This window comes from Acetobacter estunensis (assembly GCF_011516945.1).
In the GTDB taxonomy this organism is placed as follows: domain Bacteria; phylum Pseudomonadota; class Alphaproteobacteria; order Acetobacterales; family Acetobacteraceae; genus Acetobacter; species Acetobacter estunensis.
The window spans coordinates 1-57,671 of record NZ_WOTH01000018.1 but is presented as its reverse complement, the minus strand read 5'-3'; the positions used below and the strand labels follow the sequence as shown (position 1 = coordinate 57,671).

48 protein-coding genes, 1 tRNA gene and 1 pseudogene are annotated in these 57,671 nt (G+C 60.4%); 25 read left to right on the top strand and 25 right to left on the bottom strand.

Annotation, left to right across the window (positions count from 1 at the left end; translation table 11 throughout):
• Nucleotides 1-71: 71 nt before the first annotated feature.
• The 3 genes from GOB87_RS09880 to GOB87_RS09870 form a co-directional block, all read right to left on the bottom strand.
• On the bottom strand, nt 72-488 hold the full coding sequence (locus GOB87_RS09880) for a hypothetical protein (RefSeq protein WP_166315956.1): 417 nt from the start codon (nt 486-488) through the stop codon (nt 72-74).
• The gene (locus GOB87_RS09875; RefSeq protein ID WP_166315953.1) at nt 485-682 is read right to left on the bottom strand and encodes a helix-turn-helix domain-containing protein; all 198 of its coding nucleotides are present in this window, start codon (nt 680-682) and stop codon (nt 485-487) included. Before GOB87_RS09875 ends, GOB87_RS09880 begins: the two co-directional genes overlap by 4 nt.
• A gap of 607 nt (nt 683-1,289) precedes the next feature.
• Nucleotides 1,290-2,246, bottom strand: a complete 957-nt coding sequence (locus tag GOB87_RS09870) for an Lrp/AsnC family transcriptional regulator (protein WP_166315950.1) — start codon at nt 2,244-2,246, stop codon at nt 1,290-1,292.
• Nucleotides 2,247-2,345: 99 nt separating this feature from the next.
• Between GOB87_RS09870 and GOB87_RS09865 the strand changes: the two genes are divergently transcribed.
• Nucleotides 2,346-3,449 (top strand): virulence RhuM family protein, encoded by a 1,104-nt coding sequence (locus tag GOB87_RS09865; protein WP_242006288.1) that lies wholly within the window; start codon nt 2,346-2,348, stop codon nt 3,447-3,449.
• A gap of 12 nt (nt 3,450-3,461) precedes the next feature.
• Here GOB87_RS09865 and GOB87_RS09860 read toward each other — a convergent pair whose 3' ends face one another.
• Nucleotides 3,462-4,772, bottom strand: a complete 1,311-nt coding sequence (locus tag GOB87_RS09860) for a tyrosine-type recombinase/integrase (RefSeq protein WP_166315947.1) — start codon at nt 4,770-4,772, stop codon at nt 3,462-3,464.
• A 715-nt stretch (nt 4,773-5,487) separates the two neighbouring features.
• Here GOB87_RS09860 and GOB87_RS09855 point away from each other — a divergent pair.
• Nucleotides 5,488-7,329, top strand: a complete 1,842-nt coding sequence (locus tag GOB87_RS09855) for a S9 family peptidase (RefSeq protein WP_166315944.1) — start codon at nt 5,488-5,490, stop codon at nt 7,327-7,329.
• Between the two features lie 137 nt (nt 7,330-7,466).
• Here GOB87_RS09855 and GOB87_RS09850 read toward each other — a convergent pair whose 3' ends face one another.
• Both GOB87_RS09850 and GOB87_RS09845 read right to left on the bottom strand, forming a co-directional pair.
• Nucleotides 7,467-8,198 (bottom strand): SDR family NAD(P)-dependent oxidoreductase, encoded by a 732-nt coding sequence (locus tag GOB87_RS09850; RefSeq protein ID WP_166315941.1) that lies wholly within the window; start codon nt 8,196-8,198, stop codon nt 7,467-7,469.
• Between the two features lie 105 nt (nt 8,199-8,303).
• Nucleotides 8,304-9,497 carry a glycosyltransferase family 4 protein gene (locus GOB87_RS09845; RefSeq protein WP_166315938.1) on the bottom strand — a complete coding sequence of 398 codons (1,194 nt, stop codon included), beginning with the start codon at nt 9,495-9,497 and terminating at the stop codon, nt 8,304-8,306.
• Between the two features lie 265 nt (nt 9,498-9,762).
• Between GOB87_RS09845 and GOB87_RS09840 the strand changes: the two genes are divergently transcribed.
• The 4 genes from GOB87_RS09840 to GOB87_RS09825 all read left to right on the top strand — a co-directional run bounded on the left by GOB87_RS09840 (nt 9,763) and on the right by GOB87_RS09825 (nt 14,251).
• Nucleotides 9,763-10,530 (top strand): tetratricopeptide repeat protein, encoded by a 768-nt coding sequence (locus GOB87_RS09840; RefSeq protein ID WP_242006287.1) that lies wholly within the window; start codon nt 9,763-9,765, stop codon nt 10,528-10,530.
• Nucleotides 10,531-10,537: 7 nt separating this feature from the next.
• Nucleotides 10,538-11,452: a glycosyltransferase family 9 protein gene (locus GOB87_RS09835; protein ID WP_166315935.1), complete on the top strand. Its 915-nt coding sequence runs from the start codon at nt 10,538-10,540 to the stop codon at nt 11,450-11,452.
• Between the two features lie 84 nt (nt 11,453-11,536).
• Complete coding sequence (thrS, locus tag GOB87_RS09830) at nt 11,537-13,465, top strand: threonine--tRNA ligase (protein WP_166315932.1); 1,929 nt, start codon at nt 11,537-11,539, stop codon at nt 13,463-13,465.
• A 186-nt stretch (nt 13,466-13,651) separates the two neighbouring features.
• Nucleotides 13,652-14,251 (top strand): hypothetical protein, encoded by a 600-nt coding sequence (locus GOB87_RS09825; protein WP_166315929.1) that lies wholly within the window; start codon nt 13,652-13,654, stop codon nt 14,249-14,251.
• 292 nt (nt 14,252-14,543) lie between these two features.
• Here the strand turns inward: GOB87_RS09825 and GOB87_RS09820 are convergent, their stop codons facing one another.
• The 3 genes from GOB87_RS09820 to GOB87_RS09810 form a co-directional block, all read right to left on the bottom strand.
• A complete protein-coding gene (locus GOB87_RS09820) occupies nt 14,544-15,029 on the bottom strand; it encodes a helix-turn-helix domain-containing protein (RefSeq protein ID WP_166315926.1) in 486 nt (161 codons plus the stop codon).
• A 259-nt stretch (nt 15,030-15,288) separates the two neighbouring features.
• Nucleotides 15,289-16,953 (bottom strand): Hint domain-containing protein, encoded by a 1,665-nt coding sequence (locus GOB87_RS16820; RefSeq protein WP_166315923.1) that lies wholly within the window; start codon nt 16,951-16,953, stop codon nt 15,289-15,291.
• A gap of 150 nt (nt 16,954-17,103) precedes the next feature.
• On the bottom strand, nt 17,104-17,553 hold the full coding sequence (locus tag GOB87_RS09810) for an Rrf2 family transcriptional regulator (RefSeq protein WP_166315989.1): 450 nt from the start codon (nt 17,551-17,553) through the stop codon (nt 17,104-17,106).
• Nucleotides 17,554-17,728: 175 nt separating this feature from the next.
• Here GOB87_RS09810 and hmpA point away from each other — a divergent pair, with 175 nt between their 5' ends.
• The 4 genes from hmpA (at nt 17,729) to rimI (ending at nt 20,760) form a co-directional block, all read left to right on the top strand.
• A complete protein-coding gene (gene hmpA, locus GOB87_RS09805; RefSeq protein ID WP_166315920.1) occupies nt 17,729-18,940 on the top strand; it encodes an NO-inducible flavohemoprotein in 1,212 nt (403 codons plus the stop codon).
• 91 nt (nt 18,941-19,031) lie between these two features.
• On the top strand, nt 19,032-19,613 hold the full coding sequence (locus tag GOB87_RS09800; RefSeq protein ID WP_166315917.1) for a malonic semialdehyde reductase: 582 nt from the start codon (nt 19,032-19,034) through the stop codon (nt 19,611-19,613).
• The gene (tsaB, locus tag GOB87_RS09795; protein ID WP_264805795.1) at nt 19,610-20,290 is read left to right on the top strand and encodes a tRNA (adenosine(37)-N6)-threonylcarbamoyltransferase complex dimerization subunit type 1 TsaB; all 681 of its coding nucleotides are present in this window, start codon (nt 19,610-19,612) and stop codon (nt 20,288-20,290) included. Before GOB87_RS09800 ends, tsaB begins: the two co-directional genes overlap by 4 nt.
• Nucleotides 20,287-20,760 (top strand): ribosomal protein S18-alanine N-acetyltransferase, encoded by a 474-nt coding sequence (gene rimI, locus GOB87_RS09790; RefSeq protein ID WP_166315911.1) that lies wholly within the window; start codon nt 20,287-20,289, stop codon nt 20,758-20,760. Before tsaB ends, rimI begins: the two co-directional genes overlap by 4 nt.
• Nucleotides 20,761-20,831: 71 nt before the next feature.
• Here rimI and GOB87_RS09785 read toward each other — a convergent pair whose 3' ends face one another.
• From GOB87_RS09785 to GOB87_RS09775, 3 genes are all read right to left on the bottom strand, one after another.
• Complete coding sequence (locus GOB87_RS09785) at nt 20,832-22,091, bottom strand: class I SAM-dependent methyltransferase (protein WP_166315908.1); 1,260 nt, start codon at nt 22,089-22,091, stop codon at nt 20,832-20,834.
• A 373-nt stretch (nt 22,092-22,464) separates the two neighbouring features.
• Nucleotides 22,465-24,906 (bottom strand): helicase-related protein, encoded by a 2,442-nt coding sequence (locus tag GOB87_RS09780; RefSeq protein WP_166315905.1) that lies wholly within the window; start codon nt 24,904-24,906, stop codon nt 22,465-22,467.
• Between the two features lie 112 nt (nt 24,907-25,018).
• Complete coding sequence (locus tag GOB87_RS09775) at nt 25,019-25,543, bottom strand: DUF2501 domain-containing protein (protein WP_166315902.1); 525 nt, start codon at nt 25,541-25,543, stop codon at nt 25,019-25,021.
• Nucleotides 25,544-25,909: 366 nt separating this feature from the next.
• On the opposite strand from GOB87_RS09775, the gene GOB87_RS09770 reads away from it, so the two are divergent.
• Nucleotides 25,910-26,473 (top strand): NifU family protein, encoded by a 564-nt coding sequence (locus tag GOB87_RS09770; protein ID WP_166315899.1) that lies wholly within the window; start codon nt 25,910-25,912, stop codon nt 26,471-26,473.
• Nucleotides 26,474-26,489: 16 nt separating this feature from the next.
• On the opposite strand, the gene GOB87_RS09765 is transcribed toward GOB87_RS09770, so the two are convergent.
• Together GOB87_RS09765 and GOB87_RS09760 are read right to left on the bottom strand one after the other, a co-directional pair.
• Nucleotides 26,490-27,656, bottom strand: a complete 1,167-nt coding sequence (locus GOB87_RS09765; RefSeq protein WP_166315896.1) for a GGDEF domain-containing protein — start codon at nt 27,654-27,656, stop codon at nt 26,490-26,492.
• Complete coding sequence (locus GOB87_RS09760) at nt 27,653-28,189, bottom strand: heme NO-binding domain-containing protein (RefSeq protein WP_166315893.1); 537 nt, start codon at nt 28,187-28,189, stop codon at nt 27,653-27,655. The genes GOB87_RS09765 and GOB87_RS09760 overlap by 4 nt, the downstream gene beginning before the upstream one ends.
• Before the next feature lie 281 nt (nt 28,190-28,470).
• On the opposite strand from GOB87_RS09760, the gene GOB87_RS09755 reads away from it, so the two are divergent.
• The 3 genes from GOB87_RS09755 (at nt 28,471) to GOB87_RS09745 (ending at nt 31,023) form a co-directional block, all read left to right on the top strand.
• A complete protein-coding gene (locus GOB87_RS09755) occupies nt 28,471-29,385 on the top strand; it encodes a hypothetical protein (RefSeq protein WP_166315890.1) in 915 nt (304 codons plus the stop codon).
• Between the two features lie 80 nt (nt 29,386-29,465).
• Nucleotides 29,466-29,783, top strand: a complete 318-nt coding sequence (locus GOB87_RS09750) for a DUF2190 family protein (protein WP_166315887.1) — start codon at nt 29,466-29,468, stop codon at nt 29,781-29,783.
• Between the two features lie 175 nt (nt 29,784-29,958).
• The gene (locus GOB87_RS09745; RefSeq protein WP_166315884.1) at nt 29,959-31,023 is read left to right on the top strand and encodes a tyrosine-type recombinase/integrase; all 1,065 of its coding nucleotides are present in this window, start codon (nt 29,959-29,961) and stop codon (nt 31,021-31,023) included.
• 6 nt (nt 31,024-31,029) lie between these two features.
• On the opposite strand, the gene GOB87_RS09740 is transcribed toward GOB87_RS09745, so the two are convergent.
• The 6 genes from GOB87_RS09740 to mnmE form a co-directional block, all read right to left on the bottom strand.
• Nucleotides 31,030-31,105: transfer RNA gene (locus tag GOB87_RS09740), tRNA-Lys, on the bottom strand.
• 79 nt (nt 31,106-31,184) lie between these two features.
• Nucleotides 31,185-32,108, bottom strand: coding sequence for a ParB/RepB/Spo0J family partition protein (locus GOB87_RS09735; protein WP_166315881.1), 924 nt, complete (start codon nt 32,106-32,108; stop codon nt 31,185-31,187).
• Nucleotides 32,105-32,938 (bottom strand): ParA family protein, encoded by an 834-nt coding sequence (locus tag GOB87_RS09730; RefSeq protein WP_373320699.1) that lies wholly within the window; start codon nt 32,936-32,938, stop codon nt 32,105-32,107. The genes GOB87_RS09735 and GOB87_RS09730 overlap by 4 nt, the downstream gene beginning before the upstream one ends.
• On the bottom strand, nt 32,931-33,533 hold the full coding sequence (rsmG, locus tag GOB87_RS09725) for a 16S rRNA (guanine(527)-N(7))-methyltransferase RsmG (protein ID WP_166315878.1): 603 nt from the start codon (nt 33,531-33,533) through the stop codon (nt 32,931-32,933). Before rsmG ends, GOB87_RS09730 begins: the two co-directional genes overlap by 8 nt.
• Nucleotides 33,534-33,537: 4 nt before the next feature.
• Nucleotides 33,538-35,406 (bottom strand): tRNA uridine-5-carboxymethylaminomethyl(34) synthesis enzyme MnmG, encoded by a 1,869-nt coding sequence (gene mnmG / locus GOB87_RS09720; RefSeq protein ID WP_166315875.1) that lies wholly within the window; start codon nt 35,404-35,406, stop codon nt 33,538-33,540.
• 19 nt (nt 35,407-35,425) lie between these two features.
• Entirely contained in the window at nt 35,426-36,763 is a 1,338-nt protein-coding gene (gene mnmE / locus GOB87_RS09715; protein WP_264805804.1) for a tRNA uridine-5-carboxymethylaminomethyl(34) synthesis GTPase MnmE, read from the bottom strand.
• Between the two features lie 117 nt (nt 36,764-36,880).
• Between mnmE and GOB87_RS09710 the strand changes: the two genes are divergently transcribed.
• Nucleotides 36,881-37,333 (top strand): methylated-DNA--[protein]-cysteine S-methyltransferase, encoded by a 453-nt coding sequence (locus GOB87_RS09710; protein WP_166315869.1) that lies wholly within the window; start codon nt 36,881-36,883, stop codon nt 37,331-37,333.
• Between the two features lie 69 nt (nt 37,334-37,402).
• Complete coding sequence (mntR, locus tag GOB87_RS09705; RefSeq protein ID WP_264805807.1) at nt 37,403-37,885, top strand: manganese-binding transcriptional regulator MntR; 483 nt, start codon at nt 37,403-37,405, stop codon at nt 37,883-37,885.
• Between the two features lie 25 nt (nt 37,886-37,910).
• Here mntR and GOB87_RS09700 read toward each other — a convergent pair whose 3' ends face one another.
• Nucleotides 37,911-39,971 carry a protein-disulfide reductase DsbD family protein gene (locus GOB87_RS09700; RefSeq protein WP_264805809.1) on the bottom strand — a complete coding sequence of 687 codons (2,061 nt, stop codon included), beginning with the start codon at nt 39,969-39,971 and terminating at the stop codon, nt 37,911-37,913.
• A gap of 131 nt (nt 39,972-40,102) precedes the next feature.
• Here GOB87_RS09700 and hrpB point away from each other — a divergent pair, with 131 nt between their 5' ends.
• From hrpB to infC, 3 genes are all read left to right on the top strand, one after another.
• The gene (gene hrpB / locus GOB87_RS09695) at nt 40,103-42,655 is read left to right on the top strand and encodes an ATP-dependent helicase HrpB (protein ID WP_166315864.1); all 2,553 of its coding nucleotides are present in this window, start codon (nt 40,103-40,105) and stop codon (nt 42,653-42,655) included.
• A 117-nt stretch (nt 42,656-42,772) separates the two neighbouring features.
• Complete coding sequence (locus GOB87_RS09690) at nt 42,773-43,939, top strand: S1C family serine protease (RefSeq protein ID WP_242006286.1); 1,167 nt, start codon at nt 42,773-42,775, stop codon at nt 43,937-43,939.
• Nucleotides 43,940-44,122: 183 nt separating this feature from the next.
• Nucleotides 44,123-44,659 (top strand): translation initiation factor IF-3, encoded by a 537-nt coding sequence (infC, locus tag GOB87_RS09685; RefSeq protein WP_166315977.1) that lies wholly within the window; start codon nt 44,123-44,125, stop codon nt 44,657-44,659.
• A 90-nt stretch (nt 44,660-44,749) separates the two neighbouring features.
• On the opposite strand, the gene GOB87_RS09680 is transcribed toward infC, so the two are convergent.
• Entirely contained in the window at nt 44,750-46,417 is a 1,668-nt protein-coding gene (locus GOB87_RS09680) for a stimulus-sensing domain-containing protein (RefSeq protein ID WP_242006290.1), read from the bottom strand.
• A gap of 231 nt (nt 46,418-46,648) precedes the next feature.
• Nucleotides 46,649-47,356, bottom strand: coding sequence for a response regulator transcription factor (locus tag GOB87_RS09675; RefSeq protein WP_166315861.1), 708 nt, complete (start codon nt 47,354-47,356; stop codon nt 46,649-46,651).
• 210 nt (nt 47,357-47,566) lie between these two features.
• On the opposite strand from GOB87_RS09675, the gene GOB87_RS09670 reads away from it, so the two are divergent.
• From GOB87_RS09670 to dnaJ, 3 genes are all read left to right on the top strand, one after another.
• Nucleotides 47,567-48,199: a nucleotide exchange factor GrpE gene (locus GOB87_RS09670; protein ID WP_166315858.1), complete on the top strand. Its 633-nt coding sequence runs from the start codon at nt 47,567-47,569 to the stop codon at nt 48,197-48,199.
• A gap of 175 nt (nt 48,200-48,374) precedes the next feature.
• Complete coding sequence (gene dnaK, locus GOB87_RS09665) at nt 48,375-50,285, top strand: molecular chaperone DnaK (RefSeq protein WP_166315855.1); 1,911 nt, start codon at nt 48,375-48,377, stop codon at nt 50,283-50,285.
• A 140-nt stretch (nt 50,286-50,425) separates the two neighbouring features.
• Nucleotides 50,426-51,574: a molecular chaperone DnaJ gene (dnaJ, locus tag GOB87_RS09660; protein WP_166315852.1), complete on the top strand. Its 1,149-nt coding sequence runs from the start codon at nt 50,426-50,428 to the stop codon at nt 51,572-51,574.
• A gap of 81 nt (nt 51,575-51,655) precedes the next feature.
• Here dnaJ and treF read toward each other — a convergent pair whose 3' ends face one another.
• Entirely contained in the window at nt 51,656-53,596 is a 1,941-nt protein-coding gene (gene treF, locus GOB87_RS09655) for an alpha,alpha-trehalase TreF (RefSeq protein ID WP_242006285.1), read from the bottom strand.
• 185 nt (nt 53,597-53,781) lie between these two features.
• On the opposite strand from treF, the gene tldD reads away from it, so the two are divergent.
• Together tldD and GOB87_RS09645 are read left to right on the top strand one after the other, a co-directional pair.
• Nucleotides 53,782-55,281, top strand: coding sequence for a metalloprotease TldD (gene tldD / locus GOB87_RS09650; RefSeq protein WP_166315968.1), 1,500 nt, complete (start codon nt 53,782-53,784; stop codon nt 55,279-55,281).
• Between the two features lie 147 nt (nt 55,282-55,428).
• Nucleotides 55,429-56,180, top strand: a protein-coding gene (locus GOB87_RS09645) for an IS5 family transposase (protein ID WP_166315849.1) whose coding sequence is annotated in 2 segments (ribosomal slippage) — nt 55,429-55,759 and nt 55,759-56,180 — 753 coding nt in all. Because the reading frame shifts where the segments join, the coding sequence is not laid out codon by codon here.
• Nucleotides 56,181-56,446: 266 nt separating this feature from the next.
• On the opposite strand, the gene GOB87_RS09640 is transcribed toward GOB87_RS09645, so the two are convergent.
• Complete coding sequence (locus GOB87_RS09640; RefSeq protein ID WP_166315846.1) at nt 56,447-56,830, bottom strand: con-10 family general stress protein; 384 nt, start codon at nt 56,828-56,830, stop codon at nt 56,447-56,449.
• 308 nt (nt 56,831-57,138) lie between these two features.
• Here GOB87_RS09640 and GOB87_RS09635 point away from each other — a divergent pair.
• A pseudogene (locus GOB87_RS09635) lies at nt 57,139-57,567 on the top strand (thiamine pyrophosphate-binding protein); the annotation flags it as partial.
• Between the last annotated feature and the right edge of the window lie 104 nt (nt 57,568-57,671).

Sequence of the window (57,671 nt, the reverse complement as noted above, 5' to 3'; positions counted from 1 at the left end):
TGAAAGTCCTTAGAGGAAGAGAGGGCCGCTTCCTCATGACGGGAAACGTGAGCGATGAATGAAAATCGCGATCAGGCAGGGCGACGCTCTGCCCAGCCAAGCATGCGTTCACTTGGAGATGCGTCAGCGGCGTGAGGATGATTGACCGACTCTTTGGCTGCCACCTGACGTTGATAGGCGGAGACAAGACTTTGCCCAGGCGTAAGGCGACCTTTAGTTGCGGGTAGCGGCGGCGTTACTGCATGAGCAGGCTGAGGCGGGACGGAATAATCTTTTGCTGCCACTCGCTTCTGATGAGCGGCAAAAAGTCTTTGGCCTGGCGAAGGATCGCTATGTGTTGCTTCCGCAGCAGCGGCGCCTCTTTGAGGAGTGTTCAGATGGAGGAAATTGCTCATCTGTGATCCAGATCCATTGGATGCACCGAGCTTCTTGCTTACAGCCTTTGCATTGCGTTTCCGCAAATATGCGAACGGACTACTATTTTTCATGTTGTTTCTTTCGGAAGTTGGCTGGACACGCCATTGCGTATCCAGTTCCGGAAATGCTGTTCCTGGATGAACACGCGTCCGCCCACACGGGTGACGCGCGGACCAATATTTTCCGCGATGTATCGCCGCATTGTACGCGACGTGACACGCGCCTGGTCGGCCGCTTCGTTGATTGAAAGGAGCTTCAGATCCATCAAAAATCTTGCCCTGTTCTGTGGTTCCAGAGCGAGATTATGGTTTAGATATTTTATGACAATAGGAGAATTTATAAGAGATTATTTCTATTGTGCCTGTAAATACCTAACGGTGCCCAGTGATGCCTAATGGTACACTTTTGGCGGTATCACGTTTTGTTTCGTTCGGTTGAATATCTGATCCATTACGAGAGTCTGACTGGTTTTGCCTCTGGCCCTGGTCAGCGCCAAGAGCAAGCGCCTGAGCAGAAATGGACCTGATCGTAACAATCCCTCACTTCGTCCAGGGCAGCTTTGTCACCTGAAGGACAGCGCCCCTGCACCAACGGTGCAATGGTGTATGAAGAACCGTCTTTTGTGGGGTGGCGAGGTGGTGGTTGCTTGGGTGGTAGATGAGTGGCGACATGGTAGTCGGATGGGTAGGTGACGGGTCTGTATCGGTGATGGTGACACATCGGTAACGGGTCGGTGTCGGGTAGCTGGATGGTTCTTCATAGACCATTGCACCGTTGGTGCAGGCTTAGGACGTCGCTGTTCTCCACGCAGGCAGTATCCCGAATTCCCTATCGTGGAAGAATTGAAGTGCCGCGTTCAATCTGAACACACATCAGGACGCCATACGTCTGCGGATATTCATCACGGTGGCTGGCGACACCCGTGCCCGCGAAGCCACCTCTCGCAGGGTCATCGCCCTACCTTCCGGGGTGGCAAGGATACGCTTCACCTCTGCCCGTCGTTGGCTTGCGGTGTTCAATTTGAACGGGGGAGCGGCTTCATTGTGGTCGGGTGTGTCGGCATTCCCCTCACTCTCCAATCGCTCAAGGTCAGCAAGAACGGCTTTCGCATCGTCATAAATGCCCTCGCTTTCCACCTGGAACCTTAGGCGCACGATCACATCAGATAGGTTCCGGGCTGGTATCAGCTTCTCGACCATGTCCCCGAGATGTGTCCGTCGCAGATCTGCTCCTGCGCTCAGATATTCCGCCTGCTCGTTACCGCCCGTGATATTCCGGTCATCCACCAACCTCTCCCAAGCCTGATACTCAGCCAGTGCATCGGGTATCGTTTCAGGCCACGGCACCATCCGGCCCATCGCTTCGGCAACCTTTTCAGTGGGACGGAATGATTGCCCATCGAAGGTCGGAAAACTCCCCTCCACCCTCGGATCTCTGAACGGCTCAACAGCGGCATCCAGAGCCAGCTCCTCTGGTGTCCTGGCGAAAACCGCTTCCTCTGATCCGTAGCGAGCAATCACTTCCGCGATCCGATCAGCATTCTCCCGCATCCATCTCCGCCGTTTGGCGGCGTTCTCGCGTCCCCATGCTTTCACATGGGCTGGATTGTTCATGTTGTAGAACGTGAACCCGCCGGGACCAGCGGTCGGCGCTCCATCTCCGAAGCCGCCTTCAGCCAGAAGATCGGGGATGTCCTCGATCACATATCCGAACGGTTCCACCATCGCGGTGGCACGGCTTCGAGCGGCGTCTATCTCGCCTTCGTTGCCGCTTTCGACCAGAGCCCAGACTTTCGCCAGTCGTTCAAGGTTGATCTGTGTCTGCGCCATTGACCGCCCCTGTCTTGTTCATTTTGAACATACGGCTGCGGGACGGATGGTACAATGCGGAGAGAGTGTTGATCATGGCCGGACGCCGCTATAGCCAGCATGCAGGCAATCCTGAACGCTCGCATTTCCGCCAAAGGTAAGATTTCTCCTTTGGCGCCAGCTGAGGAAGGACACGACAGTATGAGCAATGGCGAGATCATCCTCTACACGACCGAGGACGGCAAACAGGCGATCCAGCTTCGGGCGGTCGATGGAACCGTTTGGCTCACTCAAAAGGAGATGTCTGATCTATTTGCTAAAGATGTTCGTACTATCAACGAGCATCTTCGTAACATTTACGCTGAAGGAGAATGCGATCCTGAGGCAACTATCCGGAAATTCCGGATAGTTCAATTGGAAGGAGATCGGGAAGTCAGCCGGGAGGTTGATGTATACGATCTTTCAGCAATTCTTGCCGTTGGCTTTCGAGTCCGTAGCTCGCGAGGCACCCAGTTTCGGAGGTGGGCGAACAGCGTCCTGTCAGAATATCTGGTCAAGGGCTTCGCTATGGACGATGCCCGGCTGAAGGATCCTGACGCGGATTATTTCGAAGAGCTTCTTGCCCGCATCCGGGACATTCGGTCATCGGAAAAACAGTTCTATAAAAAGATACTGGAGATTTACGCTACCAGCATCGACTATGACCCGTCAGCAGAAGCTTCCACACGGTTTTTCCAGACCGTTCAGAACAAGATGCACTGGGCTGCACATGGGCACACAGCGGCTGAAATCGTGGTCAGCAGGGCTGATGCCGACAGGGACCACAAGGGGCTTACTTCTTGGTCCAACCAGCCGAAGGGTGGCCCTCCACGCAAGGCTGATGCTGTCATAGCCAAGAACTACCTCAGCGACGAAGAGCTTCATGCGCTGAATCGTATCGTCTCCGCCTATCTGGAATTTGCCGAATTTCAGGCCATGAACCGCAGACAGATGACGATGCAGGCATGGGTCGCCAAACTGGACGATTTCCTCCGTTTGGGTGATCGGGATGTGTTGACGCACGCAGGAAAATGCACAGCATCAGCCGCGAAACAGAAGGGCGGAGAAGAGTTTGAGCGCTGGCGTAAACGCGCTATCGAGGAGCCAAGCGCCGTGGAACTTCACTTCATGGAGGCGGTAGACAAGGTGAAACAACTGGCGAAAAGCACCCGGAAGAAATCGTAACCAGAAATCACCTTACCTCCGCAGCGGCACCACGTTGCCGCGCGTGGGTTTGAAGCCCGCCCCATCAGCCACAGCCACCACATGCTGCGTCCACGTATCCAGGGCCGCCGCACGCTCAGTCAAAAACTCATGGCGCTGATAGACCGCCGCCACGCCCTTGATGGCTCCCTGCACATGATTCAGCACCCGGCCAGCTACGTGATGACCAATCCCAAGCCGCGCCATAACCGTGACGCCGGTGCGCCGGAGGTCATGAAGCCGCCAGTCCGTTCCAGGCAGGAGTGGGGTCTTTTTTCCGGCCTGTGATCCCTCCGGCTTTGTCATCAATTCCACGAGACGCGCCTTTGCCTTGGAGAAGCCTGAAATCGGCGTGCGTCCGTTGGTCGTGAAGACGTAGGGAGAGATGGCGCCGGTTTTCGGGTTGCTCTGCCTGGGAAGGCTGGCGAGGATCTGACTGGCTGGCTCCGAGAGGTGGACGATATGTGCCCGTCCGTTCTTCGCCCGCTCTGCTGGAATAGTCCAACTGGTCAGGTCCGGGTCCAACTCTGACCATTTCATGTCCGCTACTTCATCCCGGCGTTGCAGCGTCAGGGCCAGAAGACGGAAGAAAGGACCGAAGGGATAAGGAAGCTCACCGGAGGCGTTCCAGTAGGCCGAAAGCTCTTGATCTGTCAGCACCCGATCCCGTGAGACGTTGCCACCTTCCACGATCACGCTGCCGAAAGGATTGGCTTCTATGAGCTGACGCTTCTGCGCCCATGTCATCATCGCCCGCCCGTAATCATGCAGCCTTCTGGCCATGACAGGATGCTGACCCGCGATTTCATCGAGACGTAACTGCAATTCGCTTGAGGTGATTGAGCGGGCTGGACAGTCGAGGAGAGCTGCGAACGAGGCCCGTAGCCTTTCAGGGGCGTCCTTGCGGTAGGAGGCGCTACGCTCCCGCAGCGGCCCATCCTGCCATCGATCCACAAGAACGCGCATCGTCAGGGCGTCAGCCACAGCTTCCGCCTCTTGGCGTATTGTCTCAGTCTGTGCGGACAGGATGCGGGCTTTCTTTTCCCCGACTGGATCATAGCCCGCCAGAACGCGCCCACGGGCTTCCTCGGCCATTTTCCGGGCCTGTGCAGGCGTCAGGTCGCCATACGGCCCCAGCACGAGCCGCCGCACACGACCACCAAAGCGATACTGGAACAGGAAAACCTTGCTTCCGGTCTCGGTCACACGGACGGCAAACCCTCGCAGCTCATCATCCATGAACATGCAGTCCCGCTTCCCCGGCGGGCAGGCCAGGGCGTCTATTTCCCGTTTTGTGAGCTTCATCCGATGCCTTGGTTACACCTGTTACACCTTTGAAAATGAAAGGTGTAATCAGATTTTAGGGAAAAAATACAAGGAAAACAGTATATTATATATGTGAGTTACACCTAGTACACCTATACACCTACAAATGTGTATCCCCCCAGAATTTTTCATACCCCGTCCCGCCCATTTTTCCGGCTGGCGCTTTGTTTCCGGACTCAATCCGGACTCATCTGAAAGCGTATTACAGGCACCTTGAGGCATCACCAGTCACCTCACCGCCTCCGGCCTTATCCTTTAACCTATTGTTTTGCCACGATTAGGCACCATCAGGCACTTTGAGGGTATCTTACAGCCCATGAATGGCATTCAGGAGGTCGTCGGTTCGATCCCGATTGGCTCCACCAGTTCCCCTTTTGCTGCGGAACCGGTGATACGGAAACGACTGTTTCCTTTTTCTCTTAAATAATCCTGCTTTGCGTTATTCTTCCGTCAAGGTGAATGAACGACACTGCCGCGCACCAAGGGCTGTCGCTGTCTTTTCCCAGACGTGGAGACGTTCATGAAGCGTCAGCTTCTCATTCTGGCCACGATGTGTGCGGGTCTGTGCCTGACAGGCGACAACTTTGCACTGGCTACCGCTGTTCCCTCCGTTCAACAGGACGGGCATGGCAAAGGCACACCGAAAGATCCGACCGATCCAAGCCTGCGAACCGAGCAGCAACTCGGTGGCTCCATGCTGTTTGAGGCTCTTTATCAGAAGGCCCTGACAGTGCTGCGCGATCCACACCGGTTGGAGCATCCCACATTCCTTGCGGGCCATATCTGGGATTTCTGGCAGGATGCCGGTCATCCACGCGGCATATGGCGCCAGACGACTTTAGCGTCGTTCCGCACGCAGCTTCCGGGATGGCGGACGAAACTCGATCTGGACCATCTCTCGAAGGACGAGCATCGGGACTGGGTCTTTCATGGCACGATCTGTCTGCAACCAAAAGAACGCTATTGTCTGATAGAGCTTTCTGAAAAGGAGCATGAAGAGCGTACCCTGCGGGAATACGACACGCAGGCGGGTCTGTTCATCTCGAATGGTTTCACGTTTCACGGGAAAAATCTGTCCGTTGCCTGGGTAGACCGTGACACGCTTCTTGTTTCAAGAAATGAGAAAACATCGGAAAAGGATAATGAGAATTCGGTTTCCGTGGTTCGTCGTGTCATAAGAAACCAGAATTTTTCGCAGGCGCTGGAAATTGCGCGCGCTCAGTCGGCTGACAGTACGTTCCATCCGCTGAATGTGGTGGATAGCGACGGACAAAGTCGTCTTCTTCTCCAGAAAAGTCTTCCGGAAAATACGACGAAGTTTGGTTTACTTGATGGAATGGACACGGCATTTCATGGGGACGATTCCGGTCATGTGAAGTGGTTGGATCTTCCCGAGCGGATTGATCTTGTGGGAATGGTGCGGGGACAGTTGGTTTTTTCGCTGCATCAGGACTGGTTCTCTCCAGATGGGAAGCATGTTCATGCGGGAAGCCTCATATCGGTCGATCCTGAAAGCAAGGACAAGACCATTTCGATTTTGTTTCCTGCAGGCGAAAAAGAGGATATTCTTGAAACATCCGTCATACATGATGGAATTGTTGCTGTTTTTCGTCATGATTCTGAGAATCACGCCGTTCTGTTTCTGGCATCACCAGCCGAACATATGACATGGATGCATCGGAATATTTCGTTACCAAAGCAAGGAGCGATTCATATCGCGACGTCAGATGTCGCATCCGGTCAATGTCTTCTCGAGACGGAAGGTTTTCTCGATCCACCCCGTATCTGGCTCATGCAGCCGGATATGGCGCAGCCTGTTGTTATCAGACAGTCACCACCACTCTTTGAAAGCACGTCGCTGACTGTGGAACATTTCACTACAGCTTCCGCAGATGGTTTACAGAGTCCATATTTTCTCGTGCATCCAGTGAGCATAAAAAAGGATGGGAACAATCCAGTTATTCTCATGACTTCTGGAGATGTCGGGTCTTTGCAACCTTCTGCTTATGATCCTGTTATGGGAAGTCTCTGGCTGGAAAGAGGTGGTGTGCTGGCCGTGGCCGATATCGGGAAAGACGGACATGAAGTGGAGAGGCTTGCGTCTGTTGGGCGCGATCTGTTGGCACACCACATCACAACCGCTGAGCATCTGGGAATCAAAGGCCGTCCGACAGAAGGGTTCCTGATGAGCCAGGCTTTTGTCCGTTATCCTTCCTTGTGGAACGCAGTTGTCATGAACATGTCATCACCGGATACAGCAGACACGAAAAGCTCTGAATATGACACTCTTTTTGAGGGAATGAAGCTGGGTATCCATTATCCGGAACCTTTTATTGTGTCCTCCGTGTTGGATGAAGCGACCAATCCGGTAGGTATCCGTTCTCTTGTTGCGCATCTCAGTGCACTGTCTCTCCCATTCTTTTATGACAATGGGAGCAGGAATGGAAAATCTGACGCGGACGATGCTGAAAAGACGGCACGTGAACAGGCGCTTGAAACCGTTTACTTTATGCAACGACTTGCTGAAACGCACTGAATAAAGACGACTGTTTCTGTAATCTTGTAGGGTGCCCGGGCACTGCCCAGACCCGGAAGAGATCGTAGATCCCCTAATAGTTTCCAAAGGTCTGCAACCTTTGGCGGGTCAAGGGCAGTAGAACAGAGTTCTCCGGATCAGGCTGTCAGTCCACCATCCACACTCAGCGCCGCACCTGTAATATAGGACGACTGCGGACTGGCGAGAAAACCTGTGAAACTGGCGATGTCCGCCACTTTGCCATAACGCGGAATAGCGAGAACGGCGCGCAGGGCATCGGCGGCAGCGCCATCTTCGGGATTGAGATCGGTGTCGATCGGACCGGGCTGGATGACATTGACGGTGATGTCCTTTGGACCCAGATCGCGGGCCAGTCCCTTGGCAAAACCGACAAGACCCGCCTTGGTCGCGGCGTAAATCGAGATACCGGGCACCGGCACGCGCTCGCCAAAGGCCGATCCCATGAGGATGATGCGTCCACCGGCCTTCATCACGCGCGCAGCTTCCACGGCTTCGATCATCACGCCGCGCATGTTCAGATCGAGCGTCTTGACGATGTCTTCACGCGTCATGGTGTCAGGGCCGCCATAGGGATAGGCGCCAGCATTGCAGACCAGCACATCCACCCGTCCCAGAGCGTCCACGACCTTGCCCACCAGAGAACTGTTGTCCTCGATATTGCCGCCATCGGAGCGGATGGCGATGGCGCGACGACCGAGCTTTTCCGCCATGTCGGTCACGCGCTTGGCGGCCTCCGCATTGCGGGTATAGGTAATGGCAATGTTGAAGCCGTCCTTGGCAAGACGTTCGGCAATGGCAGCACCGATGCCGCGGCTGCCGCCGGTAATGATGGCAACACGATCTGTCATGGGAAATATCCTGTCCTATTCGCGAACGAAGCGGGGTCAACAGCAGGCCTGCCGTCACTGTGTGCCTCTAACACGCATGAGAAGAGGCCGCGACCGGCGGGCCGCTCAACTTTCCGAGGCAAGGGCCTGCTTGCGCATATGCGTGCCCAGCAGTTCATCATACACCCCCAGCGTCGCCAGTTGCAGGTTGCGTGTGGTGTAGTGGGCCAGCACATTGTCGCGGGCACGCTGCCCCATGGCCGCGCACTGGTCATCGCTAGCTTCCAGCGTGGCGGCGATCATGCGCGCAAGATCGGCCGCGTCTCCAGGTCGAAAGAGGATGCCTGTCTCTCCATGGGTCACGGTTTCCATGGCCGCTCCATGAGCCGCCACAATGACCGGACAGGCCATGGCCTGCGCCTCCACCACCACGCGCCCGAAGGGTTCGGGGCGGAGCGAAGGCACCACGACCAGTCCTGCCAGCAGCAATGCTGCGGGCATGTCCGCGCAATGTCCGCCAAAACGGATGCGTCCGTTCAGCCCCCGTTCCTGTGCCTGTGCGGCCAGAATCTGAGGAAAGTCCGAGCGTTCGGGCGCTGTGCCCACAAACACACAGGTCCATGGTGTGTGGGTCATCCTTTCGCGGGTCATGAGTGCGAGTGCGTCAAGCAGCAGCCCCTGCCCTTTCCACTCCGTCAGTCGTCCGGGCATGAGGATCAGAACGGAATCGTCCTCGATACCCCAACTGTCCAGAAGGGCCTGCATGCGGGTGCCGCTCACACGGCTGGGGTCGAACTGGCGGATATCCGCGCCACGCGGGATCACGCGCAGACGGTCTTCCGAAACGTCATACTCGCTGCGAAGCCGATGGGCGATGAAGCGACTGATGGCGATCACCCTGTCTCCGGCGGCGAGCACGGAATTGTAGAACTTCTTGGCGCGTGTCGTGGCGTTGTGAACACCATGCCACGTTGTCACGAACGGAGTGCCGGTCTGCCTGCAGGCGCGATGCGCCACCCATGCCGGGATTCGGGAACGCGCGTGAACCAGATCGACCTTTTCCCGTCGAATCAGCCGCTTGAGATGCAGTGTGTTGGACAGAACGGCCAGTGGCGATTTTCGCCCGATGGACAGTGTGACGTGCCGGCCACCCGCGCGCTCCACCATCGGTGCGAGCCTGCCACCAGCGCTGGCCACCAGTGCCTGTCCACCACCGCGCGTAATCGCCTCGACCATCTCGATGGTGCCGCGTTCCACTCCGCCACTCTCAAGTGCAGGCAGAACCTGAAGTATGGTAGGGCGGTGGGACGGCACATGCATGATGAATCCGGATAGCACGCTCTGTCAGGGACTGCATCCACAGGGGTTGACCCATCACGGTCTCGGACGGTCAATGGCGGATATGTCTGTCGCCCTTCCATTCTCAGTGTCCCCGGTTCTGTTGCGAATGCCACCGAAAGCGTGGGCACGGAGCAAGAGAAGGGTATGTCTGGGCCTTCTTTTACTGACTCTGGGCCTCTTTTTGTCCAATTCACCGGGATGGGCGGCACGGACTTCCAGCAAGCCGGCAGACACGCGAAACACTTTGCCACCCTTTTCCTTTTCCGAATGTCTGGCGTTGCTGGATGAAGACCCGTCGGGCGTGGAGGATTATGTGGCGTCACACGCCACTGCGGGCGATGAACGGGCGGTTCGCCATTGCTCGGCCCTCTCGAACGTGCTGCTTGGTAATGCACCGCTGGCCGCGGAAGAGCTTGACCGGCTGGCGCGGGACAGGAGACGGGGACCACAGGAAACGGAAGACAGTTCACCCGAAGAGCGGGCCGATGTGGCCGCCGATGCCGCGCGCGCGTGGCTGGCGGCAGACCAGCCCGGGAAGGCCGTGGCGTCCAGCGATTACGGGCTGGAACTGGAGCCTGAGTCGGTTGTCCTGCATCTCCTGAAAGCCCGCGCGTTCCTGCGCCTGAAAGAACCGGAGCAGGCCTTGGGTGTCCTGTCTGCTCTTGGCAACGACCCGATCCTTTCGTCCGAGACGCATCGCCTGCGCGCCTCCGCCGAACTGGCATTGAACCAGCCTGAGCAGGCCAATCGTGATGTGGCTCTCTCACTGGCGGCCGATCCGGATGATCCGGCAGCGCTGCTGGATCGCGGCATCATCCGGCAGCGCCTGAACGATCTGGCGGGTGCTCAGGCCGACTGGCAGCGCGTCATCGACCTTGCTCCAGATTCCCATGAAGCGGACCTTGCCCGGCAGGATCTGGACGTGCTTGCCGCCGATCCGGATGCGTTGCCCCCCAGTCATGAAACGGTGTCCTCAGGCATGGCGACAGCCTCTCATGCGGCCACGCCGTGATCCGCGCATGAAGTCTCATTCGAGGCGTATTCTGGTCATCCGCCTGGGGGCGCTGGGCGATTTCGTGCAGAGTTTTCCAGCTTTCGCGGCCATTCGTGCTCACCATGATGGGGCCGCCATCACGCTGCTGACCACGGCACCTTTTCGCGAACTGGGCGAAGCCAGTCCGTGGTTCGACCGCGTGGAGATCGATGCACGCCCGCGCCTGACGGATCTTGCGGGCATGAAACGCCTGCGGGCGCAGTTGCGCGGGTATGATCTGGTCTACGATCTCCAGACCTCCAGCCGTTCGAACTGGTATCATCGCGTGGCCCGAAAACCCACATGGTCCGGCATTGCGAAAGGCGCCTCCCTGCCGCACGCCAATCCGTGGCGCGATGAAATGCACACGCGCATGCGTCAGCGCGATCAGCTTCGCATGGCGGGGATTGGCGCCGTGCCGGATGCAGATCTGACATGGCTCGCGGCAGGCGGTCCGGTTCTCGATGCTCCCTATGCGTTGCTCGTTCCGGGGGCGGCCCCCCATCGTCCGGCCAAGCGCTGGCCTGCGGTGCAGTTCGGAGAACTGGCGTCGCGACTGGCCGGACGCGGAATACGGCCTGTGGTGGTCGGCGCGAAAGGCGATGCGGAACTGGCGGCCGTGATCTGTGCCAGTTGTCCCGAAGCGTTGGATCTGACGGGGCGCACGTCCCTGCTCGATCTGGGGGGTCTATGCGCCCGCGCGGCATTGGCCGTGGGCAACGATACCGGCCCGATGCATATGGCCGCCGCTATGGGTTGTCGCTGCGTGGTGCTGTTTTCAGCCGAGAGCGATCCGGCTCTGACCGCCCCCCTTGGTCTCGCGGCAGGGCAGGTGGACGTGATACGGGTACACGATATGGCAACTCTTTGCGTGGACAGGGTTGTCTCGATCCTTGGCTGACGCCATTAAGATCGGCCTTTATCCTTCAGGGACAGCCAATGAGGGCTGCCTGTTCACACCCTACCCCTGCTGTGGAGTGCTCCCATGCCTGCCATCACCCTGCCCGACGGTTCCGTTCGCCCGTTTGACGGGACGGTGACGGGCACGGAGATTGCCGCGTCCATCGGCCCCGGTCTGGCCAAAGCCGCGCTTGCCATCGAGGTGGACGGCAAGTTGCGCGACATGGACCGCACCATCGAGCACGATGCCTCCATCCGTTTCATCACCCGCAAGGATGAAGAAGCGCTGGAGATGATCCGTCATGATGCCGCCCATGTGCTGGCGGAAGCCGTGCAGTCGCTGTTTCCCGGCACACAGGTGACCATCGGGCCATCCATCGAGAACGGTTTCTATTACGATTTCTACCGCAACGAACCCTTCACGCCCGAGGATTTTGCGGCGATCGAAAAGCGGATGCACGAAATCGTGGCGGCCAAGACGCCGTTTACCCGCGAGACCTGGCCGCGTGACGAGGCAATCCGGTTCTTTGAGGATCGCGGCGAGCGCTTCAAGGCCGAACTGATCCGCGATTTGCCCGAGGACGAGGAAATCTCGATCTATCGTCAGGGTGAGTGGCTCGATCTCTGTCGCGGTCCGCATCTGCGCACCACTGCCGATGTCGGTAATGCCTTCAAGCTGATGAAAGTGGCAGGGGCTTACTGGCGCGGCGATCACCGCAACCCGATGCTAACACGCATCTACGGCACGGCATGGCGCGACAAGAAGGAGTTGGAAGCGCATCTGCACCAGCTTGAGGAAGCGGAGCGCCGCGACCATCGCCGTATCGGCAAGGAGATGGATCTCTTCCACATTCAGGAAGAGGCTGTGGGGCAGGTGTTCTGGCACGCCAAGGGCTGGCGTCTGTACACGGCGTTGCAGGATTACATGCGTCGCGCCCAGACCCGTGCGGGCTACGAAGAAGTACGCACGCCGCAGCTTGTAGACCGCGCGCTGTGGGAGGCCTCCGGTCACTGGGACAAATATCGCCACCACATGTTCATCGCGACCGTGGAGGATGAGGACAAAACCCTCGCTCTCAAGCCGATGAACTGTCCGTGCCATGTGCAGATTTTCCGTCATGGCCTGCGCTCTTATCGCGAACTGCCGCTGCGTATGGCAGAGTTCGGCGCGTGTCACCGCTACGAGCCGTCGGGCTCGCTGCATGGCATCATGCGTGTGCGCGGCTTTACGCAGGATGACGCGCACATTTTCTGCACCGAAGACCAGATCGCCGATGAGACCGTGCGCTTCGTGGCCATGCTCTCGGAGGTGTATAAAGACCTCGGCTTCGAGCATTTCCGCATCAAGTTCTCGGACCGTCCGGAACAGCGTTCCGGTTCCGATGAAGTCTGGGACAAGGCTGAGACCGCGCTCAGAGAGGCGTGCGAGATCGCGGGCGTGGAGTATGAATACAACCACGGGGAAGGCGCGTTCTACGGCCCCAAGCTGGAATTTGTGCTGCGCGACGCCATCGGGCGTGACTGGCAGTGTGGTACGTTGCAGGTGGACCTTGTGCTGCCCGAGCGTCTGGACGCTACCTATATCGGTGAGGACAGCGCACGACATCGTCCTGTCATGCTGCATCGCGCCATTCTTGGCTCATTCGAGCGGTTCATCGGTATCCTGATCGAGCAGCACGCCGGTAAGTTCCCGCTGTGGCTGGCACCTACGCAGGTGGTCGTGGCCAGTATCGTGAGCGATGCGGCACCCTATGCGGAAGAGGTGGTGACGCGACTGCGCAAGGCGGGCCTCACGGTTGAGGCCGACACGCGAGCGGACAAGATCAACGCCAAGATCCGCGAGCATAGTCTGGCACGTGTGCCGGTCATTCTTGTGGTGGGCCGCAAGGAAGCAGAGGCGAGCACTGTCGCCATGCGTCGTCTTGGCGGAGCGGATCAGGAGATGCTGACGCTGGATGAGGCTGTGACGCGACTGGGCGAAGAAGCCAAAGCGCCGGATATCCGGCGGGACTAAGTGTCCATAAAATGCGGAATATGAGAGAAACCCGGCACGAGGCTTCGTGTCGGGTTTTCTTTTGTGCAAGTGATGTTCAGAAAAGAATGTGAATTGGCGAATATTTTCTCTGTTACTTTATGTCAATTATGACAGAAGAGCATTGATCTGGTAGAAACGTGCTCAGGAATGAAAAGGGTTTTGTGGATGAATATGTCGGTTGTCGTCTCCGTTATGCGGGTCGGTGCGCTTTCAACACTGCTGGGACTGAGCGGATGCGGGTATTACGCATCGCGCATTGCGCATAAGGCGCAGCAAACCATGATCGGGATGACGGAAGAGGACATGCAGGCCTGCGCCGGCATTCCGACCAAGACCCAGAAGGTCAATGATCATGTAACGATTGCTGAATATCAGCGTGGCCGTAACATCGAGACCTCATCAGGTTCCACTCTCATTCCGGTGGAACCGATCGTAAACATCGTCAAGGACATCGGTGGGGGGGCCGGCAACAGTTGTGTGGCGGATTTCCGGCTTGTCGATGGAAAAGTGCATGACGTTTACTACAGCGGTGACAACGACATGCTGGTCGGCACGGATGGTGTCTGTTCCACCATTATTCGCGGCTGTGTCCGTCGCTCTGTGCCCACTGAATCGTCGACAAAGGGCTGGGTATCCGCTTTTAGGCAGCCTCAGCCTGACACTACAGCAACACCGGCTGTAACGGCTCCGACAGACACAACCCCAGCCGCTACGCCTGCTGCGACCGGGTCTACTGCTGCGTCGGTCGCTCCGCAGAAAAAGTAATAGAAACCATAAGTGATCTTCCGGGATATAGCATCCTGTGAAGATCACCTGCAGATTCCGATCTGTGATGAGCCTTTCGGGATATTATCCTGAAAGGCTCATTTTTATCATCGTCTTTTTAATATATTTCATAAGACTATAAAAATCATTGGTTTTTCTGAGGCCTTTCTCTTTCGAAAACGTCTCTTCATGAATTCGGATATGATTATTCACGTCATGTGGACAGTGTACAATTCTTGCATCTATGGATGTTTGTATATTGTGAAAAAGATTTTCAAAATTCAGAAATATTTCAACGGACTCGTGTGGACAGCCATCGCAGTATTTCATGGCGTGAGCATTCATCGACCTTGCGAAAAAGGGACAGAAGGTAATGTTCTTCGCTTTTTCGAGGATCTTTCTCAACGGATGAAATCAGATCCACGATATCGAGATCGAGCGCATGGGCGATCTGGGTGAGGCGTTTGAGAGAGCACCCTTTTCTTCCGGTTTCCCATAGAGCAATGGCAGAGCGCGAGATATTGGCGCGTTGTGCAAGTTCGACCTGCGAAAGATTGGCTGCCAGACGCGCTTGTCGGAGGCGTAATCCGGTTTCCTGATCGGATATTCGCTTGTCCACAGAAATGAAAGTCGAGGAAAGTAGAGAGGCGTTATGCCGTCGGACCCACGCAAGAAACAGGCTTGTTTCTGAATAATGTAGTGGACTGTCTTCCGACTCTCCTTCCAGCCGGAATGTGATGGAGGTTTTATCCACGGACACAATGATGCGTTGACGCATGTGTGCCCGAGAAGAACACCACACTTGGCCGGGGAAGAGCTGTGTTCTGGGTGGGGTATTCATTTCCCACGTAACCTGAGGTCAGATCGGATGAAAGATAACGATACCATCATGATATTTTTGTATTTTTTGTTTCATTTTGTTCGGTAATTGAAGAGGTCTGTTCCAGATTATGAAATCTGCATATTTTATCAGACACTCTCCAGTCCTGAAATCGGAAGTCATGCCCGCAGCCCTGTAGCGGGCATGACAGCTGTTTTCAGGCCGATAGGGGAAGCCGCTCCGCTCTGTGTCCCGCATGAAGGCTATAGGGACCAGAGGAGAGAATGTTCACGAACATCACGCCCTCTTCATCTGTTTTCTCGGAAAGAGGAAAAACGGCATTTCCTGTTGTCCATCGATGTTCTCCCTGCTCGCGATTATGCCAGCCGAAAAGATCGTCTGTTCTCAGGTGAGGTGTGAGACGCTTTTTCATGGTGCCGACATGAAGCAGGACATCGCCAACGAGCACTCCCAAGGCACGGCGGTCATCCACAAACGGCCCAATGACGTCGCAAGGGCGACTGGAGCGGGAAAGAAGGCGCACGGATTGTGTTCCAGCGGGTACAGGGAACTGGAACCAACCATGACCTGTATCCTTTACGGTGAGAGAGATTCCCTTATCCGTCAGAATCTGAAGACATGGGTCTTCGGTCAGCTCCGGTGCTGTGTAACGGGACGTGCAACCGGCAGCTTCTGCCCGCTCCGCAATCCGTCGGAAAAGTGGCTCGACCTGTTCACGCGATACCGCAAGAGGAGCAGCGGCGTCCTGCTTCCATGAGCGTGGGGGCGTGGTCGTCAGCTGGCTTACTTTCCCTTCCCGTTCCATGAAACGGCGATTGCCCGTGTCGAGATAGCTTTCAGTAGGCATGTCATTGGCCCAGATGACGGCATGCCGCTCCGTTTCAACATGATGGTAGGTATACTGCGTGATGGCATGATCGTAGAAAATGGAAGAACCGTTCACCAGCATGCGGGCGGGTACGAACCGTTCGTTGAGAAACAGGCAATGCTCTGGTGTGACCAGAAGATCCATGCGGGGTGTGCCGGGCGCGATCGCATCGGCAAGGATGCGCACGGGATATCCCGCCTCATCGTCTGGCAAATTACGCCGGACTGTGACGTGTCGACGGCCCGCCCATGTGATTTTCCCAGCGGTGCCGGTGGAGGTTCCGGGGTCGAACACGGTGATGATGTCATCGAGTTCCAGTGTTTCCACGGCCCTCTCACCATCGGGGGTGCGGATCATTGTGCCGCTCAGGAAACAGACGATGGCGTAACTGGTGTTGTTCCAGCTGAAGTCCGATGTCGAAACCCCGGGAGCCAGCGTAACGCTTTTGACAAAAGCGTCCCCGCTGTTGGTGGTCGAAAAGGCATCGTAGATGGTGTAGTTACCGTCCGAGTTTTCCACCCATTGGATGCCTGTGTTCCAACTGTCGTTGGGGAAAACGATCTCGTCGCCCGGAGCAAGATTGGTGACACTCGGGACGCTGTAGCCGGTATAGGTGAGCGACAGGGTGTTGGTGCCCTGAGACGTGCTGCCAAAATTGATGGCCGAAGTGGTGGAGCCCACTGTCATGGTGGCGCCATCTGTCAGTGTGACCGAACCGCCATTGACGTAGCTGGCGGTCAGTGTTGAGCCGTTTAGGGTTACGGTGCTGCTGCTGGCAAGTGTCGCCGTGCCGTTGAGAGCCAGCGTTCCCCCCGTTAACGTGACAGTGCCGCTTCCGTTGACCGTCAACGCATTGCTGGCTTCCGATCCATCGAGGTCGATGGACACGTTGCCGCTGCTTGTATCGATGACCGGGGTTATGTCGTAAGTGGGAACGCCATTGGTCCAGTTGGCGGCATTGTCCCAGTCATTTTGGAAACGGCACCCGTCCACGTTGTGGTTGAGTTCATCGAAGCCTCTTAATGATTAAGATATGGTGCCCTCATCATAATCATTAAGAATTGACGAAAATATGTGATTTTCTTTCCGATTACATCCAATGATTCCAGAAAGTAACAGAAAAGAAAAACAATGAAGAGGATGTCACGGTGTGATGGGTGGCGCATGCAGCGCCTGCCACTCATCCGATGACACGACATCGGCCAGTGTTGTCTGGTCCAGAACACTCATGAAGGCCGACAGCGCCGTGCCAAGCACGCTGCGCAGACGGCAGTTGGGCATCAGGCGGCAAGTGCTTCCCTTCTCCTTGGCTGTCTGCATGCACACCACCAGCCCGAGTTCTTCCTCTGTGTAACGCACGACATCGCCCAGTCGGATGTCCTCGCTCGGTCGCCCAAGACGCAGGCCGCCGTTACGCCCTCGGATTGTCTCGATAAAGCCGCCCTGACCCAGTCGGTGGATGATCTTGATGAGATGGTTTTCCGAAATGCCATAAGCCTCCGCAATTTCGCGGATGGAGGCCAGTCGTTCCGGATTGCAGGCCAGAAAGACAAGCGTCCGGAGCGCATAGTCGGTGTAGAGGGTCAGTTGCATTGTTGGAACGTAGGCGTGGGAAGCCATTTTTTCCAGCAGAACAATGATCTGTGTTGAGACGGTCGGGAAAAGAGAAGCAGTCATGCAACGAATAAAGATGTGTTTCATTGACACCTTTGTTCGTTCGGTCGTTAAGATGCGTTAACCTCAATCTGACGAGAGAAGGACAAGACGCATGGCCGAACCGCTCACTGACGCGACCCGCTCCATCGTGAAAGCCTGCATCCCCGCATTGGAGGCCCATGGCCTCGACATTACACGGGAGATGTATCAACGCCTTTTGGCAAAACCTGAAATACGCGATCTCTTCAACATGTCGCATCAGAAGGATGGCGAGCAGCCCAAGGCGCTCGCGCTCGCGGTGCTGGCCTATGCCCGTCACATCGACAATCCGGGCGCGCTGGCCGGCATGATTGAGCGGATTGCCGAGAAGCATGTCGGCCTGAACATCCTGCCCGAGCATTACCCTTACGTGGCGGACGCTCTTCTGGGCGCCATCGCGCATGTTCTGGGCGATGCGGCCACTCCTGAGATTCTGGATGCGTGGGGCAAGGCCTACTGGTTCCTCGCGGATGTGCTGATCGGACGTGAGCATCAGATCTATGAAGAGCACGCCCATGCGCCGGGCGGTTGGACGGGGTGGCGGGACTTCACGGTGCGCCGTGTCCTCCGCGAGAGCGACGTTGTGAAGTCCTTCGAACTGGTGCCCGTGGATGGCAAGGCCATCATGGTGCACACGCCGGGGCAGTATCTCAGCTTCCGGCTGGAAGTGCCCGGTCATGGCTCGCAGCGCCGCAATTACAGCATTTCGTCCGAGCCGGGGTGCGATCACTACCGCATCAGTGTGCGTCGCGCCGAAGGCGGGGTCGTCTCCGACTGGCTGCATGACACGGTGAAGGAAGGTGAGAGGCTTTCCGTCTCGGCGCCTGCGGGAGATTTCACCATCGCGCCCAAGGATGCGAAGAAAATCGTGTTTCTCAGCGCGGGTATCGGCCTGACGCCCTTCATTGCAGCTCTCGGTCCCCTGACGACGAAAGGGGTGCCTGACATCCGTTTCATCCATGGGGCGCATAATCCACAGGTGGACGCATTCGGCACGCATATTCGCGCGCTGGCAGGTGCGGGGAAGATCAGTGCGGATGTCTTCTACACCGAAGGCGAACTTCCCGCTGATGCACACACACCGGGTGTGACGGTTCACAATGGCCGCGTGACGAAAGACTGGTTGGCGGCTCAGGTCGATCCGGACGCCGTATGGTATGTTTGCGGCCCCGATGGGTTCATGCGCGATATGATCGAAACGCTCAAAGCCAGCGGTGTGTCGGAAGACCGCATCCATTTCGAGTTCTTTGGCTCAGCGGCGGATGCGGAACTGGCGGCGGCCTGATCCGTCTTCGTGGTTGTGAGATGGCGATCCGCTCTGGATCGTCATCACATGGCGCGGTAGGAACGGCATGAAGACCGCGAGGGGGTGTGTCATGCCGCTTGATGAAACTGCACTGGATTGCCTGTTCCACACGGCCCGGACACCGGAGCGCTGGACAGACCGGCCGGTGGATCTCGACACAGTGCGCGCGCTCTACGATCTGGTGAAACTCGGCCCGACTTCGGGTAATGGCTCACCCGCGCGGTTTGTGTTTCTCTCGACACAGGATGCGAAGGAACGGCTGCGCCCGGCCCTCTCGGAAGGCAATGTCGAGAAAGCGATGACCGCGCCGGTGGTGGTCATCGTGGCGCATGATCCTCTGTTCTTCGACCGTTTCGCGCAGCTCAATCCCGAACCCAGCCTGCGCTCGTGGTTTGCCGCCGATGTTGGGCTGGCGGAAGAGACCGCCTTTCGGAATGGTACGCTGGAAGGCGGCTACATGATCCTTGCTGCCCGTGCGCTGGGGCTGGATGCGCTGCCGATGTCGGGCTTCGATGCGACGCTGGTGGAGGACACCTTCCTTCTGGGCGAAGGCTGGCGGGCGAATTTTCTTATCTGTCTGGGATATGGCGAGCCGGTGGAAACACCACGGGCGCCGCGTCTGTCCTTTGACGAAGCGTGCCGCGTGCTGTGAGCATCTCGCATCTTCTCGTGCTCGATGCGGCTCCCGCAGCAGTGCGTGCCCGCGTGGGCGCGTTTCAGTACATGGACGGCACTCTGCACGCCGTCACACAGGAAGAAGCGGACGGGCACGATGGCATCGCCGCGATGGCGGTCATGGCGGAACGGTGCCTTGCCGCTACGGGCTGGGATGCACCGGATCTGGTCGTGACCGTTGTGGGGCCGGGTTCTTTCACGGGGTTGCGGACCTCTTGTGCTCTCGCGGCCGGGTTGGCGTTCGGGTTTGATTGCCCGACCGTTGGCGTGACGCGCGGGGAGGCACTGTCACGCACGCTGGACGAACAGGTGCGGGTGGACGGACTGACTGGTTGGCTGTGTGTGACCACGGCGCGACGGGGGCGTTGGTTCGTGGAAGATGCGAGTGGGAATGTGCAGGCTGTTGCAAGCGCGCATTGGCAGCCGCCGGAAGGACGCTGGCTGCTGGCGGGCGATGCTGCGGAAGATGCGGCTCTCGCGGCTCCTGATCGTGCCGTGAAAGCTGCCGGTGGGGAAGCATCGCTTGCGGAAATCGCACGCTATGGATGGGTGCGCGGAGAGGGGAGTGTGCCGTGGCGTGCAGCACTCCCTCTCTATGTGGATGCACCCGAGGCAAAACTACCGGCCGCTGGTCTTCGCTCCGAACCGGTATGACGGATTTTCCTTGTGAGCGTCTGAGTATTACGGAAGTTGGTGAAGCCTTTTCTTCCGTGCTGGCAGTCCTCCATGAGCGCGCGTTTCCTGTGAAAGAGCGGTGGAATGCCGAGGCGTTTGAAAATCTTCTTCGCTCATCAGGAGTATCGGCTTTTCTCGCCTGTCATGCTGAAATGCCCGTTGGTTTTGTTCTTGTGCGATCGGTTCTCGATGAAGCGGAGATTCTGACCCTTGCCGTCGATCCGGCTTTTCAGCGCAAAGGTGTGGGACGAGCGGTTTTAGGAAAACTGTTTCACGTTCTCCGTGAACAGGAAATAATCCGAGTGTTCCTTGAGGTTTCTGTGCGAAATGGGGCCGCACGTGCTCTTTACGCGGCGACAGGCCTTGTCACCATGGGCCTCCGGCGTCGGTATTACCCGGACGGGTCGGACGCGGAGGTTATGGCGGCTGAGATTACGCCAATGCTCTGAGGAAACGGCCGTTATACCAGTGGCGGGGCAGAGCCCTGCTTGTCTGTCGCCCAGAAGAAGGGTTGTTGGCATTACGCAGGCGGACGGAGCAGTACCCGGTTCAGGCGTTCGAGGATGGGGAACATCTTTGACCACGTCTTGTGAAAACGGTTTTCCGATAGGCCCCTTTCCGCCATGCACGCGGCAATATCCCCCAGCGTTCGTTCCCCGTCGATAAGGGGAAGAATGCTTCGGGCCTGCTGTGGAAGCGGCACCGGCACGACCAGTGTTCCAAACGAGAATGGAAGAATGCCGTCAGGGCCAATATGTTTCGCAAGTTCGGATCCGGGAATCTCACGCATGATCGGAACGGTATCGGCCGCCATGTAATCCGGCGGTGTCACACGCTCTCCTTTGCGCACGACATAGGCCACATGGGTTGCCATGTTGCCGGTCAGACACTCAGCGACCTTTGCTTTTTCGCGCCAGTCGAGACCTTCCACACGGGCGCGCAATTTTGGGTCGGGCAGAAAAAACTCGGGATCGTAGCGGGCAGGTTCCATGAGACAGGAGGATTCCAGTCCGGCCCGGTCGATCAGATCGAGGAACGCCCCGATGTCATAGGCCCGATCGCGTGGATTCAGCAGCAGGTCATACAGACCGGCGTTGCCGCCGCTCAGGTGATCACCGAAATTGCCATTCTCGCGCAGCCACGCCGTGACGGGAAGATGTCGCATCACACGTTTGGCCACATCCAGACGTGTTGCAGGAGGCTCCGAAAATGGCGTGAGCTGTTCAAGTGCTTCCTGAATCATGTACACGCCGGTGCGGCCATAGGGCGCATAGACCATCAGCCCCATACCACCACCGGGCGCAAGATGCGCTTCCAGCCCTTTGAGTGCTGCATCCGGGTCGGGCAGGTGATGGAGGACGCCACAACAGTCGATGTAATCGAAAAGTCCAAGATCCAGACGTTCGAGATCGGTGATCGAACCCTCGATAAAGCGGATGTTGGAAAGCGCCCGCGCCTTCGCCCGTGCCTGTGCAATGTCGAGCGCATGACGTGAACGGTCCACGCACACCACCTCTCCGGGTCGGTTGGCGCGCGCCATCTGTACGGCAAGCATGATTGCGCCATCGCCCGTGCCGCACCCGGCCACCAATGCTTTCAACGGTTGGTGACGCGCACGCCGTGCGCCGAACACCCAGTAATCGATTTCACGCAGATGGCTGGGACTGCCGATCAGCAGCCGCTTTGCCTCATCGCGTGGGTCGCGCTCCGGATAGGGATAGGCTTCGTACTGGGCGGCAAGTTCCGTATCCCGGGCGTCGGTGCCGGATGGCGTGGTCATGATGGGCTCCTCAATCGCGGGATGTAAGGTTTTCCCTATGCGACGGGATGTTTCTCATGTCCATTTCCCATCCGGCAGGACTGTTTCCCGCAGACTGCTTTATCTCCATGGCCCTTATGATCGACTCTTCCAGACGGCGGCAAGCGGGGCGCTGCCCCGGCCCCGCCAAAGGCGCGCCTTTGGAAACCGTTTATTGTTACACTGGGACTCAGAGACCGTTTCCAGAGACGCCGATATGATCCCAACTGGCCTTGAGTTTGATATCTGAGGCCATAGGGCAGAATAAGTTATCAACACAATTAGGGTGAAGGGATCTGCGATCCCTTCCGGGTTCGGGCAGAGCCCGATACACCGCAAGAGTCGATAAAAGCCTTTACTCCCCCCGTTTGCGTGTGCGTGTCCGGCTCTGCTGGCGTAGTACGCTCTCAATCCAGTCGTTGAGGCGGCGCGTGGTGTCCTCGGCTTCCTCACGGTCTGGGTAGATTTCCGGAAAGCGCAGAGACAGCCAGCGCCATGCCACCAGTCGCTTGTGGCGCTTCTCCGCCCGTTCCAGTTCTTCGCGCCCCGCGCGCTCGGGGGGCGGCAGTCGACCTGTGCCGGGCGGCAGCACCCGCACACCAATCGCATGATCGGCGGCCCAGCCCACCAGTCGGCGGATACCGTTGTCACGGTCATCCACAGGACACATGGCATAGGTCCAACGCTGGCTGAGATCGAGCCCTTCCACGCCTTCCAGCGCCGAGGCGATGGCGAAGGGCTGTTCCATGTCGGACAGACGGTAGTTCGGGTCATCGGGGCGCAGGACGGCGCGTTTTATGCGCGCCAGAACGCCGTACAGGCTGTCCGAGCCGATTTCCTCGGCAATGGCGCGCACGATGTCCGCGTCGGGCTGCACGAGCGGCCTGAGTTCATCGGGCGGCACGGGAGCGGCCTCAAGATGCTGGCGGATGAAGCGCGGGCTGCCGGCGTCGGCCAGAACGGCCACGATGCCGTCCTCGTGCTTGCCGTAGCGTCCGGCTCGGCCACCGATCTGCTTGACCTCCTGCACCGTCAGATCGCGGGTCTGGCGCCCATCGAACTTGCGAAGCGCGGCAAAGACCACGCGCCGGATGGAGAGATTAAGCCCCATGCCGATGGCGTCCGTAGCGATCAGAATATCGGCCTGTCCATCATTGAAGCGCTGGGCTTCGGCTCGCCGGACCTCCGGGCTGAGTGCTCCATAAACCACGGCCACGCGGCGTCCGCGCTCCATCAGGGCCGCGCGCAGATCCAGCACCTCACGTCGTGAGAAGGCAATCAGCGCATCGCCCGCTTTCAGGTCATGCAGGCGCACGGACGATGACGCGGCCCGCAGGGGGCTTTTACGCAGCAGGGAGATTTCATCCACTGGGTCGCCGCACAGTTCAGCGATGCGGCGCACCATCGGGATGCATTCGGGTGCGCCGAGGATGTACAGATGGCGGGCGGGTGCGCCCATGATGGCGGCGGTCCAAGCAGCGCCGCGATCCGGGTCGAACAGCATCTGCGCTTCGTCAATGACTGCGACATCGACGGGGTTGGAAAACGGGCACATTTCAACGGTGGCAGCCAGATGACGGCTTCCCGGCACTTTGATGCGCTCCTCACCCGTGGAGAGCGACGCCTCCACGCCGCGGGCTGCGAGGGATTCCCGGAACTCATGCGCCAGAAGCCGCAGGGGAGCGAGCGCCAGCCCGCTTTCGGCACGGGCGAGGGCGTCGAGTGCCGTGTGGGACTTGCCGCTGTTGGTCGGTCCCGTCACCAGTGTGATGCGACGCTCCAGCGCGCGCGCGGTGCGGAAATGCCCGGCATAGCGGTCAAGAGCCGCCACGCGGGCAATGACGGAGTTGGCGACATTCTTGCCGACCTTGGGCGGAGGCGGCAGTTCGTGCGTGTCGCGGCGCTCCCGTCCGCGCTTCTCCCCACGCTCGAACCCTTCCGCGCTGCCTTTGCGCCATTCGGAAAGATTGTGACGCAGGCTGGCGAGTTCGGTCGGATCGAACTCCCAAAGCTCCTGCCCGTCCTTCTGGCGGATGCGGCGGGCGACGGGGATGCGGTTTTCCGCGATCCAGCGCAGGGCCTCACGGTGAGAGCAGTGCAGCAGGCGCGGCACGTCGGCAAACCGCACGAGGCTGGCTTCCCATGTGCGCAGGCGCTGCTCTTCGTTTTCCCGGCGGGACTGGGCTGTGCGGGCCAGCGCTTCCTCGCGGCGGGCGCGGCTTTCCTCCGTTTCACGTGCACCGCCGATGAAGCGGTCGCGCTCGCGCATGTCGAAAGCGTTCGCGATCGCTTCGGCGAGCCGCGCTGTCTGGGCTGCGGACAGCACGCGGCCCGTGTCCAGAACGTCGGCCTGCATGGCGTCGAGCGCGGCCTGCGGCGTGTCGCCCAGTTCGCGAAAACGCGCCGCCATGACGGTCTCAAGAGCGCCCAGAAGAACCGGATCGGGTGCCACCGGGTCCGTTATGGTGGCAGTGGCCTGCTCCATGTCTTCGCGCGAGATCCAGATACGCCCTTCACGGCGCGTCAGATCCATCAGCCGCGAGGTCCAGCGTTTGCGGCGCACGGCGCACAGGGCTGTCCGGAACACCTCGTCGGGCACATCGCGCGCGCCGGGCTCCAAGGCGCGGCCGATGCGGCGCAGGAGAGCGGATTCCTCGCGCGGTTCGATGGACAGGCCCGTACGCGCAAGAACCGCCTCGAGGGCGGCTCGCGCGGGAGAGGACGGGGCGTGGGAAGCGTTCTCCGGCAGAGGCGCAGGAGAAGAACGTGTCAGGCGGGAGCCGCTTGGCGTTTTCATGCCCCAAGTGTGCGCGATTGGTCGTGATGGAACAATCCCCACACCAACGGAAAGACCGCCCGGTTTGTCACCGGACGGTCTTTCTCACTCAGCGGCACTGGTCAGTGAGGGATCAGTCGAGTGACTGGCCCTTCTTGGTCAGGTCGCTGCACAGCTTGACGCGCTGGGACTTCTTGAGCGTGGAGACGTCGAACGGCGTCGATGTGCCGTTGGTCAGCAGACCCTGACCACCCAGCGAATAGGCCTGATCGCTCTTCACGTCCGCGCGTTTGGCGAGCTTGCGGGCCACGCTGCGCGGCGTCGTGCCGGAGGTGTAGTCCTTGTGGATGCAGTAGGAGAGCAGTCCCGCCACATTGCCCGGTGTTGCGTTGTCGATGGGCGGCAGGCCGTTTTCACCCAGTGCGCCCGGTGTTGCAGCCGTCGTCGCGCCGGTGATGCCGTGAACAACCTGTGCGCCCTGCGTGGGAGCGGATGCCTGATCGGCGGGATTCGTCACGGGGATACCGCCCGGCGGCGGTGCGGACATGGTGGTGCCGGCCGGAATCTGCTGGGCAGCGGTCTGGGCATGGGCGGCGCCTATTGAGGCGAGAGCGAGACCCGTTGTGGCGACCAGCGCGAGAGTTCTGTTACCAAGCATTGAATAACCTTTCACAAAAGCCAAAGGTCTGCATGCTCCCTGTTGAAGGAACATGACCCTTTGCTGACGGTCATGACCGTCGTGCCCTAACAAAGCGCACGACAATGGAAAGTTCCCTTCCGTTTATTTCTGGGGTTCGGTACGATGGTTACTTCTGCGTGCGCCTATGTGGCGCGATGAGCGCGGAAGGCATGGGCCGGGTGTGAAGGAGACGGAGCCCTGACATTCTGCCGGGGGGCTTGTCTTTCGGGCGTACCTGCCTCATCTCCTGAATCCATACAGGACCGCTTGCGTCCTCTTTTGACGATGGCCGGTGTTGGGTTGGCGCAAGGCGCGGACCGATGCCTTTGATGGAGTGGGGCCACAATGTTCATTGAGACCGAAGGTACACCCAACCCGAACACGCTGAAGTTCCTGCCGGGGCGGGATGTGACGGGAGAGGCCGGCACGATCGACTTCATCGACGCGGATGGTGTCGCGGGACGCTCGCCGCTGGCGGACGCCCTGTTTGAACTGCCGGGTGTTGCGCGTGTGTTCATGGGGTCGGACTTCGTGTCCGTCACCAAAACGGATGCGGAAGACTGGGCCGAACTCAAGCCGCGCGTGCTCTCCATATTGGTGGATCATTTCGTCTCGGGCCGTCCGGTCGTGACGGAAGGCGCTGCCGTGCAGGAAGATCCGGTGATGCCGGGTGATGAAGAGATCGTGAAGCAGATCAAGGAACTGCTTGAGACCCGCGTCCGTCCGGCGGTGGCCAGCGATGGCGGCGATATCGTGTTTCGTGGCTACCGTGACGGCATTGTGCGGTTGAGCATGCAGGGAGCGTGCTCGGGTTGTCCGTCCTCAGGCGCGACACTCAAGCATGGCGTGGAGAACATGCTGCGCCATTATGTGCCGGAGATCGTCTCTGTGGAACAGGTCATGGCCTGACGGAGAAGCGGCCCTATCAGGCTGCGTGCAGAGGGCGGGCGAGGGTCACACGGCCTCCACCCGCCCTTTTGCTTTCATACATGGCGTGATCGGCCTCCTTCAGCATGTAGGAGGCGCTTTCATGACGTGGGGACCAGAAGGCGAGGCCGATACTGGCAGTGGAGGTGAGGTGATGACCCTCCATTTCAAAGGGCCGCCGGAACGCGTCACATAGACGTTCGGTGATGGTCATCACCTCGTCTGGTGATTCCGTGCCATGAAAGAGGATCACGAATTCATCGCCGCCCAGACGGGCCACCATATGCGCGGGATGCCCCGCGAGCGTGTGAGTCAGACGGTGCGCCGCCTGACATAGCACCCGATCGCCCATCAGATGACCGGCCGTGTCATTGATATGCTTGAAATGATCGAGATCGATGAGGCAGACCGCTGGCGGCGTATCGGTATTTTTCCATGCTGCCAGAACATCGGTGACGGTCTGACTGAAAAGGGTGCGGTTGGGCAGGCGGGTCAGGGCGTCGTGAGTGGCGTCATGCCGAAGCTTACGCTCGGCTTTTTCACGTTCGATCACGCGGGCGATATGTCCCCCGATGTTCATGCACAGGCCGACGATCGGTTCTTCCGCTTTTACGTCCTTGCATGAGAAAAACAGCAGAACGACATCGACGCAGCCTCCCGCGATGACAGGCAAGCCCAGCCCATGGTGCAGGCTGGCTCCGATTGCATGTTCCTGTGGGTCGATCTTCCAGCTTACGATCTTCTGCTGGCGTTTGATCTGAAAGGCCAGTCCGTCCGGTTCGAACAGTCGCGAAGCGCGGCAGGCGGCGAGCAGTATCTGACGTGAGGGAGGTGTATTCGGGAAGCACAGCGTCGGATTGATCCGGTCATAGGTTCCATCCTCCCGCCGACTGAAGGCAACGCCGCCCATGAACCCCATGCGTTGGCAGGTTTCCTCCAGCGTGACTTCAATTACGCGGGTGGCGGAGGACGTCGTGTTGGCGCAACTGACGATCGTTTCCAGCAATTTCTGCTGGTTGTTCAGGCCATAGAGTTCGCGCAGCCCACGTTCGGCAATCGCTTCCGCTTCGCGGCGGATGCGTTTTTCCCTCTCGAAGCGTTTGCGTAACTGGAGATAGAGGGCCTTGTAGTCGGTGTCTGTTTCGTCTGCTGTTGGGTCGTTCATGGACCCTGCCAGCGGATGGTCATGTCATTTTCTTTCGGGGAGCCGGAAGGATAACGCTCCACGGAGATGTTCTCATGCCAGATGTCGGCTGCTCCAAGAATGAAGCCATGTGCGAGATCGAGAAGATGACGGGAGGACTGGTAGCGCATTTCCAGCGCGCCGTCCGGCTGTTCCGTGAAATGAAAATACGGGCAGCATGCTCCGGAATAGAGCTTCATCACTTCGGGATGGATGATCGTGTTGACGGACAGGATGAACGTCCGCGCAGTGGGGAACTGTTCGAACAGTTCCGGATAGGTTTGCTTGAGAAGGGGCATCGCCTTCTCACCAAACCAGCGTAACACCTCGCCTTCAGGCAGTTTCAGGCGGTGTGCGGCCGCTTTTACGAGGGCCAGCATGTCCGCATCCGGATAGTTGCCCAGAGAACTGTAGACACCATCCACCTTGGCGTCTTCCAAAAGAAGATCCCAGGTCTCGATGCCGAACTGTTCGCTGACCACGTCTTCCAGAAGATTGAAGACTATGCCTTTCATGATGCTTCCGATCTGACCGCGATGACACTCTGAATGTGGGTAATCCGATTGTCTTCACAAGCCGTTAAGTGGAGCCGCGCTTCTCGGGTATTCTGGCTTGAGGGATGCTCAAACACGTCAGAGACACGATTTTGTGCTCTTAGAAACAGTCGAGATTTCTGGGAAGAAAAGGAAATCCTGGTGGGCGCACAAGGGCTCGAACCTTGGACCCGCTGATTAAGAGGCGAGCATAAGCCTCTGATTTTTAACAGTTTTCCGTCTTTCTTAGTGAAAGATGAACTATGAAAAATCAGGCAGTTACCGGCACGGACCCAAAGTTTGGGCTTTCATCCCCCGTGGATGGCTCGAACACCCACGGGGTTAATGAAAGATGGTCTGATGAGAAAACAGACCTGACGATTCTAACACTGGGCGAACAGCCTGTCACCCTGAAATCCCTTGAGCCGCTTCCTCAATGGATGCCTTGGCGCACTCTCGGCTCCAGCAAGGTTCCCCTCTCCATTCGTCCGAACGAGAAGGGCGACGGTTTCAACCCGAAGAAGTGGGGCACTCACGAACAGCTTGCCTTTCGTATGCACCGCGACCGTGCACTCCATGAGGGCATCGGTCTCGGTGCGTTGCAGGACAACAGCGGTCTGTATCTTTGTGGGATAGATTTGGACTCATGTTATGAAGAATTGTTTGATGACGCCCTAAAGCCATGGGCCGATGACATCCTGAAACGCTTCGATACCTACGCCGAGGTGTCGCCATCGGGCAAAGGCGTTAAAGCGTTCTTCCTCACGGACGGCGAAACCTACGCGCGACTCACTGATGCCATGGGCGACCGCAAGCGTGTCGCTTGGTCGCGTGGCGAGCATTGCGAAATCGGGCTGGACCGGGAGCGGTTCTATACCGTGACGCGCAACCGCGTGTCGTCCTGTCCCGAGACTCTGCGACTGGTGCCGTTCGATGACATGGAATGGCTCCTGAAGGTAGCCGGTCCTGCGTTCGGTGACGCCAGCGAAGCAGCAGACGGCACCAAGGCCGGTGTTGATCGCAGCGCCGAAGCCTTTCGCTTCGCTGCCAACCGTTTGCGCGAAAACCCCGAACTCACGCAGGAGGACATGATTGCGCTCATGCGGGCCGAAAGCGGACCCGTGGGCGAGTGGGCCACCGAACAATGCAAACGTGATGGCACGCCTTGCCGCTGCTGACCGCCTGATTCTGGCCGCTACCATCGGAACGCGGCCAGTTCCCGGCATTTCCACAATCCGCACCCGAAAGGGCTTCTGACATGCAGAACTATGAATCTCTCGGTCGCACTGTGACCATTCCGGCCCCGGCTGATACGGCCAGCGGCGCACCCGTTCTCGTGGGCAAGCTGTTCGGCTTTGCCGTGGGCGCTGCCACTTCTGGCGATCCGCTGGACGTTATCACCGAGGGCGTTTTCACCTCTCCCAAGGTTGCGGCCGATGCCTTCGCCGTGGGCGATGCTGTCTATTACAGCGCCGCGAACGGCATGACCGCCACGGCGGACGGGAACACCGAAATCGGCTATGCCGTCGAAGCGGCAGCGGCGGGTGCGGTTTCCGTCTCTGTCCGCATCCGCTAAGGGACCGGCCCGATGAGTTCTTTTAAGCAAGCTGATCTGACAAGGGCGCTTCGGGCTGTCCAGAAGGCGGGGAAACAGCCGTTGGGAGTCTCTCTCACTCCTGACGGCTCAATTCGCATCGACTTCGCGAAAGCCGAGGAATCGGAATCACCGCTCGACCAGTGGATGAGAGACAATGCGCGTTCGACTCCCCGGTCTTAATACCGTCCGCAACCGCAAAACCGGGCAGGCGTATTACTATTTCGGCAAGGGCGGTCCCCGTATCCATGGTGAACCGGGGACTCCCGAATTTCTGGAAAATTACCGCAAAGCCGAAGTGGCGGCAGGGAAAACAACTGCCGGGACCGTCCAGCATATTCTCAACGAATGGCAGCGGACTCCGAGGTTTCAGGCTCTCGCACCGTCCACACGGCGGCAATACATCGAGTCCGTGATCGTCATCGAGCGGACGTTCGGCACCATGCCCATCGCTGCCTTGGCCGATAAGCGGGCGCGGGGTGTCTTCCTCGCATGGCGGGACAGCATGAGCGCAACACCGCGCACGGCTGACATTCGGCTCCGTACGCTGTCCGTGGCGCTCAATCATGCCGTTGATCGTGGATGGCTGGACCGCAACCCTGTTGCCAAGCCGGGACGCCTGCACAACGTCACACGGGCCGACAAGACGTGGACAGACGCCGATCTGGCGGCCTTCCACGCTTCAGCACCAGATCATCTTCGCCTTGCGCTCACGCTGGCACTGCACACGGGCCAGCGGCAGGGCGATCTTCTGCGTCTCACTTGGGCGCAATATGACGGGCGATACATCCGACTCACGCAGCAGAAGACAGGCGCGCGCGTCGTGATCCCTGCCACGGCGGAACTACGTGCGATTCTGGATGAAAGGAGAGGACCGGCAAACGACACCATTCTAACCACACAACGCGGGCAACGTGCATGGACCAGTGACGGCTTCAGGGCGTCATGGAATCAGGCAATGAAGGACGCGGGCGTTACGGGCGTCACTTTCCACGATCTGCGTGGGACGGCTGTCACGCGCCTCTCTGTTGCCGGATGCACGCCGCAGGAAATCGGCACCATCACGGGACATTCGCTGTCCCATGTGAACGCCATCATCGACTCCCATTACCTGAAACGGGACACGGCGCTGGCCGACTCCGCCATCAGGAAGCTGGAAGAATCCCAAACGCTTCCCAAATCCGGGTTAGGCGGTAATATCAAATCTGACGGAAAGCGTTGAAAATCCTGGTGGGCGCACAAGGGCTCGAACCTTGGACCCGCTGATTAAGAGTCAGCTGCTCTACCAACTGAGCTATGCGCCCAGGATTTCAGGATCACGACCATGTCGCGATGGGCGCCTTTTAGCAGGGGAGAATTACAGGCGCAAGAGGGTTAATCGCCTTATCTGTTCAGGAGCGCCAGAAGGGCATCGAACTGGTCGAGAGAGTTGTAATTGAAGCTGATTGCGCCTCCCCGTCCGTCAAACTTGATCTGAACCCGCAGTCCAAGCTTTGCAGAGAGATCGCGCTCCAGCATGGCGATTTCCGGATCGCGCTTTTCGCGGACGGGCTTGCCTTCCGTTTTTGTGCTCGCTGTTTTCGCCGCACGCTGCACGAGGGCTTCTGTCTGACGAACGGAAAGATCCCGCGCCATGACATCGCGGGCAGCTGCCACAGGATCTGGATGACCGAGAAGGGCACGGGCGTGACCGGCCGACAGTTTGCCTTCCGTGACGTCCCGGCGCAAAGGCGCGGGCAGCCGTAGCAGCCGCAAGGTGTTGGTGATATGGGGGCGCGACTTGCCGATGGCGCGCGCCAGTTCGTCCTGCGTGAGGTGATAGTCCTCAATCAGGCGACTGAAGCCTTCGGCCTCTTCCATGGGGTTGAGGTCGGAGCGCTGGAGGTTTTCCACCAACGCCGCCGCCATGGCATTGGTGTCGTCCAGTTCGCGCACCAGCACGGGGATCTCATGCAGCCCCGCCTGCTGCGCGGCGCGCCACCGACGCTCTCCGCCGATGATCTGCCATGTGCCGGGTTTGTCCGGATGAGGGCGGGCAAGGATGGGTTGGAGAATACCACGGGCACGAATGGATTCGGTCAGTTCCGTCAGAGCCTCCGGCTCCATGTTCTGCCGGGGCTGGAAGGGGCTTGGCTCCAAGGTTTCGATGGGCAGCGAACTGACATGCGCACCGGGCAGCTTGCGAGGAGCCTCCGGTGTCGCGTCTGTGCTGGGCGTCGAAGGCTGCACAGGCGCCTGTTCGCCCAGAAGTGCCGCCAGACCGCGCCCGAGGCGGGGACGTGCGGTGGCCTTTTTCTTCGTGCTCACGGTGTGCCTCCCTTGCGGCTGTCCAGACGTGTCTGCAATTCCTTGGCAAGCGCCGTATAGGACGCTGCGCCACTCGAACGCGGGTCATAGGTCATGACCGGCGTGCCATGGCTCTGCGCTTCCGAAATGCGGATGTTGCGGGGAATGACAGTCTGCATCACCGCATCGCCGAAGAAGCTCCGGGCATCGGCGGCGACAAGTTCGGACAGGTTGTTGCGGCGGTCATACATGGTCAGCACGATGCCCGCGGTGGACAGCGTGGGATTGAACTGGCGACGCACCTGCTCGATAGTTTTCGTGAGGTGACTGATGCCTTCCAGCGCGAAGAACTCACATTGGAGAGGTGCCACAACCCCATCTGCCGCCACCAGCGCGTTGAGCGTCAACAGCCCGAGACTGGGTGGGCAATCGATGATGATGTAATCCGTCTGCTCGCTCAGCCCCGCAATGGCCGTTTTGAGACGCTGTTCGCGCCCGTCTTCCGCGATCAGTTCAATCTCGGCCCCCACCAGCTCCGTGCTGGCGACGATGACGTCGAGATTGTCCACCTCGGTTTCCTGCAACAGATCCTGCGCCGGGGCTTCGCCCATGAGCAGCGTGTAGGAGCCGCGTGTGCGGGCGTTGTAGTCCACGCCCAGTCCCGTGGAGGCGTTGCCCTGCGGGTCCAGGTCGATCAGTGTGACGCGGCTGCCATTCTGGGCAAGGGCCGCCGCGAGGTTGATGGCCGTTGTGGTCTTGCCCACGCCACCTTTCTGATTGGCAATGGCCAGGACGATGGGGGCTCGCGTTCTGCCCCGGTTTTTACGAGTGATTTTCTGCGATTCAGACACGCCGGATGTCACTTATCTTGAGGATGGTGCCGCCGGGTGTGCGGCTTGGAATGCGTTCAACCGTCATGTGCCAGTGGCGCTCCGCGTCGGTCAACTCATCGGGCGCATGTTGCCCCTTCAGAAAGAGGGCGAAACCGCCCGGAGCGATCAAGGGAGCGGACCAGTCCAGCAGTTGGTCGAGGCGTGCCAGAGCCCGCGCTGTCACGACGGGGGCGGGTGGCAGATCAAGCGTTTCGATGCGCCGGTCGATTACGCGCGTGCGGCAACCCGTTGCGCGACTGGCCTCACGCAGGAACGCGGCTTTCCGTCGATCCGATTCCACCAGCGTGACGTCTGCATCGGCCGCGATGGCGAGGATCAGGCCGGGAAATCCGCCTCCCGATCCCAGATCGGTGATGCGCGTGCCGCGTTCCACCAGAGGCACGAGTTGGAGACAGTCTTCGATGTGACGGGACCATAAATGCGGAAGATCGCGCGACGAAATCAGGTTGATCTTTTGTGTCCAGCGCGTGAGGAGGTCCGCGAAGCAGACAAGACGTTCGAATGTTTCACGTGGAACATCAGGCAGCGATAGGGGGTGTGGAGGAGTCGGCATTGGGTCAGGCGGCCTGCTGCTGTTTCAGGTGGGCGAGAAGCGCCATTAGCGCGGAGGGTGTGACGCCCGGAATGCGTTGGGCAGCTGCGAAGTTGGCTGGGTGTGCCCGCTCAAAGCGTTCGCGCATTTCCGCGCTCAGGCCGCCGACGCGACTGAAATCGAAATCTTCCGGCACGATAATGGAGGATTCATTGTGAAGCTGCCGGATCTCGCGCTCTTGGCGGGCGAGGTAGCCGCTGTAACGCGCTTCCGTTTCCACATGCAGCCGAATGCGCGGGGGTAGGGCCACAAACCATGGCGCAAGCAGTCCGATTGCGTCGGCCTTTGCTCCCGTTGCCAACACGTCCAGCAGGGAGCGGCGTCGCCCATCGGGTGAGACGGAAACGCCCGCGGCTATTAAAGGTGCGGGAAGCCAAGTTTCCTGCGCGGCACGTTCCGTCGCACTCTGGATCGCCACACGGGTTTGCCCGAACAGGGTGGCGCGCATGGTGTCCACGCATCCCCATGTCTCTCCAATGGGTGTCAGGCGAAGATCAGCGTTGTCGGCGCGAAGTGTCAGGCGATATTCCGCGCGAGAGGTGAACATGCGGTAGGGTTCGGAGACGCCCTGCGTCACCAGATCGTCAATCATGACGCCGATATAGGCATCGCTGCGTGAGAGCGTAACAGGCGTATTTCCCGCAGCACGATGCGCGGCGTTGACGCCGGCGAGAAGTCCTTGCGCACCGGCTTCTTCATAGCCCGTTGTGCCATTGATCTGACCGGCCATGAACAGGCCGGGAATTGCACGCAGTTCCAAGGAGTGCGTGAGCGCGCGCGGATCGATGTAGTCATATTCCACGGCGTAACCGGGGCGCACGATACGGGCGTTTTCCAGCCCCGCCATCGTGCGGATCATGCGTTCCTGCACGGCAGGGGGGAGGCTGGTGGAAATCCCGTTGGGATAGACCAGATCGCCACCCGGATTGCCCGGCAGGGCCTCAGGTTCGAGAAAAATCTGGTGCGATGTACGCTCTGCAAAACGCACGACTTTGTCTTCGATCGATGGGCAGTAGCGCGGTCCGCGTCCGGCGATGGCGCCGCTATAGACTGCGGAAAGATGGAGGCTATCACGAATGATGTCGTGAGTGCGCTCATTCGTGGCCGTGATCCGGCAGCTTATTTGCGGGTTGGTGATGCGTTCCGTCAGGCGCGAAAACGGTTCGGGCTGCGCATCGCCAGCGTCTTCAGCCAGAGATTCCCAGTCGATGCTGGCGCGATCGAGGCGCGCAGGCGTGCCAGTTTTCAATCGCCCCATGGGCAGGCCGAGGGCTTCCAGCCGACGCCCCAGCGCGTTAGCTGGTCGGTCGCCCACACGGCCGGCCGGTTGGGTGTCGTGTCCAAAATGAATTACGCCGCGCAGGAACGTGCCAGCGGCGATAACGACGGACGGTGCGGTGAATGTGCGACCGTCTTCGCAGGTTACGCCGCTGACGCTGCCATCCGGTGCGAGATTCAGATCGTCCACGGCAGCTTCAAGAAGTGTCAGGTTTTCAGTGGCGTGGAGAAGGGTGTGAATGGCATCTCGATACAGCCCCCGATCAGCCTGCGCGCGGGGGCCATGCACGGCTGGTCCCTTGGAACGGTTGAGCAGTTTGAAGTGAATGCCCGCCGCATCGGCCGCCCGACCCATCAGGCCGTCCAGCGCATCGATCTCGCGCACGAGATGACCCTTGCCAATCCCGCCGATGGCCGGGTTGCAGGACATCGCGCCCACGGTCTCCATCCGGTGCGTGAGCAGCACTGTCCGCGCGCCGCAACGGGCAGCGGCAGCGGCGGCCTCGCATCCGGCATGGCCGCCGCCCACAACGATGACATCGAACTGATTTTTCATGACGCGGCCTCCATTTTTCTCATTTGCCAATGCAGAACTGTCCGAAAACAGTGTCCAGAAGATCTTCCACACCCACCTCACCGGTCAGGCGACCGAGTGCGCGCATGGCAAGTCTCAGTTCCTCGCCGCGCATTTCCGGCCAGTCAACGGCGAGCGCGGCCTTGAGATGCTCGTGCGCCACCATGGCGGCCGCACGGTGGCGGGCGCGGGTCAATGGAGGGGCGATGCTGCCCGAGGCTGTCAGTTCCCGCACGCGCCGCTCCAGATTTTCCTGCAAGGCGGCCAGTCCAGTTTCGTCGCGCAGGCTGATGCCGAGCACGGGCACATCTTCGATGGTGAAAGGGGCTGGAGCAAGATCGATCTTGTTGCATACGGGCAAGGCGCCCGGCAGCAGATGATCAGGTGCCGCTTCGGCGAAGAACATCTGCACCACGCAGTCGGCATGTTCCACGTGAAACATCGCCCGTTTCACCCCCTCCGCCTCGATCGGATCGGTGGTCTCGCGCAGTCCCGCCGTGTCCACCAGAGTGACGCGCACACCGGCCAGCATGGTGACGATCTCGATGGCATCTCGCGTCGTGCCGGCCACGGGCGAGACAATGGCGGCCTGACGTTCGGCGAGATGGTTGAGCAGCGTGGACTTGCCTGCGTTCGGCGGTCCGACAATGGCGATGGTGAGGCCGCGCCGGATGCGCTCGCCCCGTTCGCCATCTGCCAGATGGGCACTGATCTCGTCACGAAGGGCGGCGGTCTCGGTCAGAAGAGCGGCTTCCACTTCCGGCGGCAAATCTTCGTCGGGAAAATCGATCAGCGCTTCCTGTCGCGCCAGCACGTTGCGCAGGCGGTCGGCCCAGCCGCGATAGAGCGTGCCCAGTCGGCCTTCGGACTGCGCCAGCGCCTGTTTCCGCTGCGCTTCGGTCTCGGCTTCGATCAGGTCGGCAATGCCCTCGGCTTCCGTCAGGTCGATGCGGCCATGCAGAAAGGCACGCCGCGTGAACTCCCCCGGTTCGGCCGGGCGCGCTCCGGCCTCCACCAGTGCGCTTGCCACGGCCGAGACGATGGCGGGTCCGGCATGCAAATGAAGCTCGAAGCTGTCTTCGCCCGTGTAGTTGGCGGGACCGGGGAGCCACAGCACCAGTGCATCGTCCAGCGCATCCGTGCGGTGCACGGCATCGCGCCACAGACGGCGCAGGCTGGCTTTGCGGGGAGCGGGGAGTGTGCCGAGAAGACGGCGCAGGATCGCATCGCTGCCGGTTCCGCTGACGCGCATCACGGCGATGGCGGCGCGGGCAGTGCCGGTGGCGAGCGCGAAAATCGGCTCAAGGGGTTGGGTGCGAAGGGCGGACGGCGTGGGCACGGTCTTGCGTTTCCGGTTAGTGGCGGGACTGTCATTCGCAGAGTGCGGACAGTTCAGGCAAGCTGGGACAGCGTGTAGCACGTCAGCAGGCTGTTCGCGCGTAATGAGGACTCCGTCATGCCGCAACTTTCGCTTCATTCACCTTTGGGGCCTTTGACGCTCACCGAAGAGGACGGCGCGATCATTTCGCTGGATTGGGGCTGGGGCCGCGATCAGACGGAAACGCCGCTGCTGTGTCAGGCGCGGGACTGGCTGGATGCGTGGTTCGATACTCCAAAGGGACAGTTTCCGTTCGCGCTCGCGCCGTTCGGCACGGCCTATCAGAAAAAGGTTTGGGATGCCCTGCTGCGCATTCCGGCGAGCGAGACCCGGACATACGCACAGATCGCCGCCGAAGTGGGGGGATCTCCCCGTTCGGTGGGGCAGGCCGTGGGGCGTAACCCCGTTCCCATTCTCATCCCCTGTCATCGTGTCGTGGCGGCGTCCGGACTGGGAGGCTATTCCGGTGACGGTGGCGTGGACGACAAGGTGTGGTTGCTGGAACTTGAAGGAGCGAGCCTTCCTCGTTGAGGCGATGCGACTGGATTGCCTGTGGTGCATGATCTATGTCCCACGGGCATGATCGCCGGGAGAAAACAGGTGTCCAGAAAGGAAAGCCGTGGCGCGTCGCGGCGGATGCCGGATGTGGAGACACAGAGCCGGGGCTTCGAGGCTGCGCGGGAAGCGCGCCGAAGCGTTCTGGTGGAGGACTATCTTGAACTGATCTCCGACCTTCTGCTTGAGGGTGGAGAGGCCCGTCAGGTCGAGATCGCAAAGCGTCTGGGCGTGTCGCAGCCGACGGTCGCCAAGATGCTGGCACGTCTGGTGGCGGAAGGGCTGGTGCACCAAAAGCCCTATCGCGGAGTTTTCTTGAGCGAGGCGGGGCAAAAGGTGGCGGATGATGCCCGCATCCGACATCAGGTGGTGGAGCGGTTCCTGCTGGCGTTGGGTGTCAGTCGCGAGAGCGCCCAGATCGATGCGGAAGGCATGGAGCACCATGTGAGCGAGGAGACTCTGGGCGCCTTTCGCATGGCGCTCGAAGGAGGGCTGGAGGCGTTCATGAAGGCGGCGCAGAAAAAATAGCCTCCGAAAATCGGGGGCGCTGCGGTCAGTGCGTCAAAGCCGAGATGACCAGATCGGGTGTGAGGATCTGCGGCAGGACGCGGCCTTCGCCTCTTCTTGGATAGAACACGTAGAGCGGCACGCCATCCCGTCCATGCTCATGTAGGAAAGCGGCGATGGTTGCATCACGGTTGGTCCAGTCCCCCTTCATGTAGGTCACACCTGCTTTTGCAAACGCTGCGCGTACCCGCGTGCTGTCCAGCGTGACGCGTTCATTGACCAGACAGGTGATGCACCACGCTGCCGTCATGTCCACGAACACGGGATGCCCTTCTTTGCGGAGTGCGGCCAGTCGCTCGGGGGAGTAAGGGGTGGCATCCGAGGCTTCGGGCGTGTGCGTGACGACGCCTGCGGGCGGCAGAACAGCCAGAAGCGGCAGAGGCAGAAGACAGATGATGAGTGCTGCCCCACGTAGGTAGCGCCCCTGCGCCCGGTTGCGGCCAAGGATGGCGAGCCACCCACCAAAGCCCACCATCAGCAGGCTGGTGCCCAGCAGAAGCACGCCGGTGCTGCCCACCTGACGGTCCAGAACCCACATCAGCCACACGCAGGTGCCCAGCACAGGAAAGGCAAGGAACTGGCGCAGAATGTCCATCCACGCCCCCGGGCGCGGCAGAAGTCGCCCAGCGCCCGGCAGAACGGCCAGCAGGACGAACGGGGCCGCCAACCCCAGCCCCATGCTCAGGAAGATGCCCATCGCGGCAAGGGGTGACGTCGCCAGTGCGCCTGCGATGGCCGCTCCCATGAAGGGCGCGGTGCAGGGTGTCGCCACGAGTACGGCTAAAAGACCGGTGAAAAAATCGGCCAGCAGTCCGTGGGTGCGGGAAATCGCGGTCTGCCCGGCACCGATGACGGGCAGTTCGAACACGCCCAGAAGTCCCAGCGCCACGATGAAGAGCAGCCAGCAGATGGCCGTGACGAAGACCGGCGACTGGAACTGGAACCCCCAGCCTGCGGCAATGCCGGCGTGCCGGATGGTAAGCGTGACTGCCCCGAGGGCCGCGAAAGTCAGCAATACGCCCACCATGTAGGCCATAGCGCCGCGCACGCGATGACCGGTCTCCTGTCCGCGCGCCAGTCCCACGGCTTTCATGGCCAGAACCGGGAACACGCACGGCATCAAATTAAGGATCAGGCCACCAAGGAAAGCCAGTCCCGCCAGTGTGAGCCATCCATCCGGCATGGCGGGGGGAGGTTGAATGGGTGCGGCGGGCATTGCAATCGGATGGGCGTGGATAGCCAGTGTTTCGGGAGCCGCATCCGGGCTGTGCAGTTCCACCAGCCCGTCCAGTGGCGTGCCTGCGTGAAAGGCGTTCAGAGGCTTAAGCTTCAGTGTCAGGCCAGAGGCTGTGCGTGCCAGTGGTTGGGGGGCAACCTGATCGACGACGCCGGGCGTGTCGGGAATGAACCATGCCTCCGTCACCGGGCGAGAGGAGGACTGCCCTACGCCGGAGAGCGTGAGTACTCCGTCCGGGGCGATGGTGGCGGAGAAAGGTGCCGATTTCGGCGCACGTGCCGCGGCCTGAGTGAAGAGAGGCGCTTCGGCCGAAGGCGTGGGGGGAGCCTTCGGGAGCGTGAGAGTGAAATCCGCTTGCTCCGGCACACAGACAGCGGCACAGACGAGCCACTCGGCATGGGCCTTCACTTGGACTGTCGTGCCGTCACCGAGTTCTGGCCTGAGTGTGACAGGCAGCAGCACTTCGCCCGTGTAGCCATAGGACATCAGCGGCCCTTCGGGCAGGCGCTGGGGGGCTGGCCATTCGATGGTGCTTGCCTGTCCCACAGCCCCGCCGGAAAGGGTCACGGTCAGCGCCACCGGTTCGCCCGCGTCTCCGGGGTTCTTCCAGTATGTGTGCCAGCCGGGTGCGAGATGGAAATGCAGCCCAAACTGTGCAGGCTGCCCCGGCTGCACGGCATCGCTCGCGCTGACCAGCGTCACACTGTCGCGTTCGGTCGTGAACGGCGCGCTCTCGGCGGCATGGACAGCGGTACCGGCAACAAGGCCGAGGGCCAGCGTCAGGAAGGAGGCGAGGGCGGTCAGGCGCACGGACTGTGATCCTTGGTCGCGGTGGGAGAGCGTGTCAGGCGCGTGGGAAGGGCGCGACTTTAGCGAGAGGAGCGTCACAGGAACAGGCTGCGCGATTGCAGGGGAACGGTGTCGCCTTCATAACGCGGAGCATGACTGATGGTGCGCACTCCGATCGGGCCGCTCGTGTGGCTTCTCTTCTGTCGGCTCCCGGCGAGGATCTGCCTGTGCGGGTCTGTCTGCCCGAACTGGTGGTGCGGCTTGAGGATGAGCCGAACGCCGTGCTCGTGGCGCCTCCGGGAGCGGGCAAGACGACGCTTGTGCCGCTGGTGTTGCTGGACGCGGGCTGGCGCGCGCCGACAGCGCGGATCGTCATGCTGGAGCCACGCAGGCTGGCCGCCCGTGCCGCCGCCCAACGTATGGCGTCCCTGCTGGGCGAAAAGGTGGGGCACACCGTCGGCTTCCGCACACGGCTGGAGTCCGCCGTCTCAGCGGCCACGCGGATCGAGGTCGTGACGGAGGGGCTGTTTCTGCGCCGCCTGCTCTCGGACCCGACGCTGGAGGACGTGGCCTGCGTGATTTTCGATGAAATTCACGAGCGGTCTCTGGATGGCGACCTCGCGCTGGCCTTCTCGCTGGATCTTCAGGCCGAATTACGTTCCGATCTGCGGCTGCTGGCCATGTCCGCCACCGCCGACACGGCGCGGCTGTGTGAACTGATGCGCGCGCCTGCGGTGGAGAGCGCGGGACGGCAGTTTCCGGTCGAAATCCGTCATGCAAAGCGTGATCTGACGTCTGCGCGCGATCTGCCGCGCGAGGCTGCGCGGGCAGTGCGTGAGATTCTGGCCGAGCGTGAGGGCGATATTCTCGTCTTCCTACCCGGCACGGGTGAAATCCGCCGCACCATGACCGAACTTCAGGGAGCGCCCGTTCTTGTGCGGCCGCTTTACGGCGAGTTACCGCCCGCTGAACAGGCCCGCGTGCTTGCGCCGGAACCGGATGGGGCGCGTCGGGTCATTCTCGCCACGTCCATTGCCGAGACCTCTCTGACCGTGCCGGGAGTGCGGATTGTCATCGATGGCGGTTTCCGGCGTGCGCCACGTTTCGATCCGGGAGCGGGTTTGGCCCGGCTGGAGACGATGCGCATCTCACGCGCAGTGGCAACGCAGCGCTCCGGGCGCGCCGGACGAGAAGCGCCGGGGCTGGGTGTGCGCCTGTGGACGCAGGCCACCGAGCGCGGCATGAGCCCGCATGACCGTCCCGAAATTCTGGATGCGGATTTGTCGGATTTTGTGCTGGCCACCAGCCTGTGGCGACAGGCCATGGGCGGAGATGGACCTCTGCGGTTGCTGGATGCGCCGCCTGCTGGCGGTGTGGCGGCGGCCCGCGAACTGCTCACGCTTCTCGGGGCGCTGGATGGGGAGGGGCACCCGACAAAAGCCGCGCAGGCCATGTCGTCTCTCGGCACGCATCCGCGTCTGGCCGCCATGATGCTGGCGGCACGAGACGCATCCGAGGCCGCACTGGCCGCCGATCTTGCCGCGTTGCTGGAAGAGCGTGATCCGATGCGGCCGCGTCAGGGCGGCCGACCCGGTGCGCCTCCTCCTGTTCCTCCGGCTGACCTCTCTCTGCGTCTGGACCTGATTGCAGGGGGTGATCATCCCGACGCCGACCGGGGTGCGCTTGCCCGTATCCGGCAGGCCGCCACCCAGTTCCGGCGGCGGATGGGATTGCAGCGCGAGACCGAATCAAAGGGAGATGCGGCCGCCCTCGTGGCTGCGGGCTTCCCCGATCGGGTAGCGCAGGCGCGCGGGGAGCCGGGAAGCTATCGTCTGGCAGGCGGTGGTAGCGCACGCATAGGCAAGGCGGATCGTCTGGCGGACTGCCGTCTTCTGGCTGTGGCCTCACTGTTTCTGCGCAAGAGCGCGGAAATCCGTCTGGCAGCACCTCTGGACCCGAACAACCTGCCGGACGCGCTGTTGGCGCGAGCGAGCGAACAGGTGGAAACGGCGCTGGACCCGGTGAGCGGCTCCATCATGGCGCGGCGGCGACTGCGTGTGGGGGCGCTTGTGCTGCGCGACCGGACCGAGGCAGTGAAGGCCGGGGACGCTGCGGATCTGCTGCTGATGCAGGCGGCGACATCGCTCGCCACGGCGTTGGAATGGACGGAGGCCGCACGGCAGTTTCAGGCGCGTGTGGCGATCGCACGCGGGACGCTGAAGCGCTCTGACTGGCCCGATTGCTCCGATGAGGCTCTTGTCTCAAGTGTGGGCGAATGGCTGGCCCCCTGGCTTGGAGGCATTACGACACTGACGGCGCTGAAAGGACTGGATCTGCTGGCAATGCTGCGGGCACGCTTCGCACATGCCGATCTTGTCTGGCTGGATCGGGAATTGCCCACGGAACTGATGCTCAAAGGCGGTCGTGTGAAGGTGGATTACAGCCAGCCGGTTCCCATAGCCTCCGCAAAAGCGCAGGTCTTTTATGGAACGATTGACACACCACGTCTTGCGGGCGGTCAGGTTCCCCTGCGTCTGGCGCTGCTCTCTCCCGCAGGTCGTCCGCAGGCGCTGACAGCGGATCTGGCGACTTTCTGGAAAAATGGCTGGCTGGACATGCGGCGTGACATGCGCGGGCGCTATCCCCGCCACGACTGGCCGGAAGATCCTTCCACGGCCTCACCTCCGCTGCCACGCGGACGTTAACGCTGTGTGCGAAGGCCACAGTGTTGCATGAAAAGTTCATGTTCATGAGGACAAGGCATTGCGATGCCGGCCGATTGATCGGACACTCCACGCCGTCATGAAGGTAATGTCTGTCTGATGCCCACCCATTCCGTCCGGGGAGCGCTGCTCCGTGGCCTGAAGGTCTTTCCCGTCTCCGCTCTGATGGCGTGTGCGCTCCTGCCGGTGGGGGAGGCGCGCGCCGATGCGTCGGCGCCTCCCAACACCACGCCGCCGGCCGTGACCGATGGGCTGCCGCTTGTGGCCGGACTGCCGGTTACGTTCGCGCCGCTGGTGCGTCGCGTGGTGCCGGCTGTGGTCAACATTGCCGTGACGCGCGACATCAATCCTTCCACCAACCGGCGGCTGCACGTGCTGCCGGATGTGAAGGGCACGCCATTGGAACGCCGCTTTCGTGAGCGCTTGCGACGCCATGGTGAGGAAATGCTGGGCGCGGGGTCCGGCTTTATCATCGACCCGGCTGGCGTGATCGTGACCAACAATCATGTGGTGGGGGACGCCAACAACATCACGGTGTCGCTGGCCAATGGACACGAACTACCCGCCCGTGTGCTGGGCAGCGACGATTTGACCGACATCGCCGTCATCAAGGTGGAGAGCCTCACGCCGCTTCCTTATGTGCGCTGGGGCGACAGCCGGGAAGTGCAGGTGGGCGACTGGATCATGGCGGCGGGCAATCCGTTCGGACTGGGGTCATCGGTCTCCGCCGGTATCGTCTCGGCGCGCGGGCGCGACATCGGGGCCAGCCCGTTCGATGATTTTCTCCAGCTCGACGCCCCCATCAATCCGGGCAATTCGGGCGGTCCGACCTTCAACATGAAGGGAGAAGTGATTGCCATTAACACGGCCATTGTCTCACCCACCGGTGGCTCGGTGGGCATCGGCTTTTCCATTCCCTCCGAACTGGTGATCCCGGTGGTCGAGATGCTGCGCACCGGTGGTCACATCGAGCGCGGCTGGCTTGGCGTCACGCTGGAGGATGAGGAGGGGCAGGACGGCGCGCGGGTTGTGGAGACCGATCCCGGTGGTCCGGCACAGAAAGCGGGGCTCCGTCGCGGTGATTTCATCACGCTGGTGGGGAACGACCGTGTGGAAAGTGCCCGCACGTTGATCCGCATTGTGGCTGCCCGCAAGCCCGGTTCCACCCTTTCGCTGACCGTGCACCGCAAGGCCACGACGGTGATAGTGCCGGTCACGATCGGCGCGCGTCCGGACGATGACAGCCGTGATGGCGACGATCAATGAAGGACGACATGCCTCGTCTTGCGGGGGGGCGAGTGGTTTTCGCATGGCTGCTCGCGCGGATGGCATGAATGTGGCGCTTGATATTAGCCGCAGCTTTCCGCACATAATAAGCTGGTATAGATCAAAGACTGCCGTCCCCGCGTTGCGGTGGGGGCGCTTTTGCCATTTCGACAGGAGCTGACCATAGCCAGACCACCGTTTCCCTCGACGCCAAGTCGCGAGGGGCCCCGCGTTAATGAAGAGATCCGCATTCCGCAGGTCCGTCTGATCGATCAGGACGGAGAGATGATCGGTGTCCTGCCCACCCGTGACGCGCTGGCGCGCGCTTATGGCGTAGGGCTGGACCTTCTTGAGATCAGTCCGAACGCCGAGCCGCCTGTCTGCAAGATTCTTGATTACGGCAAGTACAAGTACGAGCAGCAGAAGAAGCGCAACGAGGCGCGCAAGAAGCAGAAGGTCATCGAGATCAAGGAAGTCAAGGTTCGTCCGAATATCGACGAAAATGACTACCAGGTTAAGATGCGCGCGATGAAGAGCTTCCTCGATGATGGGGACAAGGTGAAAGTCACGCTGCGTTTCCGTGGTCGTGAAATGGCGCATCAGGAACTTGGCGTGAAGGTGCTTGAGCGTATCCGTCAGGAAGTCGATGAACTGGCGAAAGTCGAGCAGATGCCCCGTCTGGAAAACCGCCAGATGGTGATGGTGCTGGCTCCGCGCTGACGTCTTCGGCGTTCACGCAGATCGTCAAAAAGCCCCCGGCTGGAAACGGCCGGGGGCTTTTTTATTGGGCGGAAAGGAAACGACGCGCCTTCAGTCGGCGTCGTCCTCGCGGCGTGCCGGTGGCGTGCCAGTCGCGCGCGGCAGCCGGATGATGAAGCGGGCACCGATGACGCGCCCTTCTCTGTCCGTCCGGTTTTCGGCGCGGATAGTGCCGCGCAGGGCCTGAATGATCTGGCGACTGATGGACAGGCCCAGCCCCGAGTGTTGGCCGAAATTCTCCGCCTTGGGGCGTTCGGAATAGAAGCGGTCGAAAATCGAATCCAGCTTCGACTCGGGAATGCCCGGCCCTTCGTCCGTGACGGATATTTCCACCATCCCTCCTGCCGCGTGGGCTTCCAGATAGATGTGGCCATCGGGAGGTGAGAACGAGATGGCGTTGCCGATCAGGTTGCGGATGACCTGCACCAGACGGTCTTCCACCGCCAGCACGAGCAAAGGTGCTTCGGGCGTGTCGTCGGAAATGGCGAGGTCGATGTCCGGCTGATGAGGCTTGCGGGTGGACTGATGGATTTCCGCCAGCAGGGAGAGCAGCGGGACCACCGCCACAGGCTGCGCCCGCACGCGGGACAGTTCGGCATCGAGGCGACTGGCATCGGAAATATCGGTGATGAGCCGGTCAAGCCGCCGCACATCCTCCCCGATGATGGTCAACAGGCGTCTCTGTCGGTCTGGATCGTCGATGCGCAGGATGGTTTCGATGGCCGAGCGGATGGAGGAGAGCGGATTCTTGATCTCATGTGCGACATCGGCGGCGAAGCGCTCGATGGCGTCCATCCGTGTCCACAGGGCCTGCGCGCTGTCCTGAAGGGCGCGGGCCACATCTCCGATCTCGTCGCTGCGGCCTAGCAGGGCGCTCGGCACGGTGCCGGTCCGTCCCGAGTTCTCACGCATGACATGCGCCGAGGTGGCCAGCCGGAGGAGCGGGCGGGCAATCGTCAGTGAGAGATACCACGACAGCAGCACCATGATGGCCATGGCCAGCAGGAAAAGCGACAGGATGGAACTGCGGATCTTGAACAGCGATGTGTCGATCATCTCACCCGTGCGGGTAAGCTGAATGATGCCGACCGTCTGCCCGTCATGCACGATGGGTTCCGCCACGGTAATGACCAGCTTGTGATTGGCCGTGCGCCGAATATAGGGCGGTGTTTCAGGATCTTCCCGCGGCGGTCCCACTTTCAGGGAGCGGTCTCCGGGAAGTGGTGGCGGTGGACGGTCGTCCAGCCGCATGTCCTCGTCATTGCCGAAAAGAGCGTCCACAAGGCGGCGGAACAGTCCGTCATGCGAGGATGGCGTACCGTCGGCGGGCACATCCTGCATGTCCGGTGATGGCGGCGGACTGCCTGGGCGTCGGTGGGCGAGTTTTTCCTGGTGGCTATCGGCGATCAGGGTGCCATCGGGTGAAAAGATCCGGGCATCCGCTGTGGGGCTGGGCTCGGTCAGCCGCAGCAGAAGCGGCCGCGCGAGATTGGGTTCCAGCATATGCGTGCCGCCGGGCAGGCGATCGCGGCGCAGTCCACGTGCGGCGGGATTGAGTGTGACGGCGCTCTGCCCGAGCGCTCCGGCGTAGATGCGCGCCTGCTCGCGCAGGGCGCTGACCTCGGCGATCAGCAGGCTGTTGCGGAACTGACTGAGAAACAGCAGCGTGAGGCCGAACACCACCAGCGGCAGCATGTTCACCAGCAGGATGCGCCGCATCAGGGGTGAGATCAGCCGCCGGTCCGCATCGTCCTCGCCCGGGGGCGCGGGCGAGCGTCGTGTGCGGGCCAGAAGCCGTGTGCGCCACCGCCGTGTCCGCACACGCGCGAGACGGGCGATCTGGCGCAGTCGCGGCGGCAGGGCGCGACCGAGGGTGCGAAGCCGGTCCATCGGATCGGGAGATGCGGTCATGCCGCGCGATCCGTCGGGCGGAAGCCGGGTCGCACCGTATCAGTCTTCCTTGTAGCGGTAGCCGATACCGTAGAGCGTCTCGATCTGGTTGAAGTCCTCATCCACCTGCCGGAACTTCTTGCGCACGCGCTTGATGTGACTGTCGATGGTGCGGTCATCCACATAGATGTTGTCGCCATAGGCCGCGTCGATGAGCTGATCGCGCGATTTCACCAGTCCCGGACGGGCTGCCAGAGCCTTGACCAGCAGGAACTCTGTTACGGTCAGCGGGACGTCGTGGCCTTTCCACTGGCAACGGTGACGCGATTCATCGAGAGACAGATCGCCGCGCACAAGCAGGCTGGCCCCGCCCTCGCCCGCCATTTCGGCCTTGTTGACCTCGTTGCGGCGCAGAAGGGCCCGGATGCGCTCAATCAGCAGCCGCTGGGAAAACGGTTTGGTGATGTAATCGTCCGCGCCGAGACGCAGTCCCATGAGCTGATCCACCTCTTCGTCCTTCGACGAGAGAAAGATGATGGGCAGGTTGGAGCGTGCGCGCAGGCGCTGAAGCAGTTCCATGCCGTCCATGCGGGGCATCTTGATGTCGAGCACGGCCAGATCCACCGGGCGGTTGGTGAGATCCACCAGCGCCTGCTCGCCGTCGGTGAATGTGCGGACCTGATAGCCTTCGGCTTCCAACGTCATCTGTACGGAGGTCAGGATGTTGCGATCGTCATCGACCAGGGCGATCGTTTGTTTTTCCGTCACGTATCCGGTTCTCCCACAACGGAGGCGACACCCATCCCACGGTGCGCTCTGGCTTCAGTCGGGGGCACAATAGCTTGCCGGGAGGAGCGGGGCTATGGGGTATGTCTCACCTCACGAAACAGACCGGCTGCCGTACGCATGGGTGGGCAGTGAGAATTCCTTCCCGCCGATGCCTTGTCGTCCTCCATCCGGATGCCTAATTCTTGTCACATGACCAACACGACAGACACCCAAGGGGCCGAAGCGCCAGCGGAAGATGCGGTGAACGGCCCCACCGAGCACGGTTCGTCCCACACGACAGCCGGGACGGATGCACAGCCCGAAGGCGCCCCCTCCACGGACGACGTGATGAGTGCGGCCAGCACCAGAATCAAGGAGCTGGAAGACCAACTCGCGGCAGAGCACGACAAATGGATGCGTTCGGAAGCGGAGATGCAGAATCTGCGCGCCCGCGCCAAGCGCGATGTGGACGATGCCCGCCAGTATGCGGTGCAGAAATTCGCGCGTGACGTGGTCGAGGCCGCCGAGAACCTCAAGCGGGCTCTGGCCAATTTCCCTCCCCGTGCCGAAGGTGAGGACAAGCTCATCACCACGATGCGCGAAGGCATCGAGGGGACGGAGCGTTCTTTCCTGTCCATCCTTGAGCGTCATGGCGTGGTGAGCGAAGACCCGTCCGGCAAGCCGTTCGACGCCAACCAGCATCAGGCCATGGCTGAGCAGCCAAGTGCCGAACATGCGCATGGAACGGTCATGCAGGCGTGGACGCCGACATGGACGCTGCATGGACGTCTGCTCAAGCCCGCGATGGTTGTCGTCGCCAAGAACGAAGGTGGCGCTTCGTAAGGGGAAAAGGAGGCGCTCAGGGGGGTGCGGTCCTCTTGAAACCCCTGTGAGGGCCTCCTACATCGATAGGGAAAGAGGTGAACCGGTTCGGTTTTCCGAGGGTTTGCCGCGATAAATTGAAGGGTGTCGCCCGATGCTTCGGGTCAGGTGGCGCCGCTGAAGGAGAAAAGACATAATGAGCAAGGTTATCGGTATCGATCTCGGTACGACCAACTCCTGCGTCGCCGTCCGTGAAGGCAACGAAACGAAGGTTATCGAGAACAGCGAAGGCGCGCGCACCACGCCGTCCATGGTGGCCTTCACCGAAGGTGGCGAGATGCTGGTCGGTCAGGCTGCCAAGCGTCAGGCCGTCACCAACCCCACCAACACGCTGTATGCCGTCAAGCGTCTGATCGGTCGTCGTTACGACGATCCGACCGTCCAGAAGGACAAGAAGCTCGTCCCCTACGAGATCGTGAAGGGTGACAACGGCGACGCATGGGTGGAAGCCCGCGGCAAGAAATACGCTCCGGCGCAGATTTCCGCCTTCGTGCTTGGCAAGATGAAGGAGACGGCGGAGTCCTATCTCGGCGAGAAGGTCACGCAGGCCGTCATCACCGTTCCAGCGTACTTTAATGATGCCCAGCGTCAGGCCACGAAGGATGCGGGCAAGATCGCGGGTCTCGAAGTTCTGCGTATCATCAACGAGCCGACGGCAGCCGCTCTGGCCTATGGCCTTGAGAAGAAGAACGGCGGCACGGTTGCGGTCTATGACCTTGGTGGCGGCACGTTCGACGTCTCGATCCTTGAGATTTCCGATGGCGTGATCGAGGTGAAGTCCACCAACGGTGACACGTTCCTCGGCGGTGAAGACTTCGACAACCGGATCATCGATTTCCTTGCCAGCGAGTTCAAGCGCGATCAGGGCATCGACCTCAAGAGTGACAAGCTGGCGCTCCAGCGTCTGAAGGAAGCGGCCGAGAAGGCGAAGATCGAGTTGTCTTCTTCCAAGGAGACCGAGATCAACCTGCCGTTCATTACGGCGGATGCGTCGGGTCCGAAGCATCTCGTGGTCAAGCTGACCCGTGCGAAGCTTGAGAGCCTGGTGGAAGACCTGATTGCCCGCACGCTTGAGCCCTGTAAGGCGGCTCTGAAGGATGCGGGTCTGGATGCGTCTAAAATCGATGAGGTTATCCTCGTCGGCGGCATGACCCGCATGCCGAAGGTGATCGAGGAAGTGAAGTCCTTCTTCGGTAAGGAACCAGCCCGCAACGTGAACCCCGACGAAGTCGTGGCGATCGGTGCGGCCATTCAGGGTGCGGTGCTCAAAGGTGACGTCAAGGACGTGCTGCTTCTTGACGTGACGCCGCTGTCGCTGGGCATCGAGACGCTGGGTGGCGTGTTCACCCGTCTGATCGATCGCAACACCACGATCCCGACGAAGAAGAGCCAGACCTTCTCGACTGCAGAAGACAACCAGAGCGCCGTGACCATCAAGGTCTATCAGGGCGAGCGTGAGATGGCGGCTGACAACAAGCTGCTTGGCAATTTCGACCTGACGGGCATCGCTCCGGCTCCGCGTGGCGTGCCGCAGATCGAAGTGACTTTCGACATCGACGCAAACGGCATCGTCTCCGTGTCTGCCAAGGACAAGGCGACCGGCAAGGAGCAGCAGATCAAGATCCAGGCCTCTGGTGGTCTGTCGGAGTCCGACATCGACAAGATGGTCAAGGACGCCGAAGCAAACGCGGAAGCCGATAAGGCGAAGCGTGAGCAGGTCGAGGTCCGCAACAATGCCGATGCGCTGGTCAGCCAGACTGAGAAGTCGCTCTCCGAGGGTGGCGACAAGGTTCCGGCCGATGTCCGCAGCGAGGCGGAAGAGGCCATCAAGGCTGTGAAATCGGCTCTTGAAGGTTCGGACGCGGACACGCTGAAATCGGCTTCCGAGCGTCTGACGCAGGCGGCGATGAAGGTCGGTGAGGCCGTCTACAAGGCCGGTCAGGGTGCCGAGGGTGCGGCGGAAGGCGCCACTGCTGGCGGCGCCAAGCCCGATGAGAAGGTTGTCGATGCCGACTTCGAGGAAATCGACGACAACAAGAAGTCCTGAGCGGATATGCCGTGATGGGGTGGGACTGTCCCGCTCCATCACTTCACGGGAGGGCGGTCTTGTGCTCTCCGAGGGTCCCAGACGCCCGCTCCGTTCAGGGAGCGGGCGTTTGTGCTTTCATCCCACTCATGAGGAACTAGATGGCCACCAAACTGGATTATTACGCTGTTCTGGAAGTCTCTCGGGAAGCCTCCTCTGACGAGCTCAAGAAGGCGTACCGGAAACTGGCCATGAAGTATCACCCGGACCGCAATCCGGGGGATGGCGCGGCCGAGGCGCGCTTCAAGGAAATCAACGAGGCGTATGACGTCCTCAAGGACGAGCAGAAACGCGCGGCCTATGACCGCTTCGGTCATGACGCGTTCACCAATGGCGGCGGTGGCGGACCGGGTGGCTTCGACTTCGGCGGCGGTTTTGCAGGCGGCGGTCTGGGCGACATTTTCGAGCAGATGTTCGGCGACATGATGGGCCGTCGCGGGGGCGGCAGCGCTGTGCGCGCGGGCTCCGACATTCAGGTGCAGGTCGAGGTTACGCTGGCGGAAGCCTTCAGCGGCGTGAAGAAGCCTGTCACTGTTCGCACCCGCATTTTGTGCGAGTCCTGTGACGGTACCGGCTCCAAGGAAGGCGAGGCTGGCGTGCAGGTCTGCCCGTCCTGTCACGGTGCGGGCAAGGTGCGTGCGCAGCAGGGCTTTTTCGTGGTCGAGCGTCCATGCCCCACCTGTCATGGGGAAGGCCGCGTGGTGAAAGACCCGTGCGCCTCATGTCATGGCGAAGGCACCATCGAAACCACCCGCACGCTGGAAGTGGCCATTCCGGCCGGGATCGAGGACGGCACGCGCATCCGCCTTTCGGGCGAGGGGGAATCCGGTGGCAAGGGCGCGCCCGCAGGCGATCTGTATGTTCATATCGCCGTGCAGCGCAGCGAACTCTTCCAGCGTGACGGCTCCAACATTTATGTCCGCGTGCCGCTGCGCATGACGCAGGCCGCACTTGGCACCGAGATTGAGGTGCCGGTTGTGGACGGCTCACGCGCCAAGGTGAAGATCCCTGCCGGAACGCAGGGTGGCGAACACTTCCGTCTTCGGGGCAAAGGCTTTTCCGTCCTGCGGTCTTCTGCCCGGGGAGATATGTATGTGCAGGTCGTCGTTGAGACCCCGCAGAATCTGACCAAGCGCCAGCGCGAACTTCTTGAAGAATTCGAGACGGAAGCGGGGGAGCATGTCAAAAGCAGTCCGGAACATGCCGGTTTCTTCAGTCGTGTGAAGAGCTTCTTCGAAGGACAGGACTGAACGTTCGGTCCCGTTTCACTGAAAAAGGCCTGCTCCCGTTCGGGGCAGGCCTTGTTTCATGAGCGAAATGTATCGACAGCGTCAGGGGTGATCGGGAGAGAGCGGCACGCCATCGTGGGGTACGCTCTCCTGTGAGGCCGCCTGCCCCTTGAGCGTTGGATGCACCACCGTTGCGATGGGTGGAGCATTGGGCTGGAGGCCGTCGCCCGGCGTATCCTCGATTTTGGATTCCTGACCGGCCTGTGGATTGTGATTAAGAATCTGCTGCGTCAGGCGCGGATAGCGGTTCATCATCCCGACCAGCGTACCGTTGGTCCAGCCGAAGCCGATCTGCATGGGGTATTCACCGCCACCCGTGCCGCCATCCTTCTGAATGGTCGGGCTGACGACATCGTATTTTTCAAGAAGAACACCGCTCTTTTCATAGGTTCCGATCACGCGCGTCATCCAGCGCCGCGCGATGTCTTCCGCCAGAGCGTCTTCCTTGTAGGCCGAGAGACCTTTCACAGCCATCCACTGATAAGGCGCCCAACCGTTGGGAGCGTCCCATTGCTGTCCGCTGGTGACGGTGGAAGCTGCGATGCCACCGGGTTTGAGCAGAGACTCCCGCACCGTCTGCGCCACGGCGTGACCCTGTTCGGGAGTGGCCATGTTGAAAAACAGGGGAACGACAGTGGCGGCGGACAGAACGCCTGTATGGGTGTCGGTCTTCCAGTCGTAATCGATGAACGCCTTGCGGTCAGCATCCCAGAAGACACGTTGAACGGTCGCCACGCGTCGGGCCGCTTCGGCGGCGTAGTGTCGGGCCTGCATCTTGTGGCCGGCCAGTTCGTGGGCTTTCGCCAGTGTCTGCACCAGATGCACCACGGCGACGCTCATCTCGATCGTGACGAGATCGGTGGTGCGAATGGTGGAGAGCGTGTGTCCGTCCGCCAGCCAGCGCGAGGAGAAATCCCATCCTGTTTCGGACCCGGCGCGCAGATCACGCCAGAGTTCGTGCGCGGGACGATCCGTGGTGCGGGCGGTGGCGATGTCCTGCGGGTAACTCTCGTCACGCGGTGTGTCGAAATCGTCCCATGGGCGCGTCAGGAAGCTACCGTCGCGCAGCCGGACGGCATGCCGCCACGCCTGACCGGGCTTGAGCGTGGCTTCACCGTCCGTCCAGTAGGCATATTCTTTCTGGAGTTCGGGAAGATATTTCACATAGATGTTTTTGCCATCATGCTGGGCCAGCAGATCGAGCATCGTCGCGAAGAAAGCAGGTTGCGAGCGCCCCAGATAATAGGTGCGCGCCCCATTGGGGATGTGCCCGTAACGGTCGATCATGGAGGCGAGGCAGATAAAGGTCGAGCGCAGAAGATCGACGCGGTTGTCCTCATACAGCCCGATCATCGTGAAGTAGCTGTCCCAGTAGTACAGCTCCGAGAAGCGACCGCCCGGCACCACGTAGCGCTGGGGTTGTGTCAGCAGCGAGGACCACGGCACGGGGGTGTCTGGCTGGCGTGTCAGCACGTCCCACATGCCCGAAATGTAGTCGCGCACGCTTTCGTCCGGAGTGCGCTGATACGCAGCCGAGACGATGGCCGGGACGGTGAACCACGTTGCCACGAAGGTCTTGAGGTCGAAGCCCGGCTGATCGTTCTGGCTGCGCCATGCGGCGAGGATCTCCTCGGGCGGGCGGTTGGGATAGGCATCGGCGGCAGCCTTGGCATCGGTAAAGATGCGCGCCCGTCCGATGGCGTCGAACAGCCCGTCGAGAATGATGGAAGGAGGCCGCAGATCCTGATGCTCGGGCAGACGCGCGGCCTGTGGAGGCGGAATAATGGCGGGGTGCAGCAGCACGGGCACATCGTCCGGGGAGACGGCCTCGGGCGTGACCGGCGCGGTATCGGACGAAACCTTCATCGTCTCTCCTGCCGTCTGGGCGTGAGCTGCGGGGGAAAGCGCGCTTCCGGCAGTGAGGGCAAGGATGCCGGAAGCCAGAAAGCGGGAAAAGCGGATATGCGCGGTCCTACGCGTCAAATGATGTCCTTTCTTCATAGCGTCATGGCCCGGCTGGGAGAGAAACGCAGGAGGTCCCGATGGGGTCCGTCCGTCATCCGACTTTTCTGTCGGTGACGAAAGCGAGTATGACACAAAGACGTATCAGGGTGGTGAACGGTCCGGCGCTTGCCGACCCGCTGCCCGTTCTTGCGGGAGTCTTGCCCATGTCGTCCGATGCCTCAACCCTGAACGCCTCTTCCCGCGCTCAGTCGGCCGTAGCCGGTCTTGGTCCGCTGGCTGCGACCGATCATCTGTTCTTTGAGCGGGCCGCTTCCCGCCTTGGTCGTGATGAAGCGCAGATGCTGACGGCCGACGCGCTGGCTGGCATGGATGATGGTGAACTGTTTCTGGAATACCGCGAAAGTGAAGGGCTCTCACTTGATGATGGCGTGATCCGGTCCGCGTCCTTCGACACATCCAGCGGTTTCGGCCTGCGCAGCGTGCTGGGCGAGGAAACCGGTTTTGCCCATTCGGATGAGATCAGCGCGAAGTCCCTCCGCCGCGCGGGTGAGACCGTGCGCGAGGTTCGCAATGGTCGCACCGGCGTCATGGCGCCCCCGCCGCGCTCTACGAACACACGCCTTTATGCAGACATCAACCCGCTGCACGAGACGGATTTCGCCCGTCGTGCTGCTGTGCTGGGGGACATCGATGCCTATGCCCGGGGGCGCGATGCCCGCGTGGTGCAGGTCATGGCGTCCCTCGTGTCCGAATGGCAGGCCGTGCAGATCGTGCGCGCGGATGGCACGCGTGTGGCAGACCTGCGCCCGCTGGTGCGTCTGAACGTCTCTGTGGTGGTGGAAAAGGACGGGCGGCGCGAGAGTGGCACGCACGGCTTTGGTGGACGCTACAGCCTGACGAAGCTGATCGAGGAAAATGCGTGGCGCGGGGCGGTGGACGAGGCGCTGCGCACGGCACTGGTCAATCTGGATGCGCGCCCGGCTCCGGCGGGCGAGATGGAAATCGTGCTCGGTTCCGGCTGGCCCGGCATTCTCCTGCACGAGGCCGTGGGACATGGGTTGGAGGGGGATTTCAACCGTAAGAAGACCTCCATGTTCTCTGGCCTGATGGGCAAGCGCGTGGCCAGCCCGGGCGTGACAGTGGTGGACGATGGCACTCTCCCCGACCGGCGCGGCAGTCTGACCGTGGATGACGAGGGAACGCCTACGGGCCGCACGGTGATGATCGAGGATGGCATCCTGACCGGTTTCATTCAGGATCGTCTTAATGCGCGTCTGATGGGGGCAACACCTACGGGCAATGGCCGTCGCCAGTCTTACGCTCACATGCCGTTGCCGCGTATGACCAACACCTTGATGCTCGGTGGTGAAGCGACCAATGAAGACATGATCCGTTCTGTAAAACGTGGTCTTTACGCCGTGAATTTCGGTGGCGGTCAGGTGGATATCACCTCCGGCAAGTTCGTGTTCGCGGCGTCCGAGGCGTATCTGATCGAGGACGGCAAGGTGACGGCTCCCGTGCGGGGAGCGACACTGATCGGAAACGGCGCGGACGCCATGACCTCGATTTCCATGATCGGGTCCGATGTGGCGCTCGATCCCGGGATCGGCACATGTGGCAAGGCGGGGCAGGGCGTGCCGGTGGGTGTGGGACAGCCCACGCTCAAGATGACGGGACTGACAGTGGGCGGCACGGCTTCCTGAGTAGAGAAAGATAAGAGTATCGAGAGAGCGCCTGGCACTGCTCCGGGCGCCTTGTACCCTTGTTGCTGGAATAACGTCCTGCGCTGCGGAGGCGGCTTAGGGTTTGTGGGGATTCACATGAGGCATGGGTTATGATTCAAGCTTCGGATGGAACGCTTTGTGCTGACAGACGCCCAATGGGCGCTGATTGAACCTCATTGCCCTGGCAAATCGACCGATCCGGGCCGAAGCGGTCGCGACAACCGTCTTTTCATGGAAGCGGTGCTGTGGATTGTCCGAACGGGCAGTCCATGGCGTGATCTGCCCACTGCGTTCGGCAACTGGAGCACGGCCTTTCGTCGCTTCAGCGATTGGCGCAATGCCGATGTTTTCAAACGGATTTTCGAGGCCCTGTCCAGTGATCCGGACATGGAATATGCCATGGTCGATGCAACGATCGTGAAGGTTCATCGTCATGGTCAGGGCGCAAAAGGGGGACGCAGAGCCAGGCCATTGGCCGCTCGAAAGGCGGCATGACGACGAAGATTCTCGCGCTGACGGATGCCTTGGGCAATCTCGTGCGTTTCCGTCTGATGCCCGGACAGCGCTTCGACAGTGTGGAAGTGCTACCGTTGATTGACGGTCTCGAATTCGATGCCTTCATCGCCGACAAGGCGTTCGACAGCAACGCCATCATTGCCGAACTGAATGAAAGGGGCGCAACAGTTGTTATTTCCCAGCATCCGCGACGTTCAAAGCCACTGCTGCTGGATCGGGAAATCTATAAATGGCGGCATTTGATCGAGAACTTCTTCTGCAAGCTTAAGGAATTCAAACGCATCGCAATGCGGGCCGACAAAACAGACAAAAGCTTCAGCGCCATGATCTATCTCGCCGCAGCCATCATCCATTCACGGTGAATCCCCACAAGCCCTAAAGGATTTTGTATTTGGTGTGCTTCGGAGTTGATATTTGCGCATAGACTCTTCTTGAAAAAGAGCATCACCCCATAATCAGTTAGGACGTCCGTTTTCTATCGGATCATCGCCTTATAAGTAGTGGTCGCGTTCACTCGCAATTATGGCGAGGCTTCAGGAAAATCATCGGAACAGGCTGACGATTGTAATCGTTCTGTCTGATTGACCGGAAGCATGGCGAGCATGCTTCCGGCGCAATGACCGCGTTATCAGGATTTGTGGCTGGCATGCCCACCCTTGCGGCCAGCTTCGGCCGCTTTTTCCGGATTGTCTGCGAAATTGCCGGACTTGTGCGCTCCCTCTGTATGGGAGGCTTCAGAGCCGTGTCCTCCATGACTGGCCTGTCCGCCTTTGCGGCCTGCTTCTACGGCCTTTTCATGATCTTCTGCAAAGTTTCCCGGATTGTGTTGGGCTTTTTCATGAGTTGTGGTGCTGTCATGACCTCCGTGGCTGGCGTGCCCGCCCTTGCGACCGGCCTCAGAAGCTTTCTCGCGATTTTCAGCGAAGTTCCCAGCGTTGTGGCTTCCAGTGCTCTCTCCCGAGCGGTCGGCAGCGTATGCGATGGGATGACGATTTTCGTGATTGTAGAACATACGAAGACTCCATTTCTGTTCCGGCTGAAAACATGACCTCATTTTCATGTGTGTTCGATGCAGGTCTGTTTTCGGATCCGGTGGAGACTCAAGGAGCTTGAGATGGGAAAGTTGCAAATATAAATAGAAAAGATTTCAGATTGGGTTGGTTTTTTCGAACATAGGATGCGCTGCTTCGTGGAAGCTTTTGATTCCACGTCAAACACGGTTTCGATTCTGAAAAGTTCGTTTTGAAAGCGAGGAACGCATCAAATCCGAAAGCGTATGGAGTGTGACACACGTATCGCACAAGTTTTCGGAGAAATAGGATGAATGTCAGTGAATTCGTCTGGAGGCGCCTCCGGGAATGGGGGCTTGCCCGTGTCTATGGATATCCGGGTGACGGGGTGGGCGGTCTGGATGTCGCGCTGGAAGCGGCGCTGAAAGAAGGTACGGAGTTTGTGCAGGTCCGTCATGAAGAAATGGCGGCTTTCATGGCCAGCGCTCACGCCAAGTTCACCGGACAGGTCGGGCTGTGTTACGCCACATCGGGGCCGGGTGCGATTCACCTTCTGAACGGTCTTTATGATGCCAAGCTCGATCATGTCGGAGTCGTGGCCATTGTGGGCCAGCAAATGCGCTCCGCCATCGGGGCCGCCTATCAGCAGGAAGTGGATCTGCAGGCGCTGTTCAAGGATGTGGCCAGTGAATTCGTGGCCACGGCTTCGGTTCCTGCACAGGTGAGGCATCTGATCGACGCGGATTTCTCACATTTTGTCTGAAGAGTGTTATTCTCTGTTCTGAGAGCTGTGTCCTGTGCGTCTGATCTGGAATGACAACGGCATTTTGCCTCTGGAGGCAG

Excerpts from the sequence above, each read along its gene's own strand:
- mnmG (WP_166315875.1), bottom strand. The coding sequence starts at position 35,406 with ATGAAAAATCAGTTCGATGTCATCGTTGTGGGCGGCGGCCATGCCGGA.
- GOB87_RS09745 (WP_166315884.1), top strand. The coding sequence starts at position 29,959 with ATGCGCGTTCGACTCCCCGGTCTTAATACCGTCCGCAACCGCAAAACC.
- GOB87_RS09870 (WP_166315950.1), bottom strand. The coding sequence starts at position 2,246 with ATGGCGCAGACACAGATCAACCTTGAACGACTGGCGAAAGTCTGGGCT.
- GOB87_RS09785 (WP_166315908.1), bottom strand. The coding sequence starts at position 22,091 with ATGACCACGCCATCCGGCACCGACGCCCGGGATACGGAACTTGCCGCC.
- GOB87_RS09875 (WP_166315953.1), bottom strand. The coding sequence starts at position 682 with ATGGATCTGAAGCTCCTTTCAATCAACGAAGCGGCCGACCAGGCGCGT.
- GOB87_RS09800 (WP_166315917.1), top strand. The coding sequence starts at position 19,032 with ATGCCGCTTGATGAAACTGCACTGGATTGCCTGTTCCACACGGCCCGG.
- GOB87_RS09760 (WP_166315893.1), bottom strand. The coding sequence starts at position 28,189 with ATGAAAGGCATAGTCTTCAATCTTCTGGAAGACGTGGTCAGCGAACAG.
- GOB87_RS09755 (WP_166315890.1), top strand. The coding sequence starts at position 28,471 with ATGAAAAATCAGGCAGTTACCGGCACGGACCCAAAGTTTGGGCTTTCA.
- GOB87_RS09640 (WP_166315846.1), bottom strand. The coding sequence starts at position 56,830 with ATGTTCTACAATCACGAAAATCGTCATCCCATCGCATACGCTGCCGAC.
- GOB87_RS09850 (WP_166315941.1), bottom strand. The coding sequence starts at position 8,198 with ATGACAGATCGTGTTGCCATCATTACCGGCGGCAGCCGCGGCATCGGT.
- hmpA (WP_166315920.1), top strand. The coding sequence starts at position 17,729 with ATGGCCGAACCGCTCACTGACGCGACCCGCTCCATCGTGAAAGCCTGC.
- GOB87_RS09710 (WP_166315869.1), top strand. The coding sequence starts at position 36,881 with ATGCCGCAACTTTCGCTTCATTCACCTTTGGGGCCTTTGACGCTCACC.
- GOB87_RS09865 (WP_242006288.1), top strand. The coding sequence starts at position 2,346 with ATGCAGGCAATCCTGAACGCTCGCATTTCCGCCAAAGGTAAGATTTCT.
- GOB87_RS09860 (WP_166315947.1), bottom strand. The coding sequence starts at position 4,772 with ATGAAGCTCACAAAACGGGAAATAGACGCCCTGGCCTGCCCGCCGGGG.
- GOB87_RS09765 (WP_166315896.1), bottom strand. The coding sequence starts at position 27,656 with ATGAACGACCCAACAGCAGACGAAACAGACACCGACTACAAGGCCCTC.
- GOB87_RS09780 (WP_166315905.1), bottom strand. The coding sequence starts at position 24,906 with ATGAAAACGCCAAGCGGCTCCCGCCTGACACGTTCTTCTCCTGCGCCT.
- thrS (WP_166315932.1), top strand. The coding sequence starts at position 11,537 with ATGCCTGCCATCACCCTGCCCGACGGTTCCGTTCGCCCGTTTGACGGG.
- rimI (WP_166315911.1), top strand. The coding sequence starts at position 20,287 with ATGACGGATTTTCCTTGTGAGCGTCTGAGTATTACGGAAGTTGGTGAA.
- dnaJ (WP_166315852.1), top strand. The coding sequence starts at position 50,426 with ATGGCCACCAAACTGGATTATTACGCTGTTCTGGAAGTCTCTCGGGAA.
- GOB87_RS09820 (WP_166315926.1), bottom strand. The coding sequence starts at position 15,029 with ATGCGTCAACGCATCATTGTGTCCGTGGATAAAACCTCCATCACATTC.
- GOB87_RS09690 (WP_242006286.1), top strand. The coding sequence starts at position 42,773 with ATGCCCACCCATTCCGTCCGGGGAGCGCTGCTCCGTGGCCTGAAGGTC.
- GOB87_RS09770 (WP_166315899.1), top strand. The coding sequence starts at position 25,910 with ATGTTCATTGAGACCGAAGGTACACCCAACCCGAACACGCTGAAGTTC.
- GOB87_RS09775 (WP_166315902.1), bottom strand. The coding sequence starts at position 25,543 with ATGCTTGGTAACAGAACTCTCGCGCTGGTCGCCACAACGGGTCTCGCT.
- GOB87_RS09855 (WP_166315944.1), top strand. The coding sequence starts at position 5,488 with ATGCTGTTTGAGGCTCTTTATCAGAAGGCCCTGACAGTGCTGCGCGAT.
- GOB87_RS09835 (WP_166315935.1), top strand. The coding sequence starts at position 10,538 with ATGAAGTCTCATTCGAGGCGTATTCTGGTCATCCGCCTGGGGGCGCTG.
- GOB87_RS09825 (WP_166315929.1), top strand. The coding sequence starts at position 13,652 with ATGAATATGTCGGTTGTCGTCTCCGTTATGCGGGTCGGTGCGCTTTCA.
- GOB87_RS09845 (WP_166315938.1), bottom strand. The coding sequence starts at position 9,497 with ATGCATGTGCCGTCCCACCGCCCTACCATACTTCAGGTTCTGCCTGCA.
- GOB87_RS09680 (WP_242006290.1), bottom strand. The coding sequence starts at position 46,417 with ATGCGGCGCATCCTGCTGGTGAACATGCTGCCGCTGGTGGTGTTCGGC.
- GOB87_RS09810 (WP_166315989.1), bottom strand. The coding sequence starts at position 17,553 with ATGCAACTGACCCTCTACACCGACTATGCGCTCCGGACGCTTGTCTTT.
- GOB87_RS09670 (WP_166315858.1), top strand. The coding sequence starts at position 47,567 with ATGACCAACACGACAGACACCCAAGGGGCCGAAGCGCCAGCGGAAGAT.
- rsmG (WP_166315878.1), bottom strand. The coding sequence starts at position 33,533 with ATGCCGACTCCTCCACACCCCCTATCGCTGCCTGATGTTCCACGTGAA.
- hrpB (WP_166315864.1), top strand. The coding sequence starts at position 40,103 with ATGACTGATGGTGCGCACTCCGATCGGGCCGCTCGTGTGGCTTCTCTT.
- GOB87_RS09750 (WP_166315887.1), top strand. The coding sequence starts at position 29,466 with ATGCAGAACTATGAATCTCTCGGTCGCACTGTGACCATTCCGGCCCCG.
- dnaK (WP_166315855.1), top strand. The coding sequence starts at position 48,375 with ATGAGCAAGGTTATCGGTATCGATCTCGGTACGACCAACTCCTGCGTC.
- tldD (WP_166315968.1), top strand. The coding sequence starts at position 53,782 with ATGTCGTCCGATGCCTCAACCCTGAACGCCTCTTCCCGCGCTCAGTCG.
- GOB87_RS09880 (WP_166315956.1), bottom strand. The coding sequence starts at position 488 with ATGAAAAATAGTAGTCCGTTCGCATATTTGCGGAAACGCAATGCAAAG.